This is a genomic window from Bradyrhizobium vignae, assembly GCF_004114425.1.
Classification (GTDB): domain Bacteria; phylum Pseudomonadota; class Alphaproteobacteria; order Rhizobiales; family Xanthobacteraceae; genus Bradyrhizobium; species Bradyrhizobium vignae.
Genome location: NZ_RDQF01000007.1, coordinates 1 through 55,641 on the forward strand (window position 1 = coordinate 1; position 55,641 = coordinate 55,641).

Annotated in this window: 58 protein-coding genes (1 of these 58 only partly in view); 37 read left to right on the plus strand and 21 right to left on the minus strand. The window is 63.6% G+C overall.

Annotated elements, in window-relative coordinates; all coding sequences use genetic code 11:
* The first annotated feature begins 728 nt into the window (after window positions 1–728).
* The 13 genes from EAV90_RS07900 to dusA all read left to right on the plus strand — a co-directional run bounded on the left by EAV90_RS07900 (window position 729) and on the right by dusA (window position 12,269).
* Window positions 729–2,087, plus strand: a complete 1,359-nt coding sequence (locus EAV90_RS07900) for an ABC transporter substrate-binding protein (RefSeq protein ID WP_129143093.1) — start codon at window positions 729–731, stop codon at window positions 2,085–2,087.
* A 71-nt stretch (window positions 2,088–2,158) separates the two neighbouring features.
* On the plus strand, window positions 2,159–3,133 hold the full coding sequence (locus tag EAV90_RS07905; RefSeq protein WP_122403891.1) for a carbohydrate ABC transporter permease: 975 nt from the start codon (window positions 2,159–2,161) through the stop codon (window positions 3,131–3,133).
* Window positions 3,130–4,092: a carbohydrate ABC transporter permease gene (locus EAV90_RS07910; protein ID WP_091883329.1), complete on the plus strand. Its 963-nt coding sequence runs from the start codon at window positions 3,130–3,132 to the stop codon at window positions 4,090–4,092. Before EAV90_RS07905 ends, EAV90_RS07910 begins: the two co-directional genes overlap by 4 nt.
* A gap of 68 nt (window positions 4,093–4,160) precedes the next feature.
* A complete protein-coding gene (locus EAV90_RS41620; RefSeq protein ID WP_430644722.1) occupies window positions 4,161–4,289 on the plus strand; it encodes a hypothetical protein in 129 nt (42 codons plus the stop codon).
* Between the two features lie 10 nt (window positions 4,290–4,299).
* Complete coding sequence (locus EAV90_RS07920; RefSeq protein ID WP_129143095.1) at window positions 4,300–5,397, plus strand: ABC transporter ATP-binding protein; 1,098 nt, start codon at window positions 4,300–4,302, stop codon at window positions 5,395–5,397.
* Window positions 5,390–6,415 (plus strand): ABC transporter ATP-binding protein, encoded by a 1,026-nt coding sequence (locus tag EAV90_RS07925; RefSeq protein WP_129143096.1) that lies wholly within the window; start codon window positions 5,390–5,392, stop codon window positions 6,413–6,415. Before EAV90_RS07920 ends, EAV90_RS07925 begins: the two co-directional genes overlap by 8 nt.
* A 12-nt stretch (window positions 6,416–6,427) precedes the next feature.
* Complete coding sequence (gene dhaL, locus EAV90_RS07930) at window positions 6,428–7,051, plus strand: dihydroxyacetone kinase subunit DhaL (RefSeq protein WP_129143097.1); 624 nt, start codon at window positions 6,428–6,430, stop codon at window positions 7,049–7,051.
* Window positions 7,048–7,440 carry a dihydroxyacetone kinase phosphoryl donor subunit DhaM gene (gene dhaM / locus EAV90_RS07935; RefSeq protein ID WP_129143098.1) on the plus strand — a complete coding sequence of 131 codons (393 nt, stop codon included), beginning with the start codon at window positions 7,048–7,050 and terminating at the stop codon, window positions 7,438–7,440. The genes dhaL and dhaM overlap by 4 nt, the downstream gene beginning before the upstream one ends.
* A 25-nt stretch (window positions 7,441–7,465) precedes the next feature.
* Window positions 7,466–7,774: an HPr family phosphocarrier protein gene (locus tag EAV90_RS07940; RefSeq protein ID WP_129143099.1), complete on the plus strand. Its 309-nt coding sequence runs from the start codon at window positions 7,466–7,468 to the stop codon at window positions 7,772–7,774.
* A gap of 1 nt (window position 7,775) precedes the next feature.
* Entirely contained in the window at window positions 7,776–9,395 is a 1,620-nt protein-coding gene (gene ptsP, locus EAV90_RS07945) for a phosphoenolpyruvate--protein phosphotransferase (protein WP_129143100.1), read from the plus strand.
* A complete protein-coding gene (locus tag EAV90_RS07950) occupies window positions 9,388–9,810 on the plus strand; it encodes a hypothetical protein (protein WP_122403882.1) in 423 nt (140 codons plus the stop codon). The genes ptsP and EAV90_RS07950 overlap by 8 nt, the downstream gene beginning before the upstream one ends.
* A 33-nt stretch (window positions 9,811–9,843) precedes the next feature.
* Complete coding sequence (dhaK, locus tag EAV90_RS07955) at window positions 9,844–10,827, plus strand: dihydroxyacetone kinase subunit DhaK (RefSeq protein WP_129143101.1); 984 nt, start codon at window positions 9,844–9,846, stop codon at window positions 10,825–10,827.
* Window positions 10,828–11,273: 446 nt separating this feature from the next.
* Window positions 11,274–12,269, plus strand: a complete 996-nt coding sequence (gene dusA, locus EAV90_RS07960; RefSeq protein WP_283810448.1) for a tRNA dihydrouridine(20/20a) synthase DusA — start codon at window positions 11,274–11,276, stop codon at window positions 12,267–12,269.
* 10 nt (window positions 12,270–12,279) lie between these two features.
* Here dusA and EAV90_RS07965 read toward each other — a convergent pair whose 3' ends face one another.
* From EAV90_RS07965 to EAV90_RS07985, 5 genes are all read right to left on the minus strand, one after another.
* Window positions 12,280–12,834: a TIGR02281 family clan AA aspartic protease gene (locus EAV90_RS07965; protein ID WP_122403879.1), complete on the minus strand. Its 555-nt coding sequence runs from the start codon at window positions 12,832–12,834 to the stop codon at window positions 12,280–12,282.
* Between the two features lie 28 nt (window positions 12,835–12,862).
* The gene (locus EAV90_RS07970; RefSeq protein ID WP_122403878.1) at window positions 12,863–13,066 is read right to left on the minus strand and encodes a DUF1289 domain-containing protein; all 204 of its coding nucleotides are present in this window, start codon (window positions 13,064–13,066) and stop codon (window positions 12,863–12,865) included.
* 44 nt (window positions 13,067–13,110) lie between these two features.
* Window positions 13,111–14,706, minus strand: a complete 1,596-nt coding sequence (locus EAV90_RS07975) for a sensor histidine kinase (RefSeq protein WP_164936831.1) — start codon at window positions 14,704–14,706, stop codon at window positions 13,111–13,113.
* 137 nt (window positions 14,707–14,843) lie between these two features.
* On the minus strand, window positions 14,844–16,121 hold the full coding sequence (gene nhaD / locus EAV90_RS07980; RefSeq protein WP_129143103.1) for a sodium:proton antiporter NhaD: 1,278 nt from the start codon (window positions 16,119–16,121) through the stop codon (window positions 14,844–14,846).
* A 22-nt stretch (window positions 16,122–16,143) separates the two neighbouring features.
* Window positions 16,144–17,016, minus strand: a complete 873-nt coding sequence (locus EAV90_RS07985) for an NAD(P)-dependent oxidoreductase (protein WP_122403875.1) — start codon at window positions 17,014–17,016, stop codon at window positions 16,144–16,146.
* A 184-nt stretch (window positions 17,017–17,200) separates the two neighbouring features.
* On the opposite strand from EAV90_RS07985, the gene EAV90_RS07990 reads away from it, so the two are divergent.
* From EAV90_RS07990 to EAV90_RS08015, 6 genes are all read left to right on the plus strand, one after another.
* On the plus strand, window positions 17,201–17,638 hold the full coding sequence (locus EAV90_RS07990) for a VOC family protein (protein ID WP_129143104.1): 438 nt from the start codon (window positions 17,201–17,203) through the stop codon (window positions 17,636–17,638).
* A 53-nt stretch (window positions 17,639–17,691) separates the two neighbouring features.
* Window positions 17,692–18,828 carry an Mrp/NBP35 family ATP-binding protein gene (locus EAV90_RS07995; protein ID WP_122403873.1) on the plus strand — a complete coding sequence of 379 codons (1,137 nt, stop codon included), beginning with the start codon at window positions 17,692–17,694 and terminating at the stop codon, window positions 18,826–18,828.
* A gap of 204 nt (window positions 18,829–19,032) precedes the next feature.
* Window positions 19,033–20,121, plus strand: a complete 1,089-nt coding sequence (locus tag EAV90_RS08000) for a TRAP transporter substrate-binding protein (RefSeq protein ID WP_122403872.1) — start codon at window positions 19,033–19,035, stop codon at window positions 20,119–20,121.
* A gap of 163 nt (window positions 20,122–20,284) precedes the next feature.
* Complete coding sequence (locus tag EAV90_RS08005) at window positions 20,285–21,373, plus strand: TRAP transporter substrate-binding protein (RefSeq protein ID WP_129143105.1); 1,089 nt, start codon at window positions 20,285–20,287, stop codon at window positions 21,371–21,373.
* Window positions 21,374–21,720: 347 nt separating this feature from the next.
* Window positions 21,721–22,071: a YunG family protein gene (locus EAV90_RS08010; protein ID WP_122406734.1), complete on the plus strand. Its 351-nt coding sequence runs from the start codon at window positions 21,721–21,723 to the stop codon at window positions 22,069–22,071.
* A gap of 133 nt (window positions 22,072–22,204) precedes the next feature.
* Window positions 22,205–23,476, plus strand: a complete 1,272-nt coding sequence (locus tag EAV90_RS08015) for an NRAMP family divalent metal transporter (protein ID WP_129143106.1) — start codon at window positions 22,205–22,207, stop codon at window positions 23,474–23,476.
* A 109-nt stretch (window positions 23,477–23,585) separates the two neighbouring features.
* On the opposite strand, the gene EAV90_RS08020 is transcribed toward EAV90_RS08015, so the two are convergent.
* Window positions 23,586–23,822 (minus strand): hypothetical protein, encoded by a 237-nt coding sequence (locus EAV90_RS08020; RefSeq protein WP_162500332.1) that lies wholly within the window; start codon window positions 23,820–23,822, stop codon window positions 23,586–23,588.
* Window positions 23,823–24,024: 202 nt separating this feature from the next.
* On the opposite strand from EAV90_RS08020, the gene EAV90_RS08025 reads away from it, so the two are divergent.
* Window positions 24,025–24,699, plus strand: a complete 675-nt coding sequence (locus EAV90_RS08025; RefSeq protein WP_122406733.1) for a response regulator — start codon at window positions 24,025–24,027, stop codon at window positions 24,697–24,699.
* Between the two features lies 1 nt (window position 24,700).
* On the plus strand, window positions 24,701–26,152 hold the full coding sequence (locus tag EAV90_RS08030) for a sensor histidine kinase (RefSeq protein WP_129143107.1): 1,452 nt from the start codon (window positions 24,701–24,703) through the stop codon (window positions 26,150–26,152).
* Window positions 26,153–26,210: 58 nt separating this feature from the next.
* On the opposite strand, the gene EAV90_RS08035 is transcribed toward EAV90_RS08030, so the two are convergent.
* The 5 genes from EAV90_RS08035 to EAV90_RS08055 form a co-directional block, all read right to left on the minus strand.
* Entirely contained in the window at window positions 26,211–27,500 is a 1,290-nt protein-coding gene (locus EAV90_RS08035) for a M20/M25/M40 family metallo-hydrolase (RefSeq protein WP_129143108.1), read from the minus strand.
* A 226-nt stretch (window positions 27,501–27,726) separates the two neighbouring features.
* Window positions 27,727–29,328 carry a TRAP transporter large permease gene (locus EAV90_RS08040; protein ID WP_129143109.1) on the minus strand — a complete coding sequence of 534 codons (1,602 nt, stop codon included), beginning with the start codon at window positions 29,326–29,328 and terminating at the stop codon, window positions 27,727–27,729.
* The gene (locus tag EAV90_RS08045) at window positions 29,325–29,864 is read right to left on the minus strand and encodes a TRAP transporter small permease subunit (protein WP_122403865.1); all 540 of its coding nucleotides are present in this window, start codon (window positions 29,862–29,864) and stop codon (window positions 29,325–29,327) included. Before EAV90_RS08045 ends, EAV90_RS08040 begins: the two co-directional genes overlap by 4 nt.
* A 292-nt stretch (window positions 29,865–30,156) precedes the next feature.
* On the minus strand, window positions 30,157–31,191 hold the full coding sequence (gene moaA, locus EAV90_RS08050; protein WP_129143110.1) for a GTP 3',8-cyclase MoaA: 1,035 nt from the start codon (window positions 31,189–31,191) through the stop codon (window positions 30,157–30,159).
* A gap of 296 nt (window positions 31,192–31,487) precedes the next feature.
* Window positions 31,488–32,186: an HAD family hydrolase gene (locus tag EAV90_RS08055; RefSeq protein ID WP_122403863.1), complete on the minus strand. Its 699-nt coding sequence runs from the start codon at window positions 32,184–32,186 to the stop codon at window positions 31,488–31,490.
* Window positions 32,187–32,342: 156 nt separating this feature from the next.
* On the opposite strand from EAV90_RS08055, the gene rpiA reads away from it, so the two are divergent.
* Genes rpiA through gor form a run of 3 tightly spaced genes read left to right on the plus strand, consistent with a single transcriptional unit; the run spans window position 32,343 to window position 35,054 of the window.
* Window positions 32,343–33,047, plus strand: a complete 705-nt coding sequence (gene rpiA / locus EAV90_RS08060) for a ribose-5-phosphate isomerase RpiA (RefSeq protein ID WP_129143111.1) — start codon at window positions 32,343–32,345, stop codon at window positions 33,045–33,047.
* Between the two features lie 11 nt (window positions 33,048–33,058).
* Window positions 33,059–33,610, plus strand: coding sequence for a DUF2059 domain-containing protein (locus tag EAV90_RS08065; RefSeq protein WP_129143112.1), 552 nt, complete (start codon window positions 33,059–33,061; stop codon window positions 33,608–33,610).
* Between the two features lie 55 nt (window positions 33,611–33,665).
* Entirely contained in the window at window positions 33,666–35,054 is a 1,389-nt protein-coding gene (gene gor / locus EAV90_RS08070; RefSeq protein ID WP_129143113.1) for a glutathione-disulfide reductase, read from the plus strand.
* Window positions 35,055–35,215: 161 nt separating this feature from the next.
* On the opposite strand, the gene EAV90_RS08075 is transcribed toward gor, so the two are convergent.
* Window positions 35,216–36,355, minus strand: coding sequence for a hypothetical protein (locus EAV90_RS08075; protein WP_129143114.1), 1,140 nt, complete (start codon window positions 36,353–36,355; stop codon window positions 35,216–35,218).
* Window positions 36,356–36,692: 337 nt separating this feature from the next.
* Entirely contained in the window at window positions 36,693–36,878 is a 186-nt protein-coding gene (locus EAV90_RS08080; RefSeq protein ID WP_129143115.1) for a hypothetical protein, read from the minus strand.
* 195 nt (window positions 36,879–37,073) lie between these two features.
* On the opposite strand from EAV90_RS08080, the gene EAV90_RS08085 reads away from it, so the two are divergent.
* The 6 genes from EAV90_RS08085 (at window position 37,074) to EAV90_RS08110 (ending at window position 40,428) form a co-directional block, all read left to right on the plus strand.
* The gene (locus EAV90_RS08085) at window positions 37,074–37,454 is read left to right on the plus strand and encodes a nuclear transport factor 2 family protein (RefSeq protein WP_129143116.1); all 381 of its coding nucleotides are present in this window, start codon (window positions 37,074–37,076) and stop codon (window positions 37,452–37,454) included.
* Between the two features lie 422 nt (window positions 37,455–37,876).
* Window positions 37,877–38,344, plus strand: a complete 468-nt coding sequence (locus EAV90_RS08090) for a TerB family tellurite resistance protein (RefSeq protein WP_129143117.1) — start codon at window positions 37,877–37,879, stop codon at window positions 38,342–38,344.
* A 2-nt stretch (window positions 38,345–38,346) separates the two neighbouring features.
* Window positions 38,347–38,709, plus strand: coding sequence for a hypothetical protein (locus EAV90_RS08095; RefSeq protein WP_129143118.1), 363 nt, complete (start codon window positions 38,347–38,349; stop codon window positions 38,707–38,709).
* Entirely contained in the window at window positions 38,706–39,344 is a 639-nt protein-coding gene (locus EAV90_RS08100; RefSeq protein WP_129143119.1) for a TerC family protein, read from the plus strand. Before EAV90_RS08095 ends, EAV90_RS08100 begins: the two co-directional genes overlap by 4 nt.
* Window positions 39,345–39,376: 32 nt before the next feature.
* Window positions 39,377–39,961 (plus strand): TIGR00645 family protein, encoded by a 585-nt coding sequence (locus EAV90_RS08105; protein WP_129143120.1) that lies wholly within the window; start codon window positions 39,377–39,379, stop codon window positions 39,959–39,961.
* A gap of 203 nt (window positions 39,962–40,164) precedes the next feature.
* On the plus strand, window positions 40,165–40,428 hold the full coding sequence (locus EAV90_RS08110) for a hypothetical protein (protein ID WP_129143121.1): 264 nt from the start codon (window positions 40,165–40,167) through the stop codon (window positions 40,426–40,428).
* 114 nt (window positions 40,429–40,542) lie between these two features.
* Here the strand turns inward: EAV90_RS08110 and EAV90_RS08115 are convergent, their stop codons facing one another.
* On the minus strand, window positions 40,543–41,439 hold the full coding sequence (locus tag EAV90_RS08115) for an alpha/beta hydrolase family protein (RefSeq protein ID WP_129143122.1): 897 nt from the start codon (window positions 41,437–41,439) through the stop codon (window positions 40,543–40,545).
* A gap of 180 nt (window positions 41,440–41,619) precedes the next feature.
* On the opposite strand from EAV90_RS08115, the gene EAV90_RS08120 reads away from it, so the two are divergent.
* The 3 genes from EAV90_RS08120 to EAV90_RS08130 all read left to right on the plus strand — a co-directional run bounded on the left by EAV90_RS08120 (window position 41,620) and on the right by EAV90_RS08130 (window position 45,334).
* Complete coding sequence (locus tag EAV90_RS08120; protein ID WP_122403853.1) at window positions 41,620–43,008, plus strand: class II 3-deoxy-7-phosphoheptulonate synthase; 1,389 nt, start codon at window positions 41,620–41,622, stop codon at window positions 43,006–43,008.
* A gap of 4 nt (window positions 43,009–43,012) precedes the next feature.
* On the plus strand, window positions 43,013–43,366 hold the full coding sequence (locus EAV90_RS08125) for a diacylglycerol kinase (protein ID WP_122403852.1): 354 nt from the start codon (window positions 43,013–43,015) through the stop codon (window positions 43,364–43,366).
* Window positions 43,367–43,576: 210 nt separating this feature from the next.
* Window positions 43,577–45,334 carry an NAD+ synthase gene (locus EAV90_RS08130; protein ID WP_129143123.1) on the plus strand — a complete coding sequence of 586 codons (1,758 nt, stop codon included), beginning with the start codon at window positions 43,577–43,579 and terminating at the stop codon, window positions 45,332–45,334.
* Between the two features lie 25 nt (window positions 45,335–45,359).
* On the opposite strand, the gene EAV90_RS08135 is transcribed toward EAV90_RS08130, so the two are convergent.
* The 5 genes from EAV90_RS08135 to EAV90_RS08155 form a co-directional block, all read right to left on the minus strand.
* Complete coding sequence (locus tag EAV90_RS08135; RefSeq protein ID WP_162500331.1) at window positions 45,360–45,752, minus strand: cytochrome C oxidase subunit IV family protein; 393 nt, start codon at window positions 45,750–45,752, stop codon at window positions 45,360–45,362.
* Between the two features lie 9 nt (window positions 45,753–45,761).
* Window positions 45,762–46,484 (minus strand): heme-copper oxidase subunit III family protein, encoded by a 723-nt coding sequence (locus EAV90_RS08140; RefSeq protein WP_122403849.1) that lies wholly within the window; start codon window positions 46,482–46,484, stop codon window positions 45,762–45,764.
* Window positions 46,485–46,498: 14 nt separating this feature from the next.
* Window positions 46,499–47,203 carry a cytochrome c oxidase subunit 3 gene (locus tag EAV90_RS08145; RefSeq protein ID WP_129143124.1) on the minus strand — a complete coding sequence of 235 codons (705 nt, stop codon included), beginning with the start codon at window positions 47,201–47,203 and terminating at the stop codon, window positions 46,499–46,501.
* Window positions 47,200–48,978 carry a cbb3-type cytochrome c oxidase subunit I gene (locus EAV90_RS08150; protein WP_122406731.1) on the minus strand — a complete coding sequence of 593 codons (1,779 nt, stop codon included), beginning with the start codon at window positions 48,976–48,978 and terminating at the stop codon, window positions 47,200–47,202. The genes EAV90_RS08145 and EAV90_RS08150 overlap by 4 nt, the downstream gene beginning before the upstream one ends.
* A gap of 78 nt (window positions 48,979–49,056) precedes the next feature.
* Entirely contained in the window at window positions 49,057–49,890 is an 834-nt protein-coding gene (locus tag EAV90_RS08155) for a cytochrome c oxidase subunit II (protein ID WP_122403847.1), read from the minus strand.
* Between the two features lie 533 nt (window positions 49,891–50,423).
* Here EAV90_RS08155 and EAV90_RS08160 point away from each other — a divergent pair.
* Complete coding sequence (locus tag EAV90_RS08160) at window positions 50,424–51,329, plus strand: DUF2189 domain-containing protein (RefSeq protein ID WP_129143125.1); 906 nt, start codon at window positions 50,424–50,426, stop codon at window positions 51,327–51,329.
* Between the two features lie 160 nt (window positions 51,330–51,489).
* Here EAV90_RS08160 and EAV90_RS08165 read toward each other — a convergent pair whose 3' ends face one another.
* A complete protein-coding gene (locus EAV90_RS08165; protein WP_122403845.1) occupies window positions 51,490–52,680 on the minus strand; it encodes a DUF2865 domain-containing protein in 1,191 nt (396 codons plus the stop codon).
* Between the two features lie 131 nt (window positions 52,681–52,811).
* Window positions 52,812–53,117, minus strand: a complete 306-nt coding sequence (locus tag EAV90_RS08170; protein WP_129143126.1) for a hypothetical protein — start codon at window positions 53,115–53,117, stop codon at window positions 52,812–52,814.
* A gap of 291 nt (window positions 53,118–53,408) precedes the next feature.
* Between EAV90_RS08170 and cysS the strand changes: the two genes are divergently transcribed.
* From cysS to cimA, 3 genes are all read left to right on the plus strand, one after another.
* Window positions 53,409–54,791: a cysteine--tRNA ligase gene (gene cysS, locus EAV90_RS08175; RefSeq protein WP_129143127.1), complete on the plus strand. Its 1,383-nt coding sequence runs from the start codon at window positions 53,409–53,411 to the stop codon at window positions 54,789–54,791.
* A 115-nt stretch (window positions 54,792–54,906) separates the two neighbouring features.
* Complete coding sequence (locus EAV90_RS08180; RefSeq protein ID WP_164936832.1) at window positions 54,907–55,398, plus strand: GNAT family N-acetyltransferase; 492 nt, start codon at window positions 54,907–54,909, stop codon at window positions 55,396–55,398.
* Window positions 55,395–55,641: the start of a citramalate synthase gene (gene cimA, locus EAV90_RS08185; protein ID WP_129143129.1), read on the plus strand. It continues 1,352 nt past the right edge of the window; the window shows 247 of its 1,599 coding nt (coding positions 1–247); the start codon lies at window positions 55,395–55,397; the stop codon falls past the right edge of the window. The genes EAV90_RS08180 and cimA overlap by 4 nt, the downstream gene beginning before the upstream one ends.

The window sequence follows — 55,641 nt, forward strand, 5'->3', positions numbered from 1 at the left end:
CGGGCTCGCAGCCCTTGCAACTGTTCGGGTTCAGGAAGACACCGGAGCTGTCCCTTGCTCTTTAGCAGGCTCTGTCGCCTTTGGGCGCAACGGGCTCAGTTCCGGCAACGGGCGGTTCTGATCCAACCGCCCGTTGCCACATTCTGGCAGATTTCGGGGACACACGCAGGGAGCTGTCTCGAAGCAGGTTGCGAGGCAGCACCGACCGCACAGATGCGACGAATCCGAACGGAGGCGGCCATCGTCAGATTTCCGGACAACGAGGGGGCTACTTGCGCCTCCGAACTGCTTCATTGAACATTTCAGTAAAAGCCGTTTGCTAAACACGCGGCTATGGCCGACCTTCCGGCTCTCCTGTTGTTCGGATGGGCTGGATTGCTCCTGCCGGGCGACATCGGCGGTCGCATTCGGCAAGATTTTGCGGAATTTTCGCTGCAACTGCGAACATCCCGCTTGCGCGCGAACACTGTAAGTCTTTTCGCCAGGCTCGCGACAAACGGGGCTTGACGATCTCCAGAATTTAGTAATACGTTTAGTTCTGTAAAAAAACTAAACATCACGCATCGGGCCGATGTGTGGGAGGAGCCCAAGCCATTCCGGAGCCGTCTCCGGAAGCGGTCCGTCTCGTCCTTCACTCATCGCTCCTCAAACTCGGTTTCAGGGTCTCGGCGTCGTTCCGGCAGGAAGCGCCGAGCGGATTGGATGCTTCAACGAGAGAGGAAACGGATATGCGGACATTCAGTTGGTTGAGAAGCTCGGCGGCCACCACGGTTCTCGGAGCGGCGCTGCTGGGGGGATTTGGCGGAGGCGAAGCTGCGGCCCAAGGTAAGCAGCTCACGCTGTGCTGGGCGGCATGGGATCCCGCCAACGCGCTGGTCGAACTCGGCAAGGACTTCACGAAACAATCCGGCATCGAGATGAAATACGAGTTCGTCCCATGGACGAGCTATGCCGATCGCTTCCTCAATGAGCTCAACTCCCACGGCAAGCTCTGCGACCTGATCATCGGCGACAGCCAGTGGATCGGCGGAGCCGCCGAGAACAAGTGGTACGTCAAGCTCAACGATTTCTTCGACAAGGAGAAGATATCGATGGACGACTTCGTTCCGGCGACGGTTGTCGGCTATTCGCAGTGGCCGAAGAACTCGCCGAACTATTGGGCGCTGCCGGCCATGGCCGATGCGGTCGGCTGGACTTATCGCAAGGACTGGTTCTCGCGGCCCGAAATTCAATCCGCGTTCAAGGCCAAGTACGGCCGCGACCTGGCGCCGCCGAAGACCTATGACGAGCTGAAGCAGGTCGCCGAGTTCTTCCAGGGCCGCGAGATCGACGGCAAAAAGGTCTACGGCGCCTACATCTTCACCGAGCGCGGCTCCGAAGGCATCACCATGGGCGTGACCAACGTGCTCTACAATTACGGCTTCAGCTACGACAATCCCAAGAAGCCGTACCAAATGCAGGGCGTCGTCAATTCGGCCGAGGCGGCCAAGGGGCTCGAGTTCTACAAGGAGCTCTACAAGTGCTGCACCGCGCCGGGCATGACCAACGCCTACATGCAGGAGGGGCTCGACGCCTTCAAGTCCGGCCAGGTGGCGATGCAGATGAACTGGTTCGCCTTCTTCCCCGGCCTGTACAAGGATCCGAATGTCGGCGGCGACAGAATAGGCTTCTTCGTCAATCCGGCCGGTCCAGGCGGACACTTCACCCAGCTTGGCGGGCAGGGGATCTCGGTGGTCGCGACCTCCGACCGCAAGGACGACGCGCTGGCCTACATCAAATGGTTCGCGCAGCCCGCCGTGCAGCAGAAATGGTGGCAGCTCGGCGGCTACTCGGCCCTCAAGGCGGTCGTCGACGCGCCCGACTTCCCGAAGAGCGCAGCGTTCGCACCGCAATTCCTGGAGTCGATGGGCATCGTCAAGGACTTCTGGGCCGAGCCATCCTACGCGCAACTGCTGCTCGACATGCAGAAGCGGGTGCATGACTACGTCGTTGCCGACAAGGGCACGGCGCAGCAAGCGCTCGATCTCCTCGTCAAGGACTGGACCAAGGTCTTCAAGGAACAGGGCAAGCAGGTCGCGTCGCAATAGACTCGGGTTCTCGCATCAACTGAACTGGTTTCCCCGGGGAGGTGCCTCGGGGAAGCCGAACCAGCCAACCGATGGACAAGATGACGACGATCTTTCAACCTGATCATGCTACGATCGCCGGCGTGAGTGAGCCCGCCAAATCGCGCGCCACGCGGCGTGTCCGCGGCCTGTCGGACCGGACCATCGCCTGGCTGTTCGTTGCGCCGACGATCGGGCTGCTGCTCGCGATCAATATCTTTCCGCTGATCTGGATGATCCGGCTGTCGTTCACCAGCCTCAATCTCAGCATGTCCTATCTGCCGCTGCGGTTCGTCGGGCTCGACAATTTCACCGACATTCTCGGCGACGAGGACATCTGGTTCCGCCTGCAGACCACGGCGCAATTCGTGATCTGGTCAGTGACGCTGCAGGTGATCATCGGGTTTGGCCTCGCGCTGCTCATCAACCGCCAGTTCCGCGGCCACAGCTTCTGGACCACGATCATCCTGCTGCCGATGATGCTGTCACCGGCGGTGGTCGGCAACTTCTGGACACTGCTGTTGCAGCCGCAGATCGGTCCGTTCAACTACCTGATCAGCCTGTTCACGGGTGTGCCGCCGAGCTCGTTCAGCATGACCGGGCAGGTCTCGCTCGCACCCTGGACCATCGTGCTGGTCGACACCTGGATGTGGGCTCCCTACGTCATGCTGATCTGCCTCGCCGGGCTTCGGTCCATTCCCGACTACATCTATGAGGCGGCCGAAGTCGATCGCGCCTCAGCCTGGCGGCAGTTCTGGTCGATCACGCTGCCGATGACGGTTCCATTCCTGATGCTCGCCGTGCTTTTCCGCGCGATCGAGAACTTCAAGATGTTCGACATGGTCAATCTGTTGACGTCCGGAGGCCCCGGCTCGACCACCGAGCTCGTGTCGATCACGCTGAAGCGCGCCGCGTTCGAGAAATGGCGCACCGGGTATTCCTCCGCGCTCGCCATCATCCTGTTCGTGACCGTGTTCGGTGCCGCCAACATCTACGTCAAAGCGCTCAACAAGGTGAAGCAACGATGACCGCCGTCCTCACCAAGTCCACCGCTCACTCCATCGTGGAGGCCTCGCCGCGCGCGAAGGCCGTGGCCGGCGGCCTCGTGATCCTCTACGCCGTGATCACGATCCTGCCGCTGCTCTGGATCGTCGCCACCGCATTCAAGTCGCAGAGTGACGCCATCGCCTATCCGCCGAAGGTGATCTTCCAGCCGACCCTCGAGGGTTACGTGAACCTCTTTACCGTACGTACCCGCCAGACACCGGATTTTATCGCCAAGCTGCCGCCGCCGGAGACGTGGTACGACAAGCTCGTGCGCCAGCGCGACATGGTCATTGCCGGACCGTCGAAGGTCGTGCCGCGCTTCGTCAACTCGCTGATCATCGGGTTCGGCTCGACCTTCCTGGCCGTCTTTCTCGGCACGCTCGCAGCCTACGCCTTCTCGCGCTTCCGCATTCCCCTGGCAGACGATCTTCTATTCTTCATCCTGTCGACGCGCATGATGCCGCCCGTTGCCGTGGCGATCCCGATCTATCTGATGTACCGGCAGCTCAACCTGACCGACACCAGGCTCGGAATGATCCTGCTCTATACCGCCGTGAACGTCTCGCTCGCGGTCTGGCTGCTCAAGGGGTTCATCGACGAGATCCCGCGCGAATACGAGGAGGCCGCCCTCGTCGACGGCTACACGCGGCTCCAGGCCCTGCGCAAGGTCGTGTTGCCGCAGGCCGTCACGGGGATCGCCGCGACCGCAATCTTCTGTCTGATCTTCTCGTGGAACGAGTACGCGTTCGCGGTTCTCCTGACGAGCGGCGAGGCACAGACCATGCCGCCCTTCATTCCCTTCATCATCGGCGAGGGCGGGCAGGACTGGCCGGCGGTTGCTGCCGCGACCACACTGTTCGTCGTGCCGATCGTCCTGTTCACCGTGTTGTTGCGCAAGCACTTGTTGCGCGGCATCACCTTCGGAGCTGTGCGCAAATGAGCGGTTCTGCGGTTGAAAAAAGCGGAATGTCTCGCTGGTTGCTGCGTGGGCCTTGGGAGGCCGGCGCGATGACCCTGATAGGGGGCGGCATCGTCATGCTGGTGCAGCCGTGGTCGATCGATCTGTACAGCTATTCCTTCGGGACCATCCTCGCCGGCACGGTTGGCTACGTCATCGTCAGCCATTTTCCGGAATAGGGCGGCAGCCATGGCACAAATCCGCGTCGAAAACCTGCGCAAGTCGTTCGATCAGTTCACGGCCGTTGAAGGCTCGAACTTCACCATCGACGACGGCACCTTTTTTGCGATGCTCGGGCCCTCCGGCTGCGGCAAGACAACCACGCTGCGCATGATCGCTGGCCTCGAGCTGCCAACCGAGGGCAAGATCCTGCTCGACGGCGAGGACGTGACCTTCCGCCGCGCCGCCGCCCGCGATATCGCCTTCGTCTTCCAGCTCTTTGCGCTCTATCCACACATGAATGTAGCGGGCAACATTGGCTTTCCCCTGAAGTGCCAGGGCATGGGGCGGCGCGAGATTCGCGAGCGGGTGCAGGAAACCGCGCGGCTGCTGCGGATCGAGCATCTCGTGTCGAGCAAGACGTCGAAGCTCTCGGGCGGCGACCGGCAGCGCGTCGCGCTTGGCCGCGCCATGGTGAGGCGGCCGAAGGCCTTCCTGATGGATGAGCCGCTCGGGGCGCTCGATGCCGAGTTTCGGCATCTGATGTGCGGCGAGCTTCGCGACCTGCACGAGCGCATCGGTGCGACCACTGTTTACGTGACGCACGACCAGCTCGAAGCGATGTCGATGGCGGATCAGATCGCGGTCATGAACAAGGGACGGGTCGAGCAGATCGGCTCGCCGCAAGAAGTCTATGACCGGCCCGCCAGCATGTTCGTGGCCGATTTCATCGGCTCGCCGCCGATGAATTTCCTGCGGTTTGAAAGCGGCTTGCGGTCGGGGGATCGGACTGTCGCCTTTCATAGCGTCAGCGTCGACGTCCCGGAGATCCGCGAGGATCGTGCGAGCGCACCGCTGGCGCTCGGGATACGTCCTGAGCACATCCGCTTTGCCGACGAGGCTCCCGTCCGCGGCGAAGTGTTCGGTGCCGAATATCTCGGCACCACGCAGATCGTCACCGTCGACACGCCGCACGGACGCCTCGCGGCGCGGCTGCCCTCCAGCGCGTCGGTGCGGATCGGCGAGACGGTGGGTCTTGAATTCCACTCCGAGCGGCTGGCGCTGTTCGATGTCGCCAGCGGTCTCGCTGTTCGAACCGCCAATGAGGGGAGGGTGCGCCATGGCTGACGTCGCGTTGCGCAACATTAGCAAGCGTTTCGGCGCGGCCGAGGCGGTCCGCGAGCTTTCGCTGGCGGTGAACGATGGAGAGTTCCTGGTCCTGCTCGGGCCGAGCGGCGCGGGCAAAACCACGACGTTGCGGCTGATCACGGGGCTCGAGACCCCCGACACCGGCTCGGTCATGATCGACGGCCGCGACGTGACGCGTGATCCGCCGGGATCACGCGATATCGCCTTCGTCTTCCAGCAATATTCACTGTATCCGCACCTCACGGTCTATGACAATCTGGCATTTCCGTTGCGCTCTCCCGCACGGCGCGTGCCGGAGCCGATCATCCGCAAGCGCGTCGAACGGACTGCGGAGCTGTTGCACATCGCAAGCAAGCTGAACAACCGTGCAACCCGTCTGTCCGGAGGCGAAATGCAGCGGGTGGCGATCGGCCGCGCGCTGGTTCGCGATCCCTCGATCTACCTGATGGACGAGCCGCTCTCATCGCTGGATGCGAAGCTGCGTGCGGAGCTTCGTCTCGAGCTCAAGCGGATCCAGCTCGAGCTTGGCGCGACCATTCTGTACGTGACCCACGATCAGGTCGAGGCCATGACGATGGCTTCCAGGATCGGCGTGATCAGGGACGGCCAGCTCCTTCAGTGCGGTACGCCGCGGGAGATCTACGAAAGTCCTTCATCGAGCTATGTCGCCTCGCGCCTCGGCACGCCTCAGATCAACTTCCTTCCGGCCCGTCTGTTGTCAGACGTGCCGGTGCCGCCGGGGACGGAGACCGTTGGTATCCGAACCGAGCATCTGCAAATTGCCGCGCGCAACGGCGGACGAATGGTCGGCCGCGTGCACCGCGTCGAGCACCTCGGCGAGCAGAATCACGTCCACCTGGACTACAAGGGCGAGATGCTGGTGACGCTTGCGGATCCGCGCCGGCCGCTTCAGTCCGGCCAGGAGGTCGAACTACACCTGCTGCATCCGCTCTGTTTCGATCGCGCGGGGCAACGCATCCCTGCGATGGTTCACTAGAGGATCCGTTCGATGTCGCTGCAACCCGAGACATTCAAGTCGCTGGTCAAGATGGCCGCAGAGCAGGTCATCGCGAGCGCGCCGGAACTCACGACCCTGGATCAAGCGATCGGCGACGGCGACCATGGAACGAACATGAAGCGCGGCTTTGAGGCCGTGCTCGGCAAGCTCGATGCCATTTCGGCGCAGCCGCTGGACGAGGGGCTGAAGATGATCGGCAAGACGCTGGTGATGACCGTCGGAGGCGCCTCCGGGCCGCTTTACGGCAGTTTCTTTCTTGGCGCGGGCGAAGCACTTTCGCAAGACAAGCACCTGCCGGACGATCTCGCGGACGTCTTTGGCAGCGGCGTGAATGCGGTGAGCGCGCGGGGGCGCTCGCAGGCGGGCGAGAAGACAATGCTCGACGTGCTTGTTCCCGTCCTGGAAACGTTGAGGACGGCGGCCGGTCAGCCGGATCTGATCGCGCGGGTCCGAGCCACTGCTGCCGAAGCAGTCGAGCGGACTGCACCGATGCAGGCCACCAAGGGGCGAGCGTCGTTCCTCGGGCCGCGCAGCGTCGGACATGTCGATCCCGGCGCACGTTCGAGCTGCATACTCGTGCAGGCGGTCTGCGCGAGCCTGGAGGGACAGCAATGACCGACACTGTGGGTATCGTGATCGTCTCGCATTCGAAGGATATCGCCAAGGGCACCGCCGACATGGTGCGGCAGATGGTCGGCAGCGAGGTCAAGGTGGCCTTCTGCGGCGGCAATCCCGACGGCGGGCTCGGCACGAGCGTCTCCCTGATCATCGATGCCATCAACGATGCCTGGTCGGCGAAGGGCGTCGCGATCCTCGTCGATCTCGGCGGCGCAGAGACCAACAGCGAAATGGCGGTCGAAATGCTGGAGCCCGCACGGCGCGAGCTCGTTGTCGTATGCAACGCGCCGATCGTCGAGGGCGCCGTGATGGCGGCGACCGAGGCGGCGGGCGGCAGCTCACTGGCCCAGGTGAAGGCCGTGGCCGAGGAACTCTCTGCCGACTGACGCGTCGGCGAAGCGATGATGGAAGATGAGCATGCTGGACAGAGCGGACGGACAGACATTCATCGGCAATGTACGGCTGGTGCACGCGGTGGGTATGCATGCACGCCCGGCGGTCAAGCTCACAAAGCTTGCCAAGAAGTTCGAGGCGCAGATTTTCGTTCGGGTGGCGGGCGCGGCCGAGTGGATCAATGCCAAGAGTGTGGCCAAGATCATGGCCATGCGTGCGGCGCACGGCAGCACGATCGAAATCAAGGCATCCGGCAGTGACGCCGAGGCCGCCGTCGCGGCGCTGGTCGACCTGATCGCAACTGATTTTCCGGACGGAGCTTCGTAGCATGCAGGGAGGCGCGACAGGACTGGCCTACCGCGGCAGAACCGCCTCGATCGGCTTTGCCCATGGCCCGTTCGTCCGCGTCGATGCGGGCACGAACGGCGAGCGCGTCGCGGGTACCTTGGTCGAAGAGGCACTCGCGCTGCGCAGTGCGATAGACGTGGCGAGCGGGCAGATTGCGGAGCTTGCCACGATCGCCGGAGGCGAAGCCGCGCAAATTCTCGAATTCCAGGTCGCATTGCTGGAGGATGAAGATTTCATCGAGGCGATCTTCGCGTCGATCGGGGAGGGGAGTTCTGCGGACGTGGCGTGGCGTTCGGCGCTCGATGAGCAGATTGCCGATTACAATTCGGCAGAGGACGAATATCTGAAGGCGCGCTCGTCGGATCTCGCTGACCTGCGCGACCGCGTGATCAACATTCTGCGGGGAGGCGAAGGCCAGGTCCTGAAGATTCCGAGCGGCGCCGTCGTCTGCGCCGACGATCTGCCGCCCTCGCGATTCCTTGAGATCGACTGGTCCAGCGGCGGCGGTCTGGCGCTCCTGCGCGGCAGCCCCACGAGCCACGTCGCCATGCTGGCGCGGGCACGGGGGATCCCCATGGTCGTGCAACTCGGCGCCATTCCGGAGATCGGAGCCACGGCGCTGCTCGACGGCGAAAGTGCGATGCTCGAGCTCGATCCAAATGCGGAGCAGGTCCGGCTGTTCGAGAAGCGGCGCGAGAACCATCGCAAGAGCAGGGCGTCTGCGCGCGCAATCCTGCGGCGGCCGACGGCTTCGTGGCGCGGCGAGCGGATCAAGCTGTTCATCAATATCCAGCGCGTCGACGATCTCGATCACGCCGACGCACAATACGCAGATGGCATCGGCCTGATGCGCACCGAATTTCTGCTCACCGAGCGGGGGCGCCTGCCCGATGAGGAGGCCCAGTTCGCAGCCTACGATGCGGTGTTGCGTTGGGCCGACCGGCGTCCAGTCACCATTCGTACATTTGACGCCGGTGGCGACAAGCCGGTGCCCGGCTTCACGCTGGACGGCGAAGCCAATCCCTTCCTGGGGGTTCGCGGCTTGCGGCTTTGCCTGGCCCGGCCCGACGTCTTTACCGTTCAACTTCGCGCGCTCGCGCGTGCCGCCGTGCGCGGAAACCTCAAGGTCATGTTTCCGATGGTCACATCGGCGGACGAGCTCGAAGCAGGGCGGAAGCTGTTCGCTGAAATCGTGCAGCGCTTGCAGCTGGACGGCATTGACGCGATGCTCCCCGAGCTGGGAATCATGGTCGAAGTCCCGGCGGCGGCCCTTGCGATTGCGAGCTTCAAGGCTTCCTTCTTCTCGATCGGCTCGAACGATCTCGCGCAATATGTCCTTGCCTGCGATCGTTCCAATGGAGCTCTCGCCCCCTTGATGGATCCACTACATCCGGCCTTGCTCGAACTGATCGCACGGACCGCGGAGCACGGCCGGCGCGCCGGCATCAGCGTCAGCCTGTGCGGCGACATGGCGAGCGACCCGCGCTGCCTTCCCGCATTGTTGAATTGCGGCTTGCGGGAGCTGTCCGTGAATGCATCGGCGCTCGCACAGATCAAGCGGACGATCGACCGGCTGAGCAACGGAGGCGGGCTTGGCTGACACGGCGATCGATGAACCGGCAGAAGCCGGCGCTGTTGCGGTCTACAAGCGCATCTTCAAGGAAGTGCTGGAGAGCCGCCCGTCGGGCATGCGGCTGCGTCTGGCGCATGCCATCGGGAAGAACCGCAGCTTCGTCAGCCAGATCAGCAACCCCGCCTATCCGGTGCCGATACCCGTGCAGCACCTCAATACGATCTTCGATGTCTGCCACTTCCCGCCGCAGGCGAAGGCCGCCTTCCTTCGTGCCTATGCGCGTGCCCATCCGCGCCGGATCGGCCGGCTGACGGAGGGATCGCATGAGCGGAGCTTGACGCTGCATTTGCCGGATCTCGGCAGCGCCAAGCGGAACGCCGAACTCGATGCGCTGCTCCAGGATTTTGCGAGGCGCTTGATTGCCATCATGCGGGAAAAATAGCGTGAGGCCAGGGGAGAAAACGGGGAGGAGACAATGAAGAAGTTCATCAACTCGGTCGACGGCGTGCTCGCAGAGAGTCTCGACGGGCTTGCTGGTGCGCATGCCGATCTCGTCGCGCTCGGGCCGGAGCGGAAATTCGTGCGACGTCGTGAGCTGAACCCGAAGAAGGTCGCACTCGTGTCCGGTGGCGGCAGCGGGCATGAGCCGCTGCATGCGGGCTTCGTCGGCTATGGCATGCTCGATGCCGCCTGTCCGGGGCAGGTCTTCACGTCGCCAACGCCGGACCAGATCGTCGAGGCCGCGCAAGCGGTTTCTGGTGAAGCCGGCGTGCTGTTCATCGTGAAGAACTATGCGGGGGACCGCATGAATTTCGAGATGGCGGCCGAGATCGCCGAGGGCCGCACGGCGACGATCGTGACGGACGATGACGTCGCGGTCGAGAACTCCACGCACAGCATCGGACGCCGCGGCGTGGCCGGCACGCTGATCGTCGAGAAGGTCGTCGGCGCGGCTGCCGAGAAGGGTGCTGACCTGAAAAGTTGCGCTGCGCTCGGTGAGCGCGTCAATGCGCGGACGCGATCGATGGGCGTGGCGTTGACGAGCTGCACGGTCCCGGCCGCGGGCACGCCGACCTTTTCGCTTCGGGAGGACGAGATGGAGATGGGGGTCGGCATTCACGGTGAACCGGGGCGCCGCCGCGTCAAGCTGGAGCAGGCCGATGCGATCGCAGACGAGATGACAACGGCCATCGCGCAGGATCTCGACGCGCGCGGTGGGGGCGAGGCCATCCTGCTCGTCAACGGATTTGGCGGGACGCCGACGATCGAGCTCTATCTGATGTACAATGCTGCGCGGCGGATGCTCGAGAAGCGCGGCTTGCGCATCGCTCGCTCGCTGGTCGGCAGCTTCGTCACCTCGCTGGACATGGCCGGGTGCTCGCTCACCGTGAGCCTGCTCGATAGCGAGACCGCGGCACTGTGGGACCATCCCGTGCGTACGCCCGCGTTGAAATGGTGACCGCGGCTGGGAACGGCTGCTGATTTTTTTCCGATCGCGCTCCGGCGGACGATCGGTCCGGGGGCCACGCCTCACGCACGTATCGGAATTTTCCGGTTCCCCCTCCCTGAAACTTGCCGTGTCCCTCGGACACGGCTTCTTTTATGTGGCGGTAGACGGCTATTTCCCTGTCCGTCGCACGCCTCTGGTCCGACGAGCCCATTATGTGCCGCCGTCGGATTGGCCGGGTGTGTGATGCAAGTTCATCACGTCCCTCTGCGACGTTGGAGTGGATGGGGCTTACCCTCGCAGCGAAGCCGTCGCGCGGGCCGGTTTGGCAGCAAATTTGGTAGCAAAGGACTGGCCAAAAACTGGCTAGATAATCGAACCATCTCTAAAAAACCGAACGAAACCAGTATAGATACGTCGCCGTGTCCTCCCAGGATTGGATCGACAGAGAAGCCTAAGTGATTGAAAATCATTGGAAATTTAGCTGTGCGCCGATGATGGACTGGACCGACCGGCATTGCCGGGTGTTCCATCGGCAACTGACGCGGCGGGGGTTGCTCTATACGGAGATGCTGACCACGGGCGCAATCATCCATGGCGACCGGGAGCGGCTGCTAGGGTTCGACGCGTGCGAGCATCCGGTGGCGCTTCAGCTTGGCGGGTCTGATCCCAAGGAGCTCGCGCAGGCCGCGCGGATTGGCGAGGCGTTCGGCTATGACGAGATCAATCTCAATGTCGGTTGCCCCTCCGATCGCGTGAAGGACGGCCGTTTCGGCGCCTGCCTCATGGCGGAGCCGGAGCTCGTGGCGAGATGCGTTGATGCCATGAAGCACGTGGTCGCCGTTCCCGTCACGGTGAAGTGCCGTATCGGGATCGACGACCAGGATCCGGAGGTCGCGCTCGATGCGCTCGCGCGTGCGGTGGTGGCGTCCGGCTGCGATGCGCTGATCGTGCACGCGCGCAAGGCTTGGCTCAACGGCTTGTCGCCGAAGGAGAACCGCGACATCCCGCCGCTCGATTATGATCGCGTCTATCGGCTCAAGCGCGCGATGCCTGGTGTGCCCGTCATCATCAATGGCGGCGTTCGGAGCATTGACCAGGCAAAGGCGCATCTTGCCCATGTTGACGGCGTGATGCTCGGCCGCGCCGCCTATCAGGAGCCGTGGCGGCTGCTCAGCGTCGATGCCGACATCTTCGGCGAGGCGGCACCGCACGCCTCCATGCAGGACGCGCTCGAGGCGATGATGCCCTACATCGAAGGGCAGCTGGCGCGCGGCACCCGGCTGCACGCCATCACGCGGCATTTCGTCGGCGCATTCCATGCCGTGCCCGGCGCACGGGCGTTCCGCCGCCATCTTGCCGAGCAAGGGGTAAAGCCGGGTGCCGGTCTCGACGTGCTGCGCGATGCGATCGCGCGCGTCGGTGCAAGCGCGCCGGCCGAGGCGGCGGCGTAGCCGCCCCTTGCTAGTCGACCGCCGTGCGGGAGCGGCGAGGGCTGCTCTGGAGTTCCGGATATCCTGTCAGCATCAGCGTATCCGCCCGCACGCCCCAGCTTTGCAGGCGATCCAGGAAGCTCATGCCGAGCAGATTGGTCTTCATCTGGCCGCGTTGCACCACGAGGGCCGGCACCGACTTCTCGACCAGCTTGCCGACGGCGAGACGGTCGAGCGTGAGCCGGGCGGCCTTGGTGTGACCGCCCGCGGTCTCGAGGTCGACATCGTATTCCAGCATTTCGAGCGGCAGCCCGATCGCCTTTGCGGTTTCCCAGGTCAGCACCACCGACGTCGCGCCGGTATCGATCACCATCGGTGCGGTGACGCCATTGATCTTCGCGCGCAGCGTGAATTCGCCGCCCTGGCTGCGCGGGATCTGGACGGCCGGTGCCGGGGAGGCGGCCTGTGCGCGAAAAATGTGCGAGACCTTGTGGCTGGCTCGCGCGATCTGGTCGGGATCGCCATAGGCGACGACGGCACCTGCCGTGCCGGCGAGCATGATCAGAACGAGCAGGAGGCGGATCATCGCGCGCCTCCGAATGTACGCAGGCGGATCAGATGCGTTTCGGCGACGCCGCAATCGGCATAAGTCCAGCCTCCGCCATGCGCGCCGGCAAGAGGGCCATGATCGCGAGCCGGTCCACGCTCTCCATTGTGTGCCAGCGCGCGATCTCGGGCAAGGTCCGGCCGCAGCCGAAGCACAGTTTGGTCTTGGGATCGATCATGCAGACGGCGACGCACGGCGTTTCTTTGCTCATACGGACATAGTGAGGGATGATCGGGCATGTCGGCAAGCATCTGGTTAGGAACCTGTGCCGGCGCTCATGATCGGCTTGTGGCGCGGCCGGCGTTTCTCGTCCGGCAGGACGGAACTTTCCGGCTGGAGAGGCGGAGAATCATCCGACAGCGGCGCCAGCGCGCTCATCACGCGCTCCGGCGGGAAGGTGACGATTACCTCGGTGCCGATGCGCAGCTTCGATTTCAGCGTGAACGTGCCGCCATGCAGGTCGATCAGATTCTTGGCGATCGGCAGGCCGAGGCCGGCGCCCTGTTCCGCTGACTTGATCGAATTGGAGCCTTGGCCGAAGGATGCGAGCACCACCGGGATCTCGTCCTCGGGGATGCCGGAGCCGGTATCCTTTACCGAGAGATATTGCCCGCCCGAGGCGGTCCATCCCGCCTTGAGCCAGATCTCGCCGCCTTGCGGGGTGAACTTGATCGCGTTGGAGAGCAGATTGAGCACGACCTGGCGGATCGCGCGCTCATCGGCCCAAAGCCGCGGCATGGCCTGCTCGAACACTTCGTGGATGGTGATACCGCGGCTCGAAGCACGCAGCTTCATCAAATGATGGCAGTCTGCGACGATACCGACCAGCGACACCGCTTCCTCGTTGAGTTCGTAGCGGCCGGCCTCGATCCGCGACAGATCGAGGATCTCGTTGATGAGGTTCAGCAGGTGCACGCCGGAATTATGGATGTCCGCCGAGTACTCCTTGTAAACCGGCACCGCATGCGCGCCGAAAATTTCGCTCTTCATCACCTCGGAGAAGCCGAGAATGGCGTTCAGCGGCGTGCGCAGCTCGTGGCTCATCTGCGCGAGGAAGCGCGACTTGGCGACATTGGCGGCTTCGGCGCGGTGGCGGGCTTCGTCCGAGATTGCCTTGGCCTGTTCCAACTCGCCGATCAGCGCATCCTTCTCTGCGCGCGCTTCCAGCGTGGCAAAGGTGGAGGAGTGCAGGCGGTGCGCCAGCAGGACGAAATAGCCTTCGGCCGCGAGCGCGAGTGCCGCCAGGATGTAATTGTCCAGCGAGCCGGTCATCACGAAGCTCAGCGCCATCGCGACGGCGACCGGCGCGGTGGCGGCAACGGCGGCGATCGGCAGATTGGCAGCGAGCATGCTCGATACTGCGATCACCAGCAGCATCAGGAACATCATCAGCGTTTCCGTGACCATGTCGAGCACGGGATGGATCAGGATCGCCATCCAGCACAGGCCATAGAGCAGGTCGAGCATGACAAAGCGCGTCCGCCATGCGCGCGTCGCGGAGGGCGAGGCGGGCTCGGTCAGGAAGCGCCGACAACTGCGGATCATGGCGCTGTGGATGCAAAGCATGCCGGCGGTCCAGGCCGCGGCCGGGATCGGCTGCATCCACAGCCCGAACAGCATGCCGGTCGCCACCACCAGCAGCATCACGACATAGGAGGCAGACAGTCGCGTCTGGGCGTATTGCCGCAGCATCTCGGCGTCGAAGGCCGGCCGGGTTCCACTGGTCGACGTTAACTTGTCGCGTGCCTCGCGCACCCGCTGCGCCGCAGCCCTTCGGCTGCTCGCCGATGGCGCGCTCACCGGCTCGGCCGGAAGCTGCACAACCTCGGGCTTTTCAGCGGGGTTACTCATCAAGCAACACGGTTCCTGCCCACGCCGGACGCGGGCCTTCTGCATTGTCTATCTGTGGCAAGAAATCCTTAAGAGCTGACTTAAGGAGCTAAAGAATTACGTTAACCCGGCGTTAATTCGGATCTCGCCTGCGCCGTTCAATGCAGTGCCGCGTGCTGCGCGATGTACACCAGGGCCCCGGCCAAATATCCCACCAAGGCCGGCCCCGCGATGCGGCGCGCGTACCAGAAGAACTCGATCTTCTCGAGGCCCATGGCGGCAACACCCGCCGCCGAACCGATGATCAGGATCGAGCCGCCGGTGCCGGCGCAATAGGCGATGAACTCCCAGATGAAGCTGTCGGGCGGATAATGCGCGAGGTCGTACATGCCCATGGTCGCGGCGACCAGCGGTACGTTGTCGATGACGGCGCTCAGCAGGCCGAGCACGACGACGATGACGTCCTGGCGGCCGATGGCGGTATCCAGCCAGCGCGCCAGCATCGACAGCAGGCCGGCATGCTCGAGGCAGGCAACCGCGAGCAGGATGCCGACGAAGAACACGACCGAGCTCATGTCGATCCGGGTCAGCGCGTGCACCAGCGTGAGAGGCTGGCGCACGTGTTCCTCCTTGTGGCGATGCACGATCTCGCCGACCAGCCAGAGCACGCCGAGGCCGAACAGGATGCCCATGAAGGGCGCCAGATGCGTGACCGCCTTGAACGCCGGCACCGCGATCAGTGTGCCGAGGCCGAGATAGAACATGAGGTTGCGCTCGAACCGGTCGACGGCCAGCAATCCGTTATCTTTCGGCGGCGGTGCGATGATCTTGCCCCTGAGCGAGAAGCTGATGAAGACGAGCGGCACCAGCAGATTGAGCAGCGAGGGCAGGAACACCGCGCTCATGATCTTGAGCGGCGAGATCTGTCCGCCGATCCACAACATGGTCGTGGTGACGTCGCCGATCACGGTCCAGGCGCCGCCGGCATTGGCGGCAATGACGATGAGGGAGGCGAACAACAGGCGGTCGTCGCGGCGGGCGATCAGCTTCTGGATCAGCGAGATCATGACGATGGTGGTCGTCAGATTATCCAGAATCGCGCTGAGGAAGAACGTGACGAAGCCGATCAGCCAGATCAGCGTGACCTGGCTCGTGGTGCGGATCAGCGAGGTGATGACCTCGAAGCCATCATGGGCGTCGATCACCTCGACGATCGTCATGGCGCAGATCAAGAAGAAGACGATCTGCGCGGTGGAGCCGACGGACGCGTCGAGCTGGCGGCCGACCAGCGCGTGGTCGCCGGTTGCGACAGCGTAGATGGTCCACAGCAGCCCAGCGCCGAGCAGCGCCGTAGCGCTCTTGTTGACGCGAAGCGGGTGCTCGAGCGCGATCGCCGCATAGGCGAGGATGAAGATGGCGGCGATCGCGATCAGCAAGGTCGTTTCAGAACGTCAGCTGTCAGCGATTGAGTCGTGCAAGCAGGCTCGACGTATCCCAGCGCTTGCCACCCATCTTCTCGACCTCGGAGTAGAACTGGTCGACCAGCGCTGTCACTGGCAGATTGGCGCCGTTGCGGCGGGCTTCCGCCAGCGAGATCGAGAGGTCCTTGCGCATCCATTCGACCGCGAAGCCGAAATCGTACTTGCCCTCGTTCATGGTCTTGTAGCGGTTCTCCATCTGCCAGGACTGTGCGGCCCCTTTCGAGATGGTCTCGATCACCGCGGCGACGTCGAGGCCACTCTTCTTGGCGAAGTGGATGCCCTCGGAGAGACCCTGCACCAGACCGGCGATGCAGATCTGGTTGACCATCTTCGTCAGCTGGCCGCTTCCGGCGGGCCCGAGCAGCTTGCACATCCGTGCATAGGCGCCCGTGATGATCGGCTCGGCGCCCGAATAAGCGTCTTGCGCGCCGCCGCACATCACGGTCAGCACACCGTTCTCGGCGCCGGCCTGGCCGCCGGAGACGGGCGCATCGACGAATTTGAAGCCGGCCTTGGTGGCGGCCGCGTCGAGCTCACGTGCGACCTCGGCGGAGGCCGTGGTATGGTCGACGAAGGTCGCACCCTTCTTCATGCCGGCGAACGCGCCGTCGGGGCCGATCGTGACCGCGCGCAGATCGTTGTCGTTGCCGACGCAGCACATCACGAAATCCTGGCCCTCGGCGGCCGCCTTCGGCGTCGGTGCGGTCTTGCCGCCGAATTTGTCGGCCCATTCTTTCGCCTTGGCCGCGGTGCGGTTGTAGACGGTGACCTCATGGCCCCCTTTTTTCACGAGGTGTCCGGCCATGGGGAAGCCCATCACGCCGAGACCGAGGAAAGCGACTTTAGCCATTGTGGTACCTTGTCCGTAGTTTGGGTTTTACGGTTCTTGCCAGGCGGGGGACGCCTGGGTTCCGCGGTGAGGGCGGATCGGAGGCGCACCATAAACCCTTGAGGGCAGAGGGCAACGGCTTCGTTTGGCGGCCTCCTGTGCTAGGATGGTGGACCTAAGGACTTCAAAACAAGGGAGCGAGAGCATGGGCGGCGTGAGCGTTGGCGTCCTCGATCATTTCAACATCCGGACGCGTAATCTGGCCGAGACCGTCCGCTTCTACGAGGATGTGCTGGGCCTGGAAAAAGGGCCACGGCCGAATTTCGTCTTCCCGGGCGCCTGGATGTATAGCGAGGGCAAGCCAGTGGTGCACCTCGTCGATATTTCTCCGACCGCCGAGCCACAAAAGCCGGATTCCGGCGTTGTCCACCACGTCGCCTTCGTCAGTCGCGGCTTTGACGGCATGAAACAGCGGCTGGCGTCAAAGGGGATGAAGTTCGAGTCTCGCCAGGTGCCCGGCGGCGACCTCTGGCAGATCTTCGTCCACGACCCCAACGGGGTCATGATCGAGCTGAACTACGAGGCCGCCAGGGAGCAGGGGGCGGCGCCTGCCGAAAAAGCCGACGATATCGGCAGGCAGTAGCCTTTTGGGCGTTTCCGCTCTAATGGGGCATCCTCAAGTCCAGGAGATGCGCTTTGAGCGTGACGCAGCAACAGGTTCTCGACAGCCTCACCAAGGTCAAATCACCCCGCGGGGTCGCGCTCACCCATGCCAATGTGCTGAGCGCGATCAGCGCGTCGGACGGCAAGGTGTTCTTCTCGATCAATGTCGATGCCGCCGAGGCAAGGGCCTGGGAATCGGTCCGGGCCGAAGCGGAGGCCGCCGTGCGCACCATTCCCGGCGTCACCACGGTCATGGTGGCGTTGACCGCCGAGCGCAAGCCGGGTGCCGCGCCGCCGCCACCCCCGCAACCGAGCCGCGGCTCGCCTGGCGTGCAGCCGGTCCATGCCCACAAGCCGCCGCAGGGCGGTGGGTCGCCGATGGCACGGCAGTCTGAGATCCCCGGCGTCGCCGCGGTGATTGCGGTGGCGTCCGGCAAGGGCGGCGTCGGCAAGTCGACCACGGCGCTCAATCTGGCGCTCGGCCTGCGCGACCTCGGCCTCAAGGTCGGGCTGCTCGATGCCGACATCTACGGCCCCTCAGTGCCACGCCTGACGGGCCTGCGCGACAAGCCGGAGCTGAACGGCGAGCGCAAGATGATTCCGCTTCGGCGTTTCGGCCTCGCAATCATGTCGATCGGTTTCCTGGTCGAGGAGGAGACCGCGATGATCTGGCGCGGTCCCATGGTGATGTCGGCGGTGACGCAGATGCTGCGCGACGTCGAATGGGGCAAGCTCGACGTGCTCGTCGTCGACATGCCGCCGGGCACCGGCGATGCCCAGCTCACGCTGGCGCAGAACGTGCCGCTCAAGGGCGCGGTGATCGTCTCGACCCCGCAGGATCTGTCCCTGATCGACGCGCGGCGGGGCCTTGCCATGTTCAAGAAGGTCAACGTGCCCGTGCTCGGCATCGTCGAGAACATGAGTTACTTCCAGTGCCCGCATTGCGGCACGCGGTCGGACATTTTCGGTCATGGCGGGGCGCGGCATGAAGCCGAGAAGCTCGGGGTACCGTTCCTGGGCGAGATCCCCCTGCACATGGCGATTCGCGCCACCTCGGACGCCGGCAATCCCGTGGTCGACAGCGAGCCGGACGGTCCCCATGCGGCGATCTACCGCGCCATCGCCGGCCAGGTCCGGGACCAGCTCAAGGGTGTCATCGCGGCGGCCTGATCCGATCCCAGCGGCCAGCTGCGGGGACATGCGACTTTCGTAGAGCCCCGTCATGCCATTGTCGCGTTCCGCAAGCGGGGCTTCCGTGTTAAAGGCCCACGGCAGTCAAGCCCCTTCGGTTCGGCGCGTCCCGACGCGTCGCCGGAATGCGCGGCGGCAAGAAGAGAAGTCAAGGGGAAACGCCCCAGCAAGGAGAGACCTGAGATGAAGCGTCGTGATTTTCTCAAAGTGTCGGCAGCAGGCGCGGCGGCGACCGCGGTGGCCTCGCCGGCGATCGCGCAGTCCTCGCCCGAGGTAAAGTGGCGGCTGACTTCGAGCTTTCCGAAGTCACTCGACACCATCTATGGCGGCGCCGAGCAGGTGGCGAAATACGTCGCCGAAATGACTGACAACAAGTTCCAGATCCAGGTGTTCGCGGCCGGTGAAATCGTCCCTGGCCTGCAGGCCCTCGATGCGACCTCGAACGGCACGGTCGAGATGTGCCACACCGTCTCCTACTATTACGTCGGCAAGGATCCGACCTTCGCGATCTTCGCCTCGGTGCCGTTCGGCCTCAACGCGCGCCAGCAGAATTCGTGGCTCTACCAGGGCGGCGGCAACGAGCTCGCCAACGAGTTCTTCAAGAAGTCGAATGTGATCGGCTTCCCTTGCGGCAACACCGGCACCCAGATGGGCGGCTGGTTCCGCAAGGAGATCAAGACGGTCGCCGACCTCTCCGGCCTCAAGATGCGCATCGGCGGCATCGCCGGCCAGGTGCTTCAGAAGGTCGGCGTGGTGCCGCAGCAGCTCGCCGGCGGCGACATTTATCCCGCGCTGGAAAAGGGCACCATCGACGCCGCCGAGTGGGTCGGTCCCTACGATGACGAGAAGCTCGGCTTCGCCAAGGTCGCCAAGTACTACTACTATCCAGGCTTCTGGGAAGGCGGCCCGACCGTGCATGCCTTCACCAACCTGGAAAAGTGGAATGCGCTGCCGAAGAATTACCAGGCGATTCTCACCAACGCGATGGCCAATGCCAACACCTGGATGGCCGCGCGCTACGATATGCAGAACCCGTCGGCGTTGAAGCGTCTGGTCGCGGGTGGCACCCAGCTCCGTCCCTTCACCAACGAAGTGCTGGAGGCCTGCCTCAAGGCGACTAACGAATTGTGGGCGGAGACCTCGGCCAAGAACGCCGACTTCAAGAAGTCGATCGACGCCATGCAGGCCTACCGCTCCGACGAATATCTGTGGTGGCAGGTCGCCGAATACACCTATGACAGCTTCATGATCCGCTCGCGCACCCGCGGCTGATCTACGGCTTAATTCGTAAGACCGGATAGCCCGGCCTCGCAGGAGGCCGGGCTTTTTCGTTGCCGCAGTGCGATCGGGATGGCTTTCGGCCCGGCGATGTTCCATGCTGTCGGAAAGCCTCGACAAGAAGGCTCCACAAGCACATCCATCAGGGTAGGAAATCATGAAGAGAAGAGACTTCATCAAGGTCACAGGACTTGGTGCGGCCGGCGCCGCCACGCTCGCGGCTCCCGCGATCGCGCAGTCGATGCCGGAAATCAAATGGCGGATGCCCACGAGCTGGCCGAAATCGCTCGACACGCTGTTTGGCGGTGCCGAGATGATGTGCAAGATGGTCGCTGAGGCGACCGACAACAAATTCCAGATCCAGATCTTCGCGGCCGGCGAGATTGTGCCGGGTCTCCAGGTGCTCGACGCCGTGCAGAACGGCACCTGCGAGATCGGCCACACCGCGTCATACTATTATTTCGGCAAGGACCCGACCTTCACCTTCGGCTCGGCCGTGCCGTTCGGGCCCAACATGCGCATCAACCAGGCCTGGTACATGCAAGGCGGCGGACGTGACGTTCTCAACGAGTTCTACAAGAGCTACAACGTCATCTCGCTGCTCGCGGGCAACACCGGCTGCCAGATGGGCGGCTGGTTCAGGAAAGAGGTCAACTCGCCCGAGGATCTCAAGGGCATGAAATTCCGCATCGGCGGCTTTGCCGGCCGTGTGCTCCAGAAACTCGGCGTGGTGCCGCAGCAGCTCGCCGGCGGCGATATCTATCCAGCGCTGGAGAAGGGCACCATCGATGCCGCGGAATGGGTTGGTCCCTATGACGACGAGAAGCTCGGCTTCTACAAGATCGCGCCGCACTACTACTATCCCGGCTGGTGGGAAGGCGGGCCGATGCTGCTGGCCTTCGTCAATCTCGACAAATGGAACGCGCTGCCGAAATATTACCAGAGCGTGCTGGAGCAGGCCGGCCACTATGCCAACAACTACATGATGGCGCGCTACGACACCGCCAATCCGCTGGCGCTGAAGAAGCTGCTCGCCGGCGGCGCCAAGCTGCACCCCTTCTCGCCGGCGATCATGGATGCCTGCTACAAGGCCGCCAAGGAGCTGCACGCCGAAGTTGGCGCAACCAACGCCAACTTCAAGAAGGTGCACGACTCCCTCGCCAAGTTCACGGGCGACGGCTACGCCTGGTTCCAGGTCGCCGAGGTCGGCTACGACATCTTCATGGCGCGGCGCTCACAGAGCTGATCACGTCATCTGTCGCATGCAGCGCTCCGGAGCGAAGGCTCCGGGGCGTTCTTTTTGGGCGTCGCGAAGAGTGCCCCACTCAAAACTCGAAAAACAACCCCATGCACAGTAGCCAACCGATTGATAAGCCGTGAAAAAAATTGGCGGTACAAACGGTCTTCGCGGGAGGCGGGTCTGTGCTGCGGCATGCAGGAGAGGGCGACTCCGGAACCGGCGCGATCGAAGGATCGTTCCGCTCACCAGCTCCTACGAACCAGGAGCGGTTTGACCTGTCGGGCAAAACAGTGGCAGAGTGTGAGTATCGAATAATCCGAAATATCTCGCCGGCACTCACTCTGGAGACGACGATGAGCTTCGATCCCGACGCCGTCCAAAGGGCGCTTCGCAAGGCGTGGTCATTGTCGACCTCAAGCCAATGGAGTGCGGATAATCCGGCGGCAGGGCAATGCAACGTCACGGCATTGCTGATACGAGAACTCTTCTGCGGTGAATTACTGAAGACGCCCTTGTCGGCCGGCGACCACTTCTACAACCGGATTGAAGGGCAGAGATACGACTTCACGGCGAGCCAGTTCGATCAGCCGATTGTTTACGCGGATCTACCTGCGGATCCGGCCGAGGCAGAGCTGGGAGCAACAGGCGACCAGCTGGCTGCACTCAGAGCGGCCTTCGAGTCGCAGCGTATCAAGCCAGCTTAAGTGAGGAGGAGGCAACCTGGCGCCTCGCTTCGGAAGGTCCGGTAAGGCCGCCGCGGACCACGTCATCGCATAGGAACTACGATCAGCCGCCGGCACTTGTCGACGTCAAAGGGCAAGGAGTGCCGCGGATTACATGGCCGACAAGGACGACCAGAAGGAACGAGGGCTCGCAAGGTCGATAGGGGTGGGCGTCATCACCGGGGCGGCCGACGACGATCCTTCCGCAATCGGCACCTATGCCAGCGCCGGGGCGCAATTCGGAACACAAATCCTCTGGTTGGCGCCTGTCGTCCTGCCGATGATGTTCACGGTCGTCTACCTGTCCTCGAAGTTGGGGCAAGTTTCGGGACGAGGGCTCTTCCACGTCATCCGAGACTTCTATCCGCGCTGGCTGCTCTGGGCTGTGCTGGTGGGCGTGATGATCGGCAACACGATCGAAGCGGCCGCCGATCTCGGCGGCATGGCCGCCGCGCTCGGCATTTTCATTCCGCTCCCCGTTCCATGGATCGTGGTTGCAGTCGCCGTCGTACTGCTGGCACTTCAATTATGGGGATCTTACGCAACCATACGGGCGATCTTCCGCTGGCTCGCCCTGGCGCTGCTCGCCTACGCGGCCGCCGCTCTGCTCGCTCAGCCAGATCCTGCAGAGGTCTTGATTGGCACATTCATCCCCACGGTGCGGTTAGACCGGCACTTTCTGTCCATCGTCGTCGCGATCATCGGGACTTCGTTGTCGGCCTATATCTACACTTGGGAATCCAACCAGCAGGTCGAAGAGAAGATTGAGGAAGGGAAGATCAGACTTTCTCAGCGCATCGGAGCATCCAGTACCGAGCTCTCCCGCAGCCGCCGCGACGTGCTCATCGGCATGCTGTTTTCCAATGCCGTCATGTATTTCATCATCATGTCCACAGGAGTCACGCTCCACGACCACGGCCAGACCAACATAGAAACCGCTGCGCAAGCGGCGGAGGCGTTGCGCCCTCTTGCTGGTGCGGGCGCAAGCGTGCTGTTTACCGCTGGCATCATAGGCGTCGGGTTTCTCGCCGTACCGGTGATGACTGCCGGCGCCGCGTACGATCTAGCACAGGCGCTCGGCTGGAGGGCCAGCCTTCACGCCCGTCCACGCGAAGCACCAGGATTCTATTGGGCGATTGCCGGACTCACAGCGATTGCTGTCGCTCTGAACTTCCTTGGTTTCAATCCGATGCAGGCCCTGGTCTGGTCGGGGATCGTTCAGGGATTTTCGACCCCGCCGCTCTTGCTGCTGATCATGTTTATGACGAACAACCGCAAGATCATGGGGGACAAGGTGAATTCTGCGTGGATGAACGCGCTCGGCTGGATCACCACGGCCGCCGTGTTCTCGGCCAGCGCCGGGCTCGTAGTAACATGGTTCCTTTAAAGTCGTACTCTTTCATTGCTGGTCGTCATCGGGTTCGCAGCCGGTCTGACGATGGTGCTCGAACACACGTTCTGAAGCCGCTACGCGCTGTTCGAAGCGCGGGGGTGATCTAACCCTTAAGGTCGTACTGCTTGCTGAGGTGATCGCCGATCTGAACCAGCATGGCGACACATTCCGGATAACCGGGCCGATCCGACGTGGCCTGATCTGCGCTGGCTCGAAACTCCCAGGAACTGCCGTCGCGAATGATGGAAATCGTCATTGTGTCGGGACAGTCGGCGTGAGCCTTCAACTCGGCCCTTGCCATTGCAATCAGCTCGCTTTCCGTTTTCAACGGTCTGCTCATGAAGCTCATCCTTTCGTCCTGGGGCCGAATTTGCTGGTCTGGTCAACCACTGGAACACATCTGATCGGCTGACATGAAGCTGACAAGATCTTGACTAGTCAACCGGCTGCTTTTTCACTGGCCCAAGCGCTCGGAATATTGGAAGAGAGCGCCGATGCGGCGCAGGCCGTACAATGACACCGGGCTGTCCGGCGGGACTTTGATGCGCCTTCTGATCGTTGAGGACAATGTCGAGCTGTCGCGGCTCGTTGCCGGCGGGCTGGCGGCGGCCGGCTATGAGAGCGACATCGTCGGCAGCGCGGCCGAGGCACGCGAGGCGGTGAGCAGTGTCAGCTATGCCGCGATGATTCTCGACCTTGGCCTGCCCGACGGCGACGGCCTGTCGGTGCTGCGCGAGCTGCGCCTCAAGATGGAGCCGCTGCCGGTGCTGGTGCTGACCGCGCGGGGCGGCGTGCAGGACCGCGTCAGCGGCTTGCGCAGCGGTGCCGACGACTACCTCGTAAAACCGTTCGCGATGGAGGAACTGGTGGCGCGGCTGGAGGCGATCCTGCGCCGGCCGGGCCAGCTGCTCGGCCGCTCGCTCAGTCTCGCCAACCTCGTCTACGACACCGAGAGCCGCCAGATCTTCGTCGACGACCAGCCGCGGATCATCTCCGCGCGCGAGACCTCGGTGCTCGAGATCCTGCTGCGCCGGCAGGGGCGGGTCGTGCCGAAGAAGAACGTCGAGGACCACATTTTCGGGCTCGAAGGCGAAGTCGCTTCCAACGCGGTCGAGGTCTATGTCTCGCGACTGCGCAAGCAGCTGGCGGAACATGGCGCCAAGGTGGTGATCCACACCATCCGGGGCGTCGGCTATCTCATGACCGAGGAGAAATAGCGTGACCCAGCTCGGATCCGGCGCCGGGTCCTATGGCAGGTCGCCGACCTTCAAATCGCTGATCTGGCGCATCGTGTTCCTCCACATCGTTGCGGTCGCGGTGGTCGCGATCTTCCTGCCGCTGGTACTGTTCTGGCTGCTCAATTCCGAGATCAGCCAGCTGCATCGCGACGCCATGCGCGCCCAGGCCGAGGTGCTGGCGGAGCGCATCGTCGCGCAGCCGGACGGTACGTTGACCTTCAACCTGCCCGACAGCCTCAAGGGCCTCTATTCAGACGCCTATGGCCGCTACCAGTACGACATTCGCGACGCCGAAGGCCGGCTGCTGTTCTCCTCCCACCGGCGTTCTCCCGCGGTGGCGGCGCCGCGCTTGTCCGATACCATTTCCGGCGCCGGCGTCACCCGCGACATCGACGGCAAGACGGTGCGCATCCAGGTTGCCGAGGATCTCGCGCACCGCGACGTCATCATCGACGACATCGTCTCGAACTTCTTCCGGCGGGTCGGTTGGATCACCATCCCGATCCTCCTGGTCCTGCTTGCCACCGACATCATCATCTTCCGCCGGGCGATTGCGCCGCTGTGGAAGGCCTCGGAGGAGGCCAGCAATATCGGCCCGGCGCGGACCGACATCCGCTTGCCTACGGCACAGATTCCGCGCGAGATCCTGCCGCTGGTCACCGCCGTGAACCAGGCACTCGATCGCCTCGAGGGCGGCTTTCGCGTGCAGCGGCAGTTCACGGCGGACGCCGCGCATCAGTTGCGCACGCCGCTCGCGATCCTGCGCACGCGCATCGAGACGCTCGACGACCGTGCGGCACGACAGGCGCTGCATGCCGACATCGAAACCATGAGCCGCCTCGTCGCCCAGCTGCTGGAGATCGCCGAACTCGACACATTGGTGCTCGATCCCGGCGAGACCGCGGATTTGCGCGCCGTCTGCGCCGAGGTGGTCGGCTCGATCGCGCCGTTCGCGATTGCGCAGCACAAGGATATCGAGCTGAAGGGCACGGACGCACCGGTCGAGATCCACGGCAATTCCGAGATGCTCCAGCGTGCGATCTTCAACCTTGCGGAAAACGCCATCAAGTTCACGGCAAAGGACACCTCCGTCGATGTCGAGGTGCGCGAAGACGGTTCGGTGCGCGTACGTGACCACGGCCCGGGCATCCCGGAAGCCGAACGCGAACTGATCTTCCAGCGCTTCTGGCGCGGCGACCGCCGGCGCAGCGACGGTGCGGGGCTGGGACTCTCGATCGTGCGCGCAGTGGCGGACGATCACGCGGCCACGGTTGCGGTGGAGAACCTTGCAGGCGGCGGTGCGGAGTTCACGCTGCGGTTCAGGTTGGCGAAGGCGCTAAAGACTGTTGAGAAGAGCTGGCGCGACAGTGACGCTACACCCGCTCGCCTTGTGGGAGAGGGTGGCGCGCCGCGTCAGCGGCGGGACGGGTGAGGAGTTCTTGCGTTCGCGCCACCTTCTCCCACAACGGAGAAGGAAGAAAGCGCAGTGCCTATTTCAGCTTGCCGGTGGACAAGTCCATGATCATGCGCGTCGCCAGATACAGCCGCGGCACGATGCTGTCGAGCTTCACATATTCGGCATCGTTGGAGTGCGCGCCGAAGCCCGACAGGCCCATGCCTTCCACCACGGCTCCTTTGGACTGCAGCGCGGCAAAAGCCGCATCGGTGCCGCCTCCGGTCGCCTTCTCGTCCACCTTGAGGGATAGCCCGATCTCTCCGTAGACCGTCTTGCCATGGGCCGCCACCCGGCGCGAGGCCTCGTTGGCTTCGAGTGGCGGGCGTCGTACCTCGAACTTCACGTCGACCCTGGAGTCGGGCAGCAGCCGATTCTTGATCTTGTCCTGCAGCACCTTCTGCAACTCGTCGAAGTCGGACACCTTGAGCGCGCGTGCATCAGCCTGGGCCGTGGCCTCGGCGGGGATCACATTGCGGTTGGTGCCGGCCTTTGAGACGGTCCAGTTCAGCTTCAGGCCCTGCTCGGGTTTGGACAGATCCTTCATCTGCAGCACCTGGTGCGACAGCTCGTACAGCGCATTCACGCCGCCCTCGGGCCGTGCGCCCGCATGTGACGACTTCCCCTGCACGGTGAGATAGGCCGAGCCGATGCCGCTGGTCGCGAGACGCAGCGTCCCGTCGGTGCCGCCGCCTTCGAACGAGAACACCACGTCCTGATCCGAGGCGAGGCGTGTGATGGTGCTGCGCCAGCCGGGGGAGGAGATCTCCTCGTCGCCGTTCGTGAGCACGGTGAGCGTGCCGTAATCCTTGAAGTTCAGCTTCTGCAGCAGGGCCACGGTGTGCAGAATGAGCGCGACGCCCTGCTTGTCGTCGGCAATGCCCAGGCCGTAGGCTTTGTCGCCCTCGACGCGGAACGGCTGGTCCTTCAGCATGCCCTTCAGGTACACCGTGTCCATGTGGGCGATCAGCATGATCTTCTTATCCCCGGTGCCCTTGAACACGGCGCGCACGGCCGGCCCGATCTTTTCGGGGGTGTCGTCGAGGCGATAGATGTCGGTCGGTTGCAGGATCTCCACCGTGCCGCCGAGCTGCTTGAGCTGACCGGCAACACGCTCGGCGATCTGGTTCAGGCCCTCGATGTCCTTGCTGCCGGATTCGATGTTGACGAGATCGCGCAGCGTGTCGAGCAGCGGCTGCTGTTCCTTTTGCGCCAGCGCATGGACATCGCCGACCGGCTCGGCATGCGCGACGGTGGCGGCACATGCCAGCCACAGCGAGGCGATCAACGGAGCGACGAGCGAGGGAACAGGGTGCGATCGGGGCATGCGCGGCGGTCCTTCGGTTGAAGAAGTAGCCCGATATGCCTGTGTTCGCGGCGCTTGTCACGCGCGGCGGTGCTGCACCCTCTCCCCTTGTAGGGAAGGGGTGGCTTCGCGATAGCGAGGCTGGGTGAGGGCCTACGCGAGTCGGACTGCGAGTCAAATGCGCGGAGAGAGGCCACCTTCTCCCACAAGGGGAGAAGAGGGCATCGGCGCTTGCTGGTAGAACCACCTACTTCTGCGGCGGGCCGAGATCCAGCGGCGGCAGCTCGATCTGCGGCACTTCGATCTTGACCTTGTCGAGATCGACGTTGAGCGGCTTGTCCAGGAGGCCCGTCACCACTGACGGGAAGACGATCACCAGCAGCACCATGATCAGTTGCAAGCCGATCCAGGGCACGGCGCCCCAGTAGATGTCGGAGCTCTTCACTTCCTTCGGCGCGACCCCGCGCAGGTAGAACAGCGCGAAGCCGAACGGCGGATGCAGGAACGAGGTCTGCATGTTGACGCAGAGCATCACGCCGAACCAGATCAGGGCCGCGTCCGGTCCCACCACCGGCGCGAGGATCTTCTGCGCGATCGGCGCGATCATCGGCAGGATGATGAAGGCGATCTCGAAGAAGTCGAGGAAGAACGCCAGGAAGAAGATGAAGAGATTGATGAAGATCAGGAAGCCCCAGACGCCGCCGGGCAGCGAGGTCAGGAGATGTTCGAGCCAGACGCCGCCGGAGACGCCGAGAAACACCACCGAGAAGCAGGTCGACCCGATCAGGATGAAGGTGACCATGCAGGTGAGGCGCATGGTGGACTGGTAGCCCTGCGTGATCAGGTCGCGCAGGTCGGGGATGCGCGCGGCACGAATGCAGATCCACGCGATCGCCAGATAGGTCACCGCGAAGGCGATCTTGAAGATCAAGTTCTCGCTGTACAGGATCGCGACGATGGTGCCGATGCCGGCCGCGATCACGCCGATGAGCAAAATCTTGTTGTCGGTCGAAGAGAAGTCCTTGTGGTGGATCGCGGCGAGCACGATCGCGCCGACGGCGCCCATCGCGCCGGCCTCGGTGGGCGTCGCGAGACCCATCATCATGGTGCCGAGCACGACGAAGATCAGCACGGCCGAGGGGATGATGCCCTTCAGACATTTCTTCCACAGCGCCCACCCGGTCAGCGTGCGCGCCTCCAGCGGCACCGCCGGCACATGGCCTGGCTTGATCAGGCCGAGAATGAACGTGTAGCCGGCGAACAGAACGATCTGGAACACCGAGGGGCCCCAGGCGCCGAGATACATGTCGCCGACCGACTTGCCGAGCTGGTCGGCGAGCACGATCAGCACCAGCGAGGGCGGCACCAGCTGAGTGATGGTGCCGGAGGCCGCCAGCACGCCGGTGATGTAGCGCATGTTGTAGCCGTAACGGATCATCACCGGCATCGAGATCAGCGCCATGGCGATCACCTGCGCCGCCACCGTGCCGGTGATGGCACCGAGAATGAAGCCGACGATGATCACGGAATATCCGAGGCCGCCGCGGACCGGGCCGAACAGCTGGCCCATCGAATCCAGCATGTCCTCGGCGAGACCGCATCTCTCCAATATGGCGCCCATGAACGTGAAGAACGGGATCGCGAGCAGGAGCTCGTTCGAGAGCACGCTGCCGAACACGCGGCCGGGAATGGCCTGAAGGAAGTTGAGGTCGAAGAAGCCGAGATGGATGGCGAGGAAGCCGAAGGAGAGGCCGACCGCGGCAAGCGTGAATGCCACGGGGAAGCCGATCAGCATCGCCAGAACCAGGCCGCCGAACATCAAGGGCGGCATCATCTCCAGCGTAATCATTGGGTCGGCCTCTCGTACTTGGCGTCGATCGTCACATAGCCTTGGAGAGCCGCGATACGCTTGATGACCTCGGAAACGCCCTGGATCGCCAGCATCACAAAGCCGGCGGGGATCACGAACTTGATCGGCCAGCGGATCAGGCCGCCGGCGTTGGCCGACATCTCGCCGACGCTGTAGGCCTGCATGAAGAACGGCCAGGACAGATAGGCGAGCAGGAGGCACGAGGGAATCAGGAAGAACAGCGTGCCGATCATGTCGAGCCAGAGCTGACCACGCTCGGACAGGACCAGATAAAAGATCTCGACCCGCACATGTTCATTGCGCTTGAAGGTGTAGGCCGAGCCGAACATCACGAGAATGGCGAACATGTACCATTGCAGCTCGAGCCAGCCGTTTGACGAGTCGTTGAAGGCGTAGCGGATCATGGCGTTGGCCGCGCTAACCAGGCATGCCAGGAGCACGAGCAGGTTACAGACGTACCCAATCTTTTCGTTGAGGGCGTCAATGGCGTTACTCAGCGCCAGCAATGGACGCATCTTACTCTCTCTCTCCGTCGCGGCCTAATACTTCACCGGGAGGCTTCAGCACGTATCGCTCGGCTCGCGTGCAAAAGGCACACGACCACACGGATCGCATTCCGAAGCGATTGCAGCGTCAGTCCTCCCCTCGCGCCTTGCCGTCTTGACCGCGACCGCCAACGGGCGGGCCGGCTTATGTTGCCGGGCAAGCAAAGGCGGTCGCACCAAACCAGCGGGTTCACGTGCCGTCAATCGGAAAATGGACAAATTGACGCGTCAGCAGCGGCTTAGATGGCGGCTGGCGAATCCCTCAGCCGCCGGTGACGCTCATGTGCCTGGAGACGCTGGGACGGTCATGGCGGCGGTCGATGATGAAATCGTGGCCCTTGGGCTTTAGTCCAATGGCGCGGTCGATCGCATCTGCAAGCAGTAGATCGTCGCTCGATGCACGCAGAGGTTTGCGCAAGTCCGAGGCATCCTCGTGGCCCAGGCAGGTGTGCAGCGTCCCCGTGCAGGTGATGCGCACCCGATTGCAGGATTCGCAGAAATTATGGGTCATCGGCGTGATGAAGCCGAGCTTGCCGCCGGTTTCGGCGACGCTGACATAACGGGCCGGACCGCCGGTGCTCTCGGCCAGATCCGTCAGCGTGAATTGCTGGGCGAGGCGGGCACGCACCAGCGACAGCGGCAGATACTGGTCGATCCGGCCCGAGCCGATCTCGCCCATCGGCATCACCTCGATCAGCGTCAGGCCCATGCCCTTGCCGTGGGCCCAGCGCATCAACTCGGGCAATTCGTCCTCGTTGAGGTTCTTCAGGGCGACGGCGTTGATCTTCACGGCAAGTCCTGCGGCCCGTGCGGCCTCGATGCCCTCCAGCACCTTGTCGATCTCACCCCAGCGGGTGATCTCGCGAAACATCTTGGGATCGAGCGTGTCGAGCGAGACGTTGATGCGGCGGACGCCGCAATCGGCAAGCTCCCGCGCGTGCTTCGCAAGCTGGGTGCCGTTGGTGGTCAGCGTCAGCTCGTTCAGGGCGCCGCTCGAAAGATGCCGCGACAGCGAGCGCACCAGCGTCATCACGTTGCGGCGGACCAAGGGCTCGCCGCCGGTGAGCCGCAGCTTCTTCACGCCCTTGGCGATGAAGGCCGAGCAGAGCCGGTCCAGTTCCTCCAGCGTCAGCAGGTCGGCCTTGGGCAGGAACGTCATGTCTTCCGACATGCAGTAGAAGCAGCGCAGGTCGCAGCGGTCGGTGACGGAAACGCGCAAGTAGGTGATGGTCCGTCCGAACGGATCGGTCATCGCGCTCGATAGCGCGGCGCGGGGGCTCACGGAAGGTCCGTTCATACCAAATGCCTTGTCACTTGCGGCGACGGGCGCACTTTTCAGCGGTGCGGTCGACGCAATCTAAGCATCGGACGCGGTTAGGACAATCGGCTGGTGTATGTAACTCAGCGCTTGCCTGCATTCGGATCGGGGAAGGGCGAGCTGGCTGCGGGTGCGGCTCGCCCCCGCTAACGCAATCGCGATGACACGACGCATGAACCATCCACATCTACTGCGGCGAACCGCCACATCCCCGGGCCGAGGTTTGGGGCAAGCAATTGGCGCGCGGCGCATAGATAATAACCCAGTAATATCAGTTAGTTGTAGGAAGTCGCCATCAGATCGATTGCGGCCGCCGGCAGGTCGCGCATGTGATGGATCAACCGGTCCGGCTTCAGCTCGGCAATCGGCACGTCGGTGTAGCCGAAGCTGACCCCGATCACGGGAACCCCGGCCCGCCGGGCGACCCCGACGTCGGTTCCGGCATCGCCGACCATGATGCTCGCCTTCACATCCCCGCCGGCCCGAGCCACCGTCTCGCGAAAGATGGTCGGATCGGGCTTCTGGACGCCAAAGGTATCGGCGCCGCAGATCGCCGCGAAGCGCCGGCTGAGGTCGAGCTGGTCCAGCAGACGCTTGGACAGCCATTCCAGCTTGTTGGTGCAGACCGCGAGGCGATGGCCCTGCGCCGCGAAATGATCGAGCGCGGCCTCGAGCCCATCGAAGGGGCGGGATTCGACCGCGATATGGTCGGCATAATAGGCGATGAAATCCGCCGTCATCCGGTCCATGTCGGCGGGGGTGACGGTGCGGCCCTCGGCCTCCAGCCCTCGCTCGATCAGCTTGCGGGCGCCGGCGCCGATCATGTTGCGGGCCGAGGCCATCGGCACGGGCGGCAGGCCTTCGCGGTCGAGCACATAATTCAGCGCGGTGATCAGGTCGGGCGCCGTATCCACAAGCGTGCCGTCGAGATCGAAAACGATGGTGTGCGGGCGCGTCTTTTTGAAGGAGGTCATGATCCAAGCGCTACCGGCCCGGTCGCATCCGCGCAAGGGGCGGGCCCATAAGATCGCTTTATAGGCCTGTTCCCGCGGGAAAAACGAGGCTACATAGGCCGCCGAAAGCGGCCGCGATCGGCGGCGCATCCTCCGGATTCAGAGACGGGCACACACGTGAATATGGACCAGTTGAAGCGGCAGGCTGCTGCGCGCGCCCTCGAGGAGGTTCGTGACGGCATGCAGCTCGGGCTCGGCACCGGCTCGACGGCCAAGCATTTCGTCGAGCTGCTCGGCGAGCGCGTCGCCGCCGGGCTCAAGGTGGTCGGCGTGCCGACCTCCGAGGCGACGCGGGCCGATGCGCAGCGTTGCGGTGTGCCACTGACGACGCTGGACGAGATCGACCATCTCGACATCACCGTGGACGGCGCGGACGAGATCGATTCCGAGCTCAATCTGATCAAGGGCGGCGGCGGCGCGCTCTTGCGCGAGAAGATCGTGGCGGCCGCCTCGGATCGCATGATCGTGATTGCCGACGACAGCAAATGGGTGCCGACGCTCGGCAAGTTTCCGCTGCCGCTCGAGGTCATCCCGTTCGGCCTCGGGGCGACGCGCCGCGCGATCGAGAAGGTATTTGCGGACTGCGGCGTTTCCGGGCAAATGGCGGTCCGCAAGGCCAAAGACGGCCACGTTTTCGTCACCGATGGCGGCCACTGGATCGTCGATGCCCAGCTCGGACGTATTGCGGATCCCGCCAGCCTCGCCAAGGCGTTGAGCGCGATCCCCGGCGTGGTCGAACATGGATTGTTCATCGGCTTGGCCAGCTCGGCCGTTCTGGCGGGCGGCGAGGGAATCCGCGTGATTGAACGGCGAAAGCCCTAAGGAGACTAGGAATGAAGAGCGTTTTGAAATTGTTGCCGGCCGCGACCCTTGCTGCTGGCCTGGCCGTCTCGGCGGTTCCGGCGATCGCGCAGCAGCCGGCGCCGGCCCAGCCCAAGGCGGCCGCCGCGCCGGCCCAGCCGAAAGCCTCGCCGGCGGCGATCGCAGCGGCCAAGGAAATTTTGCAGATCAAGAACGCCACGGCGATGTATCAGGGCGCCGTGCCGGGTCTCGTCGAGAAGACCAAGATCGCGCTGACGCAGCAGAACCTCAACTACCAGAAGGACCTCAACGAGGTCGCGCCGATCGTGGCCCAGCAGCTCGCCGGCCGCCAGAACGAGATCGGCGAAGGCATGGCGCAGATCTACGCCAGCGAGTTCACCGAACAGGAGTTGAAGGATCTCGTCACCTTCTACAAATCGCCGCTGGGCAAGAAGCTGATCGAAGCCGAGCCGCGCGCCATCGGCCTCAGCATGGCCTTCATGAACTCCTGGGCCCAGAACTTCTCCGAGACCGTGATGGGCGCCTTCCGCGCCGAAATGCGCAAGCGTGGCAAGGAGATCTGACAGTACCTATCTGATCAGAATCCTGATCATGCTCTAGGAGAGGTCGGAGTGGACTATGGCTGAATTCGACGTCGATCTCTTCGTCATCGGTGGCGGCTCGGGCGGTGTGCGTGCCGCCCGCATTGCGGCCGGTCATGGTGCCCGCGTGATGGTCGCCGAAGAGTACCGCATGGGCGGCACCTGCGTGATCCGCGGCTGCGTGCCGAAGAAGCTGTTCGTGATCGGCTCGCATGTCCGTCAGGAACTCGAGGACGCCGCAGGCTTCGGCTGGACCGTTCCGTCCGCCAGCTTCGACTGGCCGACGCTGATCGCCAACAAGGACAAGGAGATCGCGCGGCTGGAGGCGGCCTACACCGCCAATGTCGAGAAGTCGGGCGCGCAGATCGTCAAGAGCCGCGCGGTGATCGAGGACAAGCATACCGTCCGCCTGCTCGAGAACGACAAGAAGATCACTGCAAGATACATCCTGATCGCAACCGGCGGCGCGCCGAACCATGGCGCGGCGATTCCCGGCATCGAGCACGTCATCTCCTCCAACGAGGCGTTCCACCTTGCGAAGCTGCCGAAGCGGATCGTGATCCAGGGCGGCGGCTATATCGCGCTGGAATTCGCCGGCATCTTCGCCGGCTTCGGCTCCGACGTCACCGTGATCTATCGCGGCGACAACATTCTGCGCGGCTTCGACGAGGATGTTCGCACGCACGTGCGAGCCGAGATGGAGAAGCAGGGGATCACGATTCTCACCGGCTGCACGGTGACGAAGGTCGAGCGCCAGGGCGAGGGCTTCACCACCCATCTGTCGAACGGTTCGAGCCTCGCCTCGGACCAGGTGATGTTCGCCATCGGCCGTCATCCCAACGTCGCCAATCTCGGCCTGGAGAAGGCGGGCGTCACCATCAACCCGAACAATGGCGGCATCGCGGTCGACCATTTCTCCAGGAGCTCGGTCGACAGCATCTATGCGATCGGCGACGTCACCCATCGCTTCAACCTGACGCCCGTCGCGATCCGCGAGGGCCATGCCTTCGCCGACACCGTGTTCGGCAAGCGCGAGGTGAGGGTCGATCATGCCAACATCCCGACCGCGGTGTTCTCGCAGCCGGAAGTCGGCACGGTTGGCCTGACGGAAACCGAGGCGCGCGCGCAATACAGCCACGTCGACATCTACAAGACGACCTTCCGGCCCATCAAGGCGACGATGTCGGGCCGCGACGCCCGCGTGCTGATGAAGCTCGTGGTCGACGGCGCGACCGACCGCGTGCTCGGCTGTCACATCGTCGGCGACTCTGCCGCCGAGATCACGCAAGCCGTGGCGATCGCGGTGAAGATGAAGGCGACCAAGGCCGATTTCGACGCGACGATCGCGCTGCATCCGACCGCGGCCGAAGAGCTCGTCACGATGCGCACCCCGACCGCACGCCACGTGCGTCAGGCGGCGGAGTAGGGCTATCGTCCGCCGGACGAGCTCGGCCTGCATGGTTCGAGACGCCCGCTGTGGCGGGCTCCTCACCATGAGGGTCTAAGATTTCGCCGCAAAACACGACTTCATCTTGCGAGCCCGCCGTAGGCGGGCGGCTCGAAGGATGGCCGCAACGAGATGCGCGCCTACCCGTACAGATACCCGACCGGCTTGCCTTCAGTGCGCAGGGGGCGGACGTCCTTCTGCGTGATGATCTGACCGGCGAGGCCGTCGATCTCGTCACGCTGGGTCGGTGTCCAGCTGCGCAGCTCGTTCATGCCCTTGAGCAGGCCGAGACGGAGGACCTGGGTATTTTCGCCGACACCCGTGAGGCTGATGGACTCCTTGCCTGCGGTCACAACGTCGCCGGCGGAAAGCTCGAAGCTCTCGCCGGCCTTCTTTTGAAATTCGGCCGTGCCGCGAATGACGCGGTAGATCACGACCTCTCCCCTGGCGAAACAGGCCGCGTCCGCGGCGACCGACGTGCTCTTCGGCAGCAGCGACCGACCGCGCGGGTCTGTCGCGATGATGTGGCCGGTAACGAGATGACCGCTGGGAATCTCGATGCCGATGTCGCGCACGTAAACCGGCATCGCCGATTTGACTGCGCCACCGGCGAGCGGCTTGAACACCGCGTCCAGCGCCAGGGGATCCTGCAGCCAGAAGCCGGCACCGGCCGGTCGGTTGTGCAACGGATGGCTCCAGGCCACACGTGGTGTCTCGGCCTCGTTGATCTGGTCCGGACCGACGATGGTCGGGTTGGGAAAGGTGGTGGGATCGGTGATGAAGGCTTCGAGGAATTTGCCCGAATAGCCCATCGAGATCGGATCGGGCACGACGGTCTGCGGCGTCTTCAAATTCTCTTCGGTCGACAGGCCCGACCAGGTGTAGAACAGCTGCCGGTGCACGATCGCGCTTTGCAGCATCACCGCGCCAGGGCCCACATTGTAGAAGCGCCCGTCATAGTCGAAGGTGAACGCGCCAGAGGTGACCAGCACGAGCTGAAAGCCGCCCGGCGGCAGATGCAGATGGAAATCAGTGGGGCCGGTGTCGGCCCGGTAGATCGGCAGATTGGTCGCGACCTCGTGCAGGAGGAAGGTCTCGTTGTTGGCGTGAAAGCCTTCATTGGCGCGGTTGTACAGCGCCTGCGGCCGGTACGTTGCCTCGAATTTCGCATCCCGGTCGCGATCGATCGCCACGAAATCCTGATCGTTGAGGCGCAGCCGCGCGCCGTTCGGATGGGTGAGACCGGTGAATTTGAGATCTCCGGCAGCATGCACGTTCATGGCATTCTCCGATCTGAGGCCGTTCATCCCGGAGCTGGGCGCGCGTAACTTGCCGCTCCTTATCGTGGCGGGGCAGGGAATTGGCCTGATGCCGTCTTGCGAATTTTAGGCCAGTCGGAGCGCTGCAGGCTCGCCGGCTCCATGCGGCGCGAAAATAATCGAGATTGCACCTGAGGTTAGGCAACAGGGGGCGCCAACATGCCTGGCCTGTCCGTGCCAACCGCATGTGGGTGGAGCGACTGATCTTGTCTAATTTGTCGGCATGTCCTGCAAAGGGCATGCAGCCGCGCCGGTTGCAGCGACAGGCAAGTGCCGACAGCTCAACGTCCGACGCGGTTCATTCGAACGATCGACGGACGGTCCCCTCGGGCTTGCCGAACGGGCTATCGGTCCACTTGGCCATGTCCAACGCGCACGCGTCGAACACTTCGCACCAGAGGCAGCTCAGCTCCGGGCGGCCTTTGGCCGCCAGCATCGGGACAAGCGCGTGGCCGCCGCCGCTGCAGGATGTGATGCGATTCATGCGCTTCTCCGCGATCGTCGAGTTCAGGAAAGGCATTTTCGTTGCCGAAGCTTGCGCGGACGCTATGAGGGCGCGCTGCGCCCCTCGGAAGCGCTTGTCGCCGAGAGCGTCGCACTTCATCGTGACACGGTTGCGATGTCGCCGTTTTGCGCGGCTCCGGTGCTAAGATGGGAGACGTCGAGATCGGAGGTCGAGATGGACGATCACGCCACGCGAGCCGCGCTTCAGCGCCATTGGGACGCCTCGGACGCAAATGATTTCGAGGCCGAGCACGACATCTATTGCGAGGATGCGATGCTCGATTATCCGCAATCGGGCGAGCGCATTCATGGCCGCAGGAACATCCAGCAGAGCCGTTTCGTGCAGCCGAACAGGAAGCGCTTCACGGTCCGTCGGATCATCGGCGGCGGCGATCTCTGGGTGAGCGAGTTCATCCTGAGCTATGACGGGGTGCCGTCCTTCGTCGTCAGCATCATGGAGTTCCGCGACGGATTGGTCGCGCACGAAACGCAATATTTCGGCGACCGGTTCGATCCGTCGCCGTCCCGTGCACATCTTGTCGAGCGGGTGAATTGAAGGAGTGACGCCTGTCGGCCATGTTGCGTCGTTGCCAGCGCAGCGAAGCAAATCCAGAGTCTTTTCGCGGAGGGATTCTGGACTGCTTCGCTGCGCTCGCAATGACGCTGTTGAAACAGGTGTGCGTGAAAACCACGCTCTCTTGCCCCGGGCGCAGCGCTTCCAACACGGAACCGATGCGGCGGCTGGTCGCAGTCGTATCGCCTTGATTCCGACAGACCTGCCGTTATCTCTGGGACGAACAAGAATCCGGGCCCCTCTGGCGAGGACGCCGACAGATGTCGGCAAACCTCGTGATGTCGGATGACCTGTCCCGCGCGAATGCGATGGATCGGCCGATTGTCGGGCCCCTTTTCGTTCCCTCCGACCATTCGTCTCCATCGCAACTCCGTGCGGCCATTTCGCAAGTTAAGGGAGCTACGATGTCTGACGCCAAAACCTCACATCCGATCGAGATCGCGGAGCCGTTCAGCCTGAACGAGCAGGCCGCGGTCGCGCTGGTGATCGTAGGCGCGCTGGTCGCGGTTGCCGACCGCCGCGTCTCGCCGGTCGAACGCGACGAGGTGGTTCGTTTCATCCGGGATCGCAAGCTGGCGCCGCACATGTCGGACGAACGGCTCTGTGCGATGTTCGATGAACTCGCCGAACGGCTCGCAGAACCGGATTTTGCCAATGTCGTGATCGACACGCTGCGGCCGGTTTCGAATCTGCCGCTCTCGTCCCATCTGATGGAGCTGTCGGAGCGCGTTGCTGCCGCAGATGAGGACGTACATCCCCACGAAGTGCAGGCGATCAAATTGTTGCGCTTGCTGACGCTGGTGCTGCCGCGCGCCAAGCCGGTCACGCCGCGGGGAGCGGGCGCCGAGCTGCAGGCCGCCCTGAAGGAGTAAGCATGAGCACGGTTTCGGACGAGCGCACCACGGAAACCGAGGGCACTACCGGCCAGATCGCCGGCGGAGACCCGCGCCTGGCCAAGCTCGTCCGCCGCCTGCCACCGCGCATAGGCGACACATTCACCTATCTGCTCAAGCCGTCCAGCCGCTGGGTCAGGATTCCCTCGGGCACGCTGCTGGTCGTCGGCGGCGTGCTCTCCTTCCTGCCGGTGCTCGGCGTCTGGATGCTGCCGCTCGGCCTCGCGCTGCTCGCCGAGGACGTGCCTGCGCTGCGCTCCTCCCGTTCAAAGGTCTTCGACTGGATCGAGCGCCGCAAGCCGCATTGGCTTGATCCGTCGGCATCGAAGAATGATCAAACATGACTGAATTCATCACTCCCGAGGCGCTGACCGCGCTGTTCCAAGTCGTCCTGATCGACCTCGTGCTCGCCGGCGACAACGCCGTCGTGATCGGTCTTGCCGCGGCGGGTCTGCCGGCCGAGCAGCGCCGCCGGGCCATCGTCGTCGGCATCATCGCTGCGACTGCGCTGCGCATCGTCTTTGCCGGCATCGCGACCCAGCTCCTGCAAGTGATCGGCCTGCTGCTCGCCGGCGGCGTGCTGTTGCTCTGGGTGTGCTGGAAGATGTGGCGCGAGCTGCGCGAGCAGTCCGGACATTCGAGCCAGCTCGTGCTCAGCCATGGCGGCGGCGCGGATGCTGCGCCGATGCAGCGAAAGACTTTCGGCCAGGCGGCGGTGCAGATCGTCGCGGCCGACGTCTCGATGTCGCTCGACAACGTGCTCGCAGTCGCGGGCGCTGCGCGCGAGCATCCCTACATTCTCGTCTTCGGCCTGTTGCTGTCGGTTGCGATGATGGGCATCGCCGCCGATCTGCTCGGCCGCGTGCTCCAGAAGCATCGTTGGGTCGCCTATGTCGGTCTCGCCATCATCATTTACGTCGCGTTCGAGATGATCTATCGGGGCTCGCTCGAGCTCGCGCCTGTCATCGCGAGTCTCTGAGACGCTCGCCTGTCTGGAATCCGGAGTGATCAATGACGTCTGAACTCAAAGCACCTTCGGCGCTGGCCGCGCCGCAGCCGCCGATTGGCCTGTTTCCGAAGCTGATCTTCGGCTCGCGCTGGCTGCAATTGCCGCTCTATATCGGCCTCATCGTCGCGCAGGCCGTCTATGTGCTGTTGTTCTTGAAGGAGCTCTGGCATCTGGTCGCGCACTCGTTCGACGCCAGCGAGCAGCAGATCATGCTGGTCGTGCTCGGGCTGATTGACGTCGTCATGATCTCGAATCTGCTGGTGATGGTGATCGTCGGCGGCTACGAGACGTTCGTCTCCCGCCTGAACCTGAGTGGGCATCCAGACGAGCCGGAATGGCTCAGCCACGTCAATGCCAGCGTGCTCAAGATCAAGCTCGCGATGGCGATCATCGGCATTTCCTCGATCTCGCTGCTCAGGACCTTCATCGAGGCCGGCAATCTCGGCACCACGCGGAGCAATTTCACCGAGACCGGCGTGATGTGGCAGGTGCTGATCCACATGACCTTCATCATCTCGGCGATCGGCATCGCCTGGGTCGACCGGCTCAGCGAGAGCGGCCATCGCAAGGAGGCCGACCACGGCTGATGAACCCGGCCGCCTGAATACCTCCCGAGGGCCAATCCTGGAGCCCGCCTGATCGTCCGGTCGGGCGGGCTCTCTTTCAAGATCGATAAAATTGTCGGCAATCGGTCCAGCGGCGGCAAACGCTGAGGACAAGAAGCACGGCGCTTTAAACCAGAGCTTTGGAACCGATCGGCATCCTGCCCGCAAAAGGGCAGGGCATCAGCATGTTAATTTTCAGGGAGATCGTCGCAGCGGTCGTGGGAGTCTACGCGCTCCTGTTCGTCTGCGACACATTGTTCGGGACCGGCGAGACGCGCTTCGACGACGCCTATTACAGTGCCAGCTTCTATGCGCCGGGGCCGAAGGAATTTCGTTTTGCGAGCGACACGCCGCCGGCAGTCCGCGTCAGCGACGCCTTCGCGCAGTTTGCGCCGGGTGACGCCAAGCCGAACAGGCGCTACTCGTCGATGACGACGATTATTCGTTAAGGAATGACGAGTTGCGGCTCGGTCGATTTGCTCGGTTCACCTCTCCCTACGCGAGAGGTGGACTCGCAGCTGGCATCGATTCAACCAAAATTGGTCCTCGCTGGCGCCCCAGGGTCATTCCCCCTGGATCCATTCCGTGAGGCCGCGCCACAGCGTGTCGCGGTGCTCGGGGCGAAAGAAGCCGAAATGGCCGATGGCCTTGGCGCCGATATCGGACGGTTTTACCGTCAGCACCTCCGGCTTGGTTGCGGTGAATCCGCTCGCGAGCAGCTCGACCGCGGGACGCGTGGCCCAGGGATCGTCGGAGAAGCATAGCGCGCGCAGCTCGCCCTTGAACTTGGTGAAGTTCTCGAGGGCCGGCAGTTTTGAATCGAAGAGATAGCGCGGGCTCGAGACCCACTCGGCCCACTGCAGGAACACGCCCTTGGGCAAATCCTCGCCAACACCGGCCCAGCCCGGCGCGTAACCGAGCGCGTGGGCCAGCGGCACGCCAACAAAGTTCATGAAGGCGTAGACGCGGTATTTCTCCGGCGAAGTCATCAGCCGCCAAGTTGCCGCTTGCGAAGCCACGAGCGCGGCGCGCGAGACGTCGCTGTTGTTCGCGATCAGCCCGAGCGCCTGACCGCCGAAGGAATGGCCAACATAGGCAAGCGGCAGGGCGCTATAGCGCTCGCGCATCCAGCTGACCGCGGCAGTGACGTCGAGCGCGGCCCAGTCGGACATCGAGGCCTTGAAGCCGGCCAGCGATTTCGGCTTGTTGTAGCCGACCATCGCCGGCGGCCGGGAGTCGCCGATGCCGCGATAGTCGTAGGTCAGCACCGCGCAGCCCCGATGGGCGAGGTAGGAGGCAAATCCCCGATAAATCTTGCGTGGCACGGCGGTCGCTGAATTGATCAGGACGGCGTGGCGCTTGACGCCGCGCGGCAGGAACAGGGTGCCGGTCAGCGCATAGCCGTCGGTTGCCGGAAAGCTGATTTCGTCGATGAAAACGTCGTCCAGTGCCGCGCCCATGGGCAGAAGCTGTCCTGCCAGTTTTCTTAGCCATCCCCAGCAAATGCGAATTTGGCTTTCGCCGCAAGGGTTGCGGTGCGAAATGGATTTACAACTGGCGGCCGGGAGCCAGCCTGTGTATAAGGCGACCCTCGCAACCCCTAGATCAGGTTGTACTTTTTGCTTCACGGAGAGATTGCGATGTCCGAGCGGTGGACGCCCGAGTCCTGGCGCAGCAAGCCGGTTCTACAGGTGCCCGATTATCCCGACGCCAAGGCATTGGCCGACGTCGAGGCGCAGCTTGCGACCTTTCCGCCGCTGGTGTTCGCGGGCGAGGCGCGCAATCTGAAGAAGGCGCTGGGCCGCGTTGCGGCCGGCGACGCCTTCCTGCTCCAGGGCGGCGACTGCGCCGAGAGCTTCGCCGAGCACGGCGCCAACAACATCCGCGACTTCTTCCGCGTGCTGCTGCAGATGGCGGTGGTGCTGACCTATGCCGGCGCTGTCCCCGTGGTGAAGGTCGGCCGCATCGCCGGCCAGTTTGCCAAGCCGCGGTCCTCGCCGACCGAGAAGGTGGGTGGCGTCGAACTGCCGAGCTATCGCGGCGACATCGTGAACGACATCGCCTTCACGAAGGAAGCGCGCGTGCCGGATCCGCAGCGCCAGCTGATGGCCTATCGCCAGTCGGCGGCGACGCTGAACCTGCTCCGCGCTTTCGCCACCGGCGGCTTCGCCAATCTCGGCAGCGTGCATCAATGGATGCTCGGCTTCTTGAAGGATAGTCCGCAGTCCCGCCGCTACAAGGAATTGGCCGACCGCATCTCGGACGCGCTCAATTTCATGCGCGCCTGCGGCCTCGATCTCGAGAGCCATCCCGAGCTGCGCGCCACCGATTTCTACACCAGCCACGAGGCACTGCTGCTCGGTTACGAGCAGGCCCTGACCCGCGTCGATTCCACCACCGGCGACTGGTACGCGACCTCGGGCCACATGATCTGGATCGGCGACCGCACCCGCCAGCTTGATCATGGCCACGTCGAATATTTCCGCGGCATCAAGAACCCGATCGGGCTCAAATGCGGCCCGTCGCTCAAGCCGGACGAGCTCTTGAAGCTGATCGACGTGCTCAACCCCGACAACGAACCGGGCCGGCTGACGCTGATCGGCCGTTTCGGCTCCGACAAGATCGGCGAGCATCTGCCGAACATGGTCCGCGCCGTGAAGCGCGAGGGCCGGGTGGTGGTCTGGTCGTGCGATCCCATGCACGGCAACACCATCACCTCGACGTCGGGCTACAAGACGCGGCCGTTCGACCGCATCCTGTCCGAGGTCAAGTCGTTCTTCGCGATCCACGCCGCCGAAGGCACCCACGCCGGCGGCGTGCATCTGGAGATGACCGGCAAGGACGTCACCGAATGCCTCGGCGGCGCCCGCGCGATCACGGACGAGGATCTCAACGACCGCTACCACACGGTCTGCGATCCCCGCCTCAATGCCGAGCAATCCATCGATATGGCTTTCCTGGTCGCCGAGCTCCTCAAACAGGAGCGCGCCGGCAAGGCGCAGCCGATTCCGGCCGCAGCGGGGCTCTAAGACCTTGCTGCGGATTTGGAAGGCCACGATCAATTCCCGCAACGGTCTGGCCTTTGCGTTCCAATCGGAGCAGGCCGTCCGCGAGGAGATCTTTGCGCTGCTGCTGTCGGTGCCGCTCGCCTGGTTCATCGGCGCGACCGCGATGCGCGCGGTCGAGCTGGTCTGTGCCGTCGCCTTCGTCCTCGTGGTCGAGCTGCTCAACACGGCGATCGAAAAGCTCGCCGACCGGTTGACGATGGATCACGACAAGCAGATCGGGCGGGTCAAGGACATGGGCTCGGCGGCCGTCGGTGTCGCGCTGCTGATGGCCGGCGCGTTCTGGATCTTTGCCGTCGTCGAGCGGTTGGGGTTCCTGTAAGACGCGGAGATATCGATTGAGCGTCGGTGCCCGAGGCTCCTTCACCTCTCCCCAACGCGGAGAGGTCGATTTGCGTCTCGCGATGTGCATCGTCGAGCGCAACGCGGGTGAGGGGGCGTGGGTCCCACGAGAGACCGTAATCCCTCACCCGGATTGCATCTTCGATGCAATCCGACCTCTCCCTTCGGGAGAGGTGACAGCGAGAGCGCCATGACCGAACGTCTCAACACATTCGCGGTCACGCTCGCCCAGCTCAATCCGACGGTGGGCGACGTGGAGGGCAATGCGGGCAAGGTCCGCGCGGCGCGTGCGCGAGCTGCCGCTGACGGCGCCGATCTCGTGCTGTTTCCGGAATTGTTCATCGCCGGCTATCCGCCGGAGGACCTGGTACGGAAGCCGGCGTTCCAGTCCGCCTGCCGCGCCGTCATCGAGACGCTCGCGCGCGAGACCGCCGACGGAGGTCCGGCGATGCTGGTCGGCACGCCCTGGGTCGAGGAGGGCAGGCTCTACAATGCCTGCGCGCTGCTCGACGGGGGCCGCATCGCCGCACTGCGGTTCAAGTGCAATCTGCCGAACTATGGCGTGTTCGACGAGAAGCGGCTGTTTTCGCGCGGCCCTACTGCCGGTCCCCTCACCGTGCGCGGCGTTCGCGTCGGCGTGCCGATCTGCGAGGACATCTGGCTGGAGGAATCCGAGGACTACGAGAACGTGGTCGAGACGCTGGCGGAGACCGGCGCCGAGATCATCCTGGTGCCGAACGGCTCGCCTTATGCCCGGGACAAGAACGACGTGCGCCTCTCGGTCGCGGTGGCGCGCGTGACCGAGAGCGGGTTGCCGCTGCTCTATCTCAACCAGGTTTGCGGCCAGGACGAGCTTGTGTTCGACGGCGCATCCTTCGCCCTCAACGGCGATCTCTCGCTTGCGGCGCAGTTGCCGGCCTTCGAAGAGAGCATCGTCACGCTGCGCTTCACCAGAAACGGCGACGACTGGCGCTGCACCGGACCGATTGCCGAACTGCCCGAGGGCGACAAGGCCGATTACGCCGCCTGCGTGCTGGGCCTGCGCGACTATGTCGGCAAGAACGGCTTTCCCGGCGTGCTGCTCGGTATTTCCGGCGGCATCGATTCCGCGCTCTGCGCGGCGATCGCGGTCGATGCGCTCGGCGCCGACCAGGTGCACGGCGTGATGCTGCCTTACCGCTATACGGCAGCACACTCGATTACCGATGCCGGCGAGCTCGCCGGCCATCTCGGCATTCGCTACGAAGTCTTGCCGATCGCGGAAGCCGTGAACGGGTTCGAGACCATCCTGTCCGGCATCTTCAAGAACCTGCCGCCTGATATCACCGAGGAAAACCTCCAGGCCCGCACCCGCGGCACGCTTCTGATGGCGATCTCCAACAAGACCGGCCTGATGGTGGTGACGACGGGCAACAAGTCGGAGATGTCGGTCGGCTACGCCACGCTCTATGGCGACATGAATGGCGGCTTCAACCCCATCAAGGACATCTACAAGACGCAGGTGTTTCGGCTGGCGGCGCTGCGTAACCTCTGGAAGCCGGATGGCGCGCTCGGTCCTGCCGGCGAGGTCATCCCCCCAGACATCATCACGCGTCCGCCGACCGCGGAGCTGCGCGAGAACCAGACCGATCAGGATTCATTGCCCCCTTACGAGGTCCTCGATGCGATCCTCGAACGCCTGGTCGAACGCGAGGAGCCGCTCGACCAGATCATCGCCGCCGGGTTCGACCGCGAGACGGTCACCCGCATCGACCATCTCCTCAACGTTGCCGAATACAAGCGCCGCCAGGCCGCGCCCGGGGTGAAGGTGACGGCGAGGAACTTTGGTCGCGACCGGCGCTATCCCATCACCAACCGCTTCCGCGACAAGGGCGAGCCGCTGCCGGCGCCGGACGAGACGCTGGTCTCGCGTGGCAGCAAGGCTTCGATCGACGCCTTCGAGGGCTGAACTCCAGCTTGAGCGACGGTGGGCCCTATGACGGGGCTGCGAAAAACAGCACCCTCAGGAAGTGCGTGTATTCGGATTCGAGCACCATGATCGACACAAATACCAATACCGCGATCGGCGGCAACAGGATGGCATAGGCCAAGGCCAGCCGCTCCCAGGCCATGTGCATGAAGACGGCGACGATCAGGCCGGCCTTCAACACCATGAACAACAGGATCAGCGACCACCTCAGATAGCCGTGCAGGCCAAAGTAGTCGACGAGGTAGGAGCACGTGCTGAGGACGAACAGCCAGCCCCAGACCACGAGGTAGAGCTTGATCGGGTGCTGTTGACCCTTGGCGTGAACGGCTGCCGTTGCGACTGCGCCATGCGCCGGAGCGTGGAGCTGTCCTTCCATGTGTACCGCCGCGTTTGTCATGCGCCGACCTCACCAAAGATAGAAGAATGCAAAGATGAACACCCACACGAGATCGACGAAGTGCCAGTACAGGCCCGTGATCTCGACGATCTCGTAATACCCCTTGCGGCTCGTGAAGAAGCCGCGCCTCTCGACGTCGAAGTCGCCGCGAAAGACCTTCCGCGCAATGGCGATCAGGAAGATCACGCCGATCGTCACATGGGTGCCGTGGAAGCCGGTGATCATGAAGAAGCTCGCGCCAAATTGCGGGGCACCCCATGGATTGCCCCAGGGCCGGACGCCCTCCATGATCAGCTTGGTCCATTCGAAGGCCTGCATTCCGACGAAGGTTGCGCCGAAGGCTGCAGTGACCAGCATCAGGATTGCGGTTCTCACGCGATCGCGGCGGTAGCCGAAATTGACGGCCATCGCCATGGTGCCGCTGCTGCTGATCAGGATGAACGTCATGATGGCGATCAGGATCAGCGGAATGTGCTTGCCGGCGATGTTGAGAGCGAAGACTTCGCTGGGATTCGGCCACGGCACGGTCGTCGACATGCGCGCCGTCATGTAGGAGAGCAGGAAGCAACTGAAGATGAAGGTGTCGCTGAGGAGGAAGATCCACATCATGGCCTTGCCCCAGGACACGTTCTTGAAGGCGCGCTGATCGGACGCCCAATCGGCGGCGATGCCGCGCCAGCCTTCAAGCCGCGCAGGCGATTGGCCCGGATCTGTCAGCAGGGTCTCAGCCATCTGGTCTCGCCTCCCTAGCTCAGCAATTGGCGGCAGATGTTGACGAAATCGTCGGTCCAGCCCGTGAGAAGACCGAGCAGGACGAGCCAGACCAGCAGCAGGAAGTGCCAGTAGATGGCGCACAGCTCCGCGCTCAAGCGCATCTCGGCGATCTCGGCGCCGCGCCACATCTTGGCCGAGGTTCTGCCCAAGGCCACCAGACCGCCCGTCAGATGCAGCCCGTGCACTGCGGTCAACAGGTAGAAGAACGAGTTCGCCGGGTTGGACGCCACCAAATATCCGGCGGCCCCGAGCCGTTGCCAGGCCAGGAGCTGTCCGGCGAGGAAAATCACGGCGGATGCTCCGCCCGCGAGCAGACCGATCATGACGCCTTCCGCATCGTATCGTCGCGCGGCCACGTAGGACCATTGCAGCGCGACACTGCTCATGACCAGGACACCCGTGTTGACCCACAGCAGCCGCGGTACCGGCAGCGGCCGCCAGTCCGCCACGCTCATGCGCATCGAGTAGGCGCTGATGAAGAGGACGAATAACGCGCTCGCGACAGCGAGAAACACGCCAAGTCCCACCTTCGCTGCCGGCCAGACCATGGCATCGCCGCCGGGGAAGTCACCGACCGGGCCTTCCTCCAGCCAGGGCTTGGCCGTCAGCCGCTGCTGCGACAGCCACCATCCGGCGATCACCGCAAGCACTGCCAGGAACAGGATGATGGCGCTCACGAAGCGGCTCCCTGAGCGAGCTGCGTCGCGCGCGGCGGCTGGTTCTGCGGAATGAAGTCCTCGGCGGCGCCGGGCACGCTGTAGTCATAGGCCCAGCGGTACACGACCGGGAGCTCCTTGCCCCAATTGCCGTGCCCTGGGGGCGTCTCCGGCGTCTGCCACTCCAGTGTCGTCGCCCGCCACGGGTTGCCGCCTGAGGGCTCACCTTTGAACAAGCTCCAAGCAAGGTTGAACAGGAACACCATCTGGCTGAAGCCGACGGTCAAGGCCACCACGGAGATGAACGCGTTCAGCGAATGGGCCGAAGACGGGATGAACGTCGCATCCCCGAGTTCGAAATACCGGCGCGGAACCCCGAGCAGTCCGAGATAGTGCATGGGGAAGAAGATCAGGTAGGCACCCAAGAAGGTGACCCAGAAGTGAAACTTGCCCAGGGTCTCGTTCAACATCCGTCCCGTGACCTTGGGGTACCAATGATAGATCGCGCCGAGCACGACCATGATCGGTGCCACGCCCATCACCATGTGGAAATGCGCGACCACGAACATGGTATCCGAGAGCGGTACGTCGACGACGACGTTGCCGAGGAAGAGGCCGGTGAGCCCGCCGTTCACGAAGGTGATGATGAAGCCGAGCGCGAACAGCATCGGCACCGTGAGGTGAATGTCGCCGCGCCAAAGCGTCAGCACCCAGTTGTAGACCTTGATGGCGGTGGGGATCGCGATGATGAGCGTCGTGGTGGCGAAGAAGTACCCGAATTGCGGGAACATGCCGCTCACATACATGTGGTGCGCCCATACGATGAAGCTCAGCGCGCCGATGGCCACGATCGCCCAGACCATCATGCGGTAACCAAAGATGTTCTTGCGCGCATGCGTGCTGATCAGATCGGAGACGATGCCGAAGGCGGGCAGGGCGACGATGTAGACTTCGGGATGGCCAAAGAACCAGAACAGGTGCTGGAAGAGCAGCGGGCTGCCGCCGCCATATTTCGACAGCGTGCCCATCTCGACGAGCGAAGGCATGAAGAAGCTGGTGCCCAAAAGACGGTCGAGCAGCAGCATGACCGAGGCAACGAACAGTGCAGGGAATGCCAAGAGCGCCATGACGGTCGCCGTGAAAATGCCCCAGACCGTCAGGGGCAGGCGCATCAACGTCATGCCGCGGGTGCGCGCCTGCAGCACCGTCACCACATAGTTCAGCCCGCCCATCGTGAAGCCGATGATGAACAGGATCAGGGACGACATCATGAGAATGATGCCCCAATCCTGCCCTGGCGTTCCGGACAGGATTGCTTGCGGCGGGTAGAGCGTCCAGCCGGCGCCGGTGGGGCCGCCGGGCACGAAGAATGTCGAGGCCAGCACCAGGACTGCGAGCAGGTAGACCCAATAGCTCAGCATGTTCACATACGGAAAGACCATGTCCCGGGCGCCGACCATCAGCGGGATCAGGTAGTTGCCGAATCCGCCCAGGAACAACGCGGTGAGCAGATAGATCACCATGATCATCCCGTGCATGGTGATGAACTGGAGGTACTGATTGGCATCGATGAAAGAGAAGGTGCCGGGGAATCCCAGTTGCAACCGCATCAGCCACGACAGCACCAGGGCCACGAGCCCGATGGCGGTCGCGGTCAGCGAATACTGGACGGCGATTACCTTGGCGTCCTGCGAGAAGACATACCGTGTCCACCAGCTCCGCGGATGATAGAGCTCGACATCGGGTACTTCGGCAGGCGGGATGCCGCGGATCCCTTCATATGGAATATCGACCATAAAAACCTCCTCGGTCGTTTCCATCGGGGATGAGGCCCGGCCTCATTGCACCCGATCCATCTTCGCGGCGGCAGCTTGCTACTTGCCGCCGGGTTGATACGTCGCCTTCACGACGGCTTTTGCCGGCGATAATTCTGCGAACGTCTTTTGTTGCTCCAGCCAGGCGTGATATTCACGCTCTTCGTCGACGATGACCTTGGCGCGCATCTGATAGTGAGCTGCGCCGCAAAGCTCCGCACAGAGAACATCGAACGTTCCGGTTCGGATCGGCGTTATCCAGAAGTAGGTCACCATGCCCGGAACCATGTCCATCTTGGCCCGGAATTCGGGCACGTAGAAATCGTGCAGGACATCAACCGAGCGGAGGAGAACCTTGACCGGCTTGCCTACTTGAAGGTGCAGGTCGCCGTTCTCGATGACGACGTCGTCCTGCGCGTGTTGGTCGTCACGATTGAGACCCATCGGATTGTCGGAAGCGATGTTGCGGACATCGGTTGTGCCCAGCTGCCCATCCTTGCCCGGAAGGCGGAAGCTCCACTGCCATTGCTGGCCCATGACCTCGACCTCGGTGGCATCCGCAGGCACCGTCACGAACTGGTGCCAGACCACGAGGCCAGGCGCCAGCATGGCTGCGACGCCGACGCCGGTCCCGACGCTCAGCCACCATTCGAGCCTTTTGTTTTCCGGATTGTAGTCGGCCCGTCTTCCCTCCTTGTGGTGAAAGCGGAAGACGCAGTAAGCCATGAAGGCGATCACCGCGACGAAAACGAAGCCCGTGATCCAGAACGTGATGTTGATGGTGTGGTCGATATAGGCCCAGTTGGTTGCGATCGGCGTCCACCACCACGGGCTGTAGATATGAAACAGCACCGAGCCGATCGCGACCAGAAGCAGTATCAGTGCGACAGCCATCCTGATCCATCCTTGCCATCGAAGGCTACGGATACGAATCCAGGGCGGAGCTCATGTCTGTCGCGATGGCTGGCCTTTCTGGTTGGCATCTATGCCATCGCCGGCCTCTTGCTTCGCCCATTCCACTGGTCGCGAAATTCAAGAGAACGCTCGCGACCATCAACTCTAAGGGCGTCTGCGTCTAAAATGATCCCAGCCTGATCCGGCGTCAATAGAGCAGTGTAGGTGCCCCAAAGTGGTGCGATAGCCAGGCTGGGCAAACCGACAAAGCATGAGGTGCGCATGTCGCGTCTTGGTGGTGCAATGCACAAGTCGGTGCTGGTGCACAATTCACCCAACCGTGAGTGCAGCCATGCCCCGCGCGCGCTAAGCTTGGGAGGTAAGGTCGCGACGGGTTCCGTCCGGCCAGGCTCGTTCGCTGAACCTGGGTTGCCGTACCTGACCCATCGCGTTTCCTGCTCGTCCGGCGGACACGCGTGGCTGGAAAGCGCGTGTTGTCGAAAACCGCGATCTTCAGCACGGGAGGTCCGTCCATGGCCACTCTCTACTCCCACCACATCGTCAGGCGGCACGTATTCGGTGAAGCAGCCTCGTATCCCATTCGCAAGATCAGCTTGTCCGACCTGATCGAGGCCCTGCGCCTGGGCTGGGAGGATTTCCAGGCGATGCCGAGTCACGCGATCGTCGTGTGCCTGATTTATCCCGTTCTCGGTCTCGTCCTGTTCAGGATGGTGCTCGGCTATTCGGTGCTGCCGCTACTGTTTCCGCTGGCCGCCGGCTTTGCCTTGATCGGTCCTTTTGCTGCGATCGGTCTCTACGAACTCAGCCGCCGTCGTGAGCGCGGCGAGGAGGTCGAAGCGTGGGATGCGATCAAGGTGCTGCGCGCACCGTCGTTCGGCGCCATGATCGAACTCGGCGTGCTCCTGCTGGTCCTGTTCGGGGCCTGGATCGGCGTCGCGAACGCGATCTATGTCTCAATCTTCGGTCATGCGGCGGCCGCAAGCATCCCCGACTTCGCAACGCGCGTGCTGACGACGCCGGAAGGTTGGTCGCTCATCATCATCGGTTGCGGTGTCGGCTTCCTGTTTGCGGTTGTGGCATTGTGCGTCAGCGTCGTGTCATTTCCATTGATGCTCGACCGGCATGCGACCGCGATCGACGCGATCCGCACCTCGCTGCGAGCGGTGGCGGCGAATCCGGTTGCGATGGCCGGATGGGGCCTCATCGTGGCGGCGCTGCTCGTGATCGGCTCGCTGCCGCTCTTCGTCGGTCTCGCCGTCGTCCTTCCGGTGCTCGGTCATGCCACCTGGCATCTCTATCGGCGGATGGTCGAGCCCAATCCGAATCCACCGGACGCACCGCCGCCGCCCCCGAGGGGCAGGCGCTACGCAGCAGACTTTCCGGCCAATCTCTTCCCGTGGAGCCGCGAGGGCGAGTAGTAGCGCGCGCTTGAGGGATAACGGTTGCGAGTAAGACGTGCGATTGTGGATTGCTGCATCATCCGCGAAACAGATGATGCAGTACCCTGCGGCACTGCTTGTGTGCACGGCGTACTGGATGCCCCGCCTTCGCGGGGCATGACAGTAAAAGCAGGGCTGCCTACTTCTGCTGCTGCGGCAAGAAGGTTGGACCGACCGAGCGGATCGGCTTGTTCTCGGAGTTGACAGCGGGGGCCGTCTCCGCCGGCGGCGTTGCAGGTGCAGTCGCCGTGGTTGGCGCGGGAGCCGCGCCCTTCTTGGCATTGGCAGGCGTGCCCTTGTTGAGCCGCTGCTGCTGCATCTTCCTGGCGCTCTCCTCGGTGACGATGATATCGCCCTGCTGCTCGGCTGCGGCCTTGTCGTCGGCTGATTTCAGCGCATCCGCCCAGGTCTGGCCCGCTGCCTTGCAGGAGCAGGACGGGTTGAACTCGCTGCGGAATTTGAACGCGGTCGGCAGCGCCGTGTAGGGCTGGCCGCCGATCGAGACCGCCGAGTTCATGTCCTCGCCGGGATTGCGATGAGTGTAGAGCACGGCTTCGGCCGCCGGGCACAGCGCCTTGCAGGTCTTCTCATCGTCGGGAAAGCGCGCCGGCACGGTCGCAAACGAGATCGGGAAATAGGCACCGTCGCAGGTGCGCACGCACACCGTGCGGAAGGTGCCGGATTGCGGGCCGAGATCGGAGGGCGGCACGGCTTGCGGATTGTTCGGGTTGTTGCCGCCGCCGAACAAATTGCTCAGGAAGTTGCCGCCGCCTTGCGACTGCGCGGCATTGGCATATTGCGGGCCGCAATTGTTCTGCGCCAGCGCCAACAGGACCGAACGGCGCTGGTTGTCGCGCTCCGGGCTGAAGCCGCCGGGGCCACCGCCGCGCAGCCGTTCGAGATTGCCGGTGATCTGGTCCAGATTGGCGCGCATTTGCTGGATCTGGGTGTTCACCGGGCCACACTGCGCCGACTGGCCGTTGAACAGCGAAAAGAAGCCGGAGGAGTCGCAGCCCATGCGCTTGGCCTGCATGGTGACGCGATCCAGCTCGGCCTGCTGCTTGGCCTGGGAATCCTGATAGCGGCGGATCTGCTCTTCGCGCGCGGGGTCACCACCGCCGCCGCCACGATCGAGCGCGGCGAGCTGGCCTTCCAGCCGCGCGCACATCGGGTTCGGTCCGAGCCCGTTCTGGCCCGGCTGAGGCGGCGGGCCAGGCGGGCCAGCCTGCGCCAAAGCGCCATTGGCGAGCATGACGGTGCTCAGGAGCACGGTGCAGGCAAGGAGGGAGCGGGCACGGGAGAGAGACAAAAATTCAGGCATATCCGCCATTCTAGCGAGGTCACGGCCCAGCGTGATCTGGGGGGCCGAAGCGCGCCCTCCCAATAGCCGCTTCCTGCGGCATCGTCACGTCGTTTCAGGGACCAAAGACCGGTCCTAAGGTCCACCAGCTCCGAGGGAATTCAGCGCTGGCAGGTGATTGCGACATATTCGTCGCAACGGCCATGGGAGCAGTTTGCGCCAGTTTTGGGGACGGAGCCGGTAATTTCGTCGGGATCGACCCGGCGATAGGCCGAGGCTATCGCAAAATCTCGTGACTGACAGTAGGTGCGCGCAGCGGATGCACCGCATTTGTCGCCTTTGGCCAGGCACTGGTCGACGCCGTAGCCATCCGCCTGATTGGCAATGATGAAAACGCGGGTCTCGGCGCAAGCGCGGGGTGCTGCAAGGATCGCGGCGCTGAAAGTGAGCGCGAGCAGGGATCGCATGAAAATACCGAGGCTAAAAATGGAGGAACCGCTGGTTCCAGAATGGCCTCAAATGGTTAGGGGATCATGAACCATCAGGGCGGGCCGCGCGCTTTGCGGAGAAAAAACGGCATTTCCGCGGCTCTTGACGCCGGGGCCCGTGGTGGCCCATATGTGACCGCATGAACGGTCTCCTCGCCATTTGCGCCATTTGCCGCGAGATTACGAGCTAGCGATTCGCTGGCTGGAGCCGTCTTTTCTCAAACACATTGAGAGCCTTGGACGCCCGGCCAACAGCCGACGGGTATCCATATGGAATTGCGCCTTCACGATACGCTGACGAGGGAAAAGCGGACCTTTGTACCGCTCGATCCGAAGAACGTCCGCATGTATGTCTGCGGACCGACCGTCTACGACTTCGCCCATATCGGCAATGCGCGGCCGGTGATCGTGTTCGACGTGCTGTTTCGGCTGCTGCGCCATCGCTATGGCGAAGCGAACGTCAAATATGTCCGTAACATCACCGACGTCGACGACAAGATCAACGACCGCGCCGCGCGCGATTTCCCGGGCCTGCCGCTGAACGAGGCCATCCGCAAGGTCACCGAGCAGACCGGCAAGCAGTTTCACGCCGACGTCGATGCGCTCGGCGCGCTTCGGCCGACCGTGGAGCCGCGCGCGACCGAGCATATCGGCGAGATGCGCGAGATCATCGAAAAGCTGATCGCCGGCGGCTTTGCCTATGTCGCCGAGGACCATGTGCTGTTCTCGCCGCAGGCCATGAACGCGGCCAATGCCGGCCTGCCGCGTTACGGCGCGCTGTCCAACCGCTCACTGGACGAGATGGTCGCGGGCGCCCGCGTCGATGTCGCGCCATACAAGAAGGGCAATACCGATTTCGTGCTGTGGAAGCCGTCCAAGCCGGGCGAGCCGTCATGGCCCTCGCCGGCCGGTATCGCCGCGCAGGGGCGTCCGGGCTGGCACATCGAGTGCTCGGCCATGGCCTGGAAGCATCTCGGCGAGCACTTTGACATCCATGGTGGCGGCATCGATCTCGTGTTTCCGCACCACGAGAACGAGGTCGCTCAGACCTGCTGCGCCTTCCACCAGCAGCGCATGGCAAACTATTGGATGCACAATGGCTTCCTGCAGGTCGAGAGCGAGAAGATGTCGAAGTCGCTCGGCAACTTCATCACGATCCACGAACTGCTCAAGGACTGGCCGGGTGAGGTGCTGCGCCTCAACATGCTGAAGACGCATTACCGCTCGCCAATCGACTGGACCATGAAGTCGCTCGAGGAGAGCGCCAAGACGCTCGACGACTGGTACCGCATCGCGGCCGACGCCGTGCCGGGCGAGCCGGATGCGTCGGTGGTCGAACCGCTGCTCGATGACCTCAATACGCCGCAGGCGATCGCGGCGCTGCACGGCCTGCGCGGCAACGATATCGCGGGTCTTGCGGGCTCGTTGCGGCTGCTCGGATTCCTGGCCGAGAGCGCGGCGCAGTGGGAAAGGCGCAAGCAGCAGGCGAGCGGCGTCGATGCCAAGGAAGTCGAGCGTCTGATCGCCGAGCGGACGGCCGCCCGTGGCCGCAAGGATTTCAAGGAGTCCGACCGCATCCGCGATCTGCTCGCTGCGATGGGCGTTGCGATCAAGGACTCCAAGGAAGGCACGACCTGGGAGATCGCGCGATGAAGCGGCCCGACACGCCGTTTCCGCGGCACTGGCTCTACTACATCGCGCTGAAGATCGCGCTGCTCGCCGGCGCGGTGGCGATCGTGCTCAAGCTCTATGGGATGTGGTGAGGACGATGGGACAGACTTTGCCAAAGCCCGCACTCAGGCCTTTCCTGCCGGCCGATGTGCCGATCCTCGCCGCGATCTTCACCGCCAGCATCGAGGAGCTGACCGGCGACGACTACAGCGAGGCGCAGCAGGAAGCCTGGATGGCTGCGGCGGAGGACGAGGAGTTCGGCAAGCGGCTCGCCGCCGATCTCACGCTGATCGCAACGCTCGAGGGTTCGCCCGTCGGCTTCGCCTCGCTGCGCGGCAACGATCACATCCGCATGCTCTATGTCCATCCGGCCGTGGCCGGGCAGGGCATCGCGACCATGCTGGTCGACGCGCTGGAGAAGCTCGCCGGCGGCCGCGGAGCGACGAGCCTGTCGGTCGATGCCAGCGACAACGCGCAAGGCTTCTTCGCCAAACGCGGCTACACCGCCCAGCAGCGCAACAGCGTCACCATGGGCGACGAGTGGCTCGCCAACACCACCATGAAGAAGACGCTCGGAGCGGGGCAATGAGCAAGCAGCGTCTTTATCTGTTCGACACCACGCTGCGCGATGGGGCGCAGACCAACGGCGTCGATTTCACGCTGGCCGACAAGCAGGTCATCGCGGCGATGCTCGATGATCTCGGCATCGACTATATCGAAGGCGGCTATCCCGGCGCCAACCCGCTCGACACGGAGTTCTTTGGCTCCAAGCCGAAACTCAATCATGCGCGCTTCACCGCCTTCGGCATGACGCGGCGGGCTGGGCGCTCGG

Excerpts from the sequence above, each read along its gene's own strand:
- EAV90_RS08055 (WP_122403863.1), bottom strand. The coding sequence starts at position 32,186 with ATGACCTCCTTCAAAAAGACGCGCCCGCACACCATCGTTTTCGATCTC.
- EAV90_RS07965 (WP_122403879.1), bottom strand. The coding sequence starts at position 12,834 with ATGATCCGCCTCCTGCTCGTTCTGATCATGCTCGCCGGCACGGCAGGT.
- EAV90_RS08155 (WP_122403847.1), bottom strand. The coding sequence starts at position 49,890 with ATGGCTGTCGCACTGATACTGCTTCTGGTCGCGATCGGCTCGGTGCTG.
- EAV90_RS08100 (WP_129143119.1), top strand. The coding sequence starts at position 38,706 with ATGACTGAATTCATCACTCCCGAGGCGCTGACCGCGCTGTTCCAAGTC.
- EAV90_RS08005 (WP_129143105.1), top strand. The coding sequence starts at position 20,285 with ATGAAGAGAAGAGACTTCATCAAGGTCACAGGACTTGGTGCGGCCGGC.
- EAV90_RS08085 (WP_129143116.1), top strand. The coding sequence starts at position 37,074 with ATGGACGATCACGCCACGCGAGCCGCGCTTCAGCGCCATTGGGACGCC.
- EAV90_RS08045 (WP_122403865.1), bottom strand. The coding sequence starts at position 29,864 with ATGCGTCCATTGCTGGCGCTGAGTAACGCCATTGACGCCCTCAACGAA.
- EAV90_RS08170 (WP_129143126.1), bottom strand. The coding sequence starts at position 53,117 with ATGCGATCCCTGCTCGCGCTCACTTTCAGCGCCGCGATCCTTGCAGCA.
- EAV90_RS07905 (WP_122403891.1), top strand. The coding sequence starts at position 2,159 with ATGGACAAGATGACGACGATCTTTCAACCTGATCATGCTACGATCGCC.
- dhaL (WP_129143097.1), top strand. The coding sequence starts at position 6,428 with ATGTCGCTGCAACCCGAGACATTCAAGTCGCTGGTCAAGATGGCCGCA.
- dhaM (WP_129143098.1), top strand. The coding sequence starts at position 7,048 with ATGACCGACACTGTGGGTATCGTGATCGTCTCGCATTCGAAGGATATC.
- ptsP (WP_129143100.1), top strand. The coding sequence starts at position 7,776 with ATGCAGGGAGGCGCGACAGGACTGGCCTACCGCGGCAGAACCGCCTCG.
- EAV90_RS08135 (WP_162500331.1), bottom strand. The coding sequence starts at position 45,752 with ATGACAAACGCGGCGGTACACATGGAAGGACAGCTCCACGCTCCGGCG.
- EAV90_RS07990 (WP_129143104.1), top strand. The coding sequence starts at position 17,201 with ATGGGCGGCGTGAGCGTTGGCGTCCTCGATCATTTCAACATCCGGACG.
- EAV90_RS08120 (WP_122403853.1), top strand. The coding sequence starts at position 41,620 with ATGTCCGAGCGGTGGACGCCCGAGTCCTGGCGCAGCAAGCCGGTTCTA.
- EAV90_RS07910 (WP_091883329.1), top strand. The coding sequence starts at position 3,130 with ATGACCGCCGTCCTCACCAAGTCCACCGCTCACTCCATCGTGGAGGCC.
- EAV90_RS08110 (WP_129143121.1), top strand. The coding sequence starts at position 40,165 with ATGTTAATTTTCAGGGAGATCGTCGCAGCGGTCGTGGGAGTCTACGCG.
- EAV90_RS08180 (WP_164936832.1), top strand. The coding sequence starts at position 54,907 with ATGGGACAGACTTTGCCAAAGCCCGCACTCAGGCCTTTCCTGCCGGCC.
- EAV90_RS41620 (WP_430644722.1), top strand. The coding sequence starts at position 4,161 with ATGACCCTGATAGGGGGCGGCATCGTCATGCTGGTGCAGCCGTGGTCG.
- EAV90_RS07940 (WP_129143099.1), top strand. The coding sequence starts at position 7,466 with ATGAGCATGCTGGACAGAGCGGACGGACAGACATTCATCGGCAATGTA.
- dhaK (WP_129143101.1), top strand. The coding sequence starts at position 9,844 with ATGAAGAAGTTCATCAACTCGGTCGACGGCGTGCTCGCAGAGAGTCTC.
- EAV90_RS08090 (WP_129143117.1), top strand. The coding sequence starts at position 37,877 with ATGTCTGACGCCAAAACCTCACATCCGATCGAGATCGCGGAGCCGTTC.
- EAV90_RS08040 (WP_129143109.1), bottom strand. The coding sequence starts at position 29,328 with ATGATTACGCTGGAGATGATGCCGCCCTTGATGTTCGGCGGCCTGGTT.
- EAV90_RS08160 (WP_129143125.1), top strand. The coding sequence starts at position 50,424 with ATGGCCACTCTCTACTCCCACCACATCGTCAGGCGGCACGTATTCGGT.
- EAV90_RS08065 (WP_129143112.1), top strand. The coding sequence starts at position 33,059 with ATGAAGAGCGTTTTGAAATTGTTGCCGGCCGCGACCCTTGCTGCTGGC.
- EAV90_RS08010 (WP_122406734.1), top strand. The coding sequence starts at position 21,721 with ATGAGCTTCGATCCCGACGCCGTCCAAAGGGCGCTTCGCAAGGCGTGG.
- EAV90_RS08095 (WP_129143118.1), top strand. The coding sequence starts at position 38,347 with ATGAGCACGGTTTCGGACGAGCGCACCACGGAAACCGAGGGCACTACC.
- EAV90_RS08035 (WP_129143108.1), bottom strand. The coding sequence starts at position 27,500 with ATGCCCCGATCGCACCCTGTTCCCTCGCTCGTCGCTCCGTTGATCGCC.
- EAV90_RS08140 (WP_122403849.1), bottom strand. The coding sequence starts at position 46,484 with ATGGCTGAGACCCTGCTGACAGATCCGGGCCAATCGCCTGCGCGGCTT.
- cysS (WP_129143127.1), top strand. The coding sequence starts at position 53,409 with ATGGAATTGCGCCTTCACGATACGCTGACGAGGGAAAAGCGGACCTTT.
- EAV90_RS08015 (WP_129143106.1), top strand. The coding sequence starts at position 22,205 with ATGGCCGACAAGGACGACCAGAAGGAACGAGGGCTCGCAAGGTCGATA.
- EAV90_RS08150 (WP_122406731.1), bottom strand. The coding sequence starts at position 48,978 with ATGGTCGATATTCCATATGAAGGGATCCGCGGCATCCCGCCTGCCGAA.
- EAV90_RS07920 (WP_129143095.1), top strand. The coding sequence starts at position 4,300 with ATGGCACAAATCCGCGTCGAAAACCTGCGCAAGTCGTTCGATCAGTTC.
- moaA (WP_129143110.1), bottom strand. The coding sequence starts at position 31,191 with ATGAACGGACCTTCCGTGAGCCCCCGCGCCGCGCTATCGAGCGCGATG.
- EAV90_RS07900 (WP_129143093.1), top strand. The coding sequence starts at position 729 with ATGCGGACATTCAGTTGGTTGAGAAGCTCGGCGGCCACCACGGTTCTC.
- EAV90_RS07925 (WP_129143096.1), top strand. The coding sequence starts at position 5,390 with ATGGCTGACGTCGCGTTGCGCAACATTAGCAAGCGTTTCGGCGCGGCC.
- EAV90_RS08130 (WP_129143123.1), top strand. The coding sequence starts at position 43,577 with ATGACCGAACGTCTCAACACATTCGCGGTCACGCTCGCCCAGCTCAAT.
- gor (WP_129143113.1), top strand. The coding sequence starts at position 33,666 with ATGGCTGAATTCGACGTCGATCTCTTCGTCATCGGTGGCGGCTCGGGC.
- EAV90_RS07975 (WP_164936831.1), bottom strand. The coding sequence starts at position 14,706 with ATGAGTAACCCCGCTGAAAAGCCCGAGGTTGTGCAGCTTCCGGCCGAG.
- EAV90_RS08025 (WP_122406733.1), top strand. The coding sequence starts at position 24,025 with ATGCGCCTTCTGATCGTTGAGGACAATGTCGAGCTGTCGCGGCTCGTT.
- EAV90_RS08105 (WP_129143120.1), top strand. The coding sequence starts at position 39,377 with ATGACGTCTGAACTCAAAGCACCTTCGGCGCTGGCCGCGCCGCAGCCG.
- EAV90_RS07970 (WP_122403878.1), bottom strand. The coding sequence starts at position 13,066 with ATGAGCAAAGAAACGCCGTGCGTCGCCGTCTGCATGATCGATCCCAAG.
- EAV90_RS08080 (WP_129143115.1), bottom strand. The coding sequence starts at position 36,878 with ATGAATCGCATCACATCCTGCAGCGGCGGCGGCCACGCGCTTGTCCCG.
- EAV90_RS08020 (WP_162500332.1), bottom strand. The coding sequence starts at position 23,822 with ATGAGCAGACCGTTGAAAACGGAAAGCGAGCTGATTGCAATGGCAAGG.
- EAV90_RS08075 (WP_129143114.1), bottom strand. The coding sequence starts at position 36,355 with ATGAACGTGCATGCTGCCGGAGATCTCAAATTCACCGGTCTCACCCAT.
- EAV90_RS08165 (WP_122403845.1), bottom strand. The coding sequence starts at position 52,680 with ATGGCGGATATGCCTGAATTTTTGTCTCTCTCCCGTGCCCGCTCCCTC.
- EAV90_RS08000 (WP_122403872.1), top strand. The coding sequence starts at position 19,033 with ATGAAGCGTCGTGATTTTCTCAAAGTGTCGGCAGCAGGCGCGGCGGCG.
- EAV90_RS07985 (WP_122403875.1), bottom strand. The coding sequence starts at position 17,016 with ATGGCTAAAGTCGCTTTCCTCGGTCTCGGCGTGATGGGCTTCCCCATG.
- EAV90_RS08115 (WP_129143122.1), bottom strand. The coding sequence starts at position 41,439 with ATGGGCGCGGCACTGGACGACGTTTTCATCGACGAAATCAGCTTTCCG.